At 75.1% G+C, this 57551-nt stretch carries 48 protein-coding genes and 1 pseudogene (2 of these 49 cut by a window edge); 32 read left to right on the top strand and 17 right to left on the bottom strand.

Going from position 1 to position 57551, the window contains the following annotated elements:
- The 7 genes from ribB to ACSUPT_RS03715 form a co-directional block, all read left to right on the top strand.
- A protein-coding gene (gene ribB, locus ACSUPT_RS03745) for a 3,4-dihydroxy-2-butanone-4-phosphate synthase (RefSeq protein WP_436943466.1) crosses the window boundary here: on the top strand, window positions 1–514 show its final stretch. It extends 860 nt beyond the left edge of the window; only the last 514 of its 1374 coding nucleotides appear in the window; its start codon lies off the left edge, out of view; its stop codon occupies window positions 512–514.
- Window positions 515–605: 91 nt separating this feature from the next.
- The gene (ribH, locus tag ACSUPT_RS03740) at window positions 606–1091 is read left to right on the top strand and encodes a 6,7-dimethyl-8-ribityllumazine synthase (RefSeq protein WP_351962931.1); all 486 of its coding nucleotides are present in this window, start codon (window positions 606–608) and stop codon (window positions 1089–1091) included.
- Between the two features lie 35 nt (window positions 1092–1126).
- Complete coding sequence (locus ACSUPT_RS03735) at window positions 1127–1399, top strand: phosphoribosyl-ATP diphosphatase (protein ID WP_351962930.1); 273 nt, start codon at window positions 1127–1129, stop codon at window positions 1397–1399.
- Between the two features lie 52 nt (window positions 1400–1451).
- Window positions 1452–2300 carry an ATP phosphoribosyltransferase gene (gene hisG / locus ACSUPT_RS03730; RefSeq protein ID WP_351962929.1) on the top strand — a complete coding sequence of 283 codons (849 nt, stop codon included), beginning with the start codon at window positions 1452–1454 and terminating at the stop codon, window positions 2298–2300.
- A gap of 22 nt (window positions 2301–2322) precedes the next feature.
- Entirely contained in the window at window positions 2323–2781 is a 459-nt protein-coding gene (locus ACSUPT_RS03725) for a PH domain-containing protein (protein WP_351962928.1), read from the top strand.
- Between the two features lie 209 nt (window positions 2782–2990).
- On the top strand, window positions 2991–4322 hold the full coding sequence (locus ACSUPT_RS03720) for a hemolysin family protein (RefSeq protein WP_436943465.1): 1332 nt from the start codon (window positions 2991–2993) through the stop codon (window positions 4320–4322).
- A complete protein-coding gene (locus tag ACSUPT_RS03715; RefSeq protein ID WP_361661394.1) occupies window positions 4319–5419 on the top strand; it encodes a hemolysin family protein in 1101 nt (366 codons plus the stop codon). Before ACSUPT_RS03720 ends, ACSUPT_RS03715 begins: the two co-directional genes overlap by 4 nt.
- Before the next feature lie 117 nt (window positions 5420–5536).
- Here ACSUPT_RS03715 and ACSUPT_RS03710 read toward each other — a convergent pair whose 3' ends face one another.
- Together ACSUPT_RS03710 and ACSUPT_RS03705 are read right to left on the bottom strand one after the other, a co-directional pair.
- A complete protein-coding gene (locus tag ACSUPT_RS03710; protein ID WP_436943464.1) occupies window positions 5537–7483 on the bottom strand; it encodes an AAA family ATPase in 1947 nt (648 codons plus the stop codon).
- 407 nt (window positions 7484–7890) lie between these two features.
- Window positions 7891–8541 (bottom strand): uridine kinase family protein, encoded by a 651-nt coding sequence (locus ACSUPT_RS03705; protein WP_351962924.1) that lies wholly within the window; start codon window positions 8539–8541, stop codon window positions 7891–7893.
- Window positions 8542–8721: 180 nt separating this feature from the next.
- Here ACSUPT_RS03705 and ACSUPT_RS03700 point away from each other — a divergent pair, with 180 nt between their 5' ends.
- The 4 genes from ACSUPT_RS03700 to ACSUPT_RS03685 all read left to right on the top strand — a co-directional run bounded on the left by ACSUPT_RS03700 (window position 8722) and on the right by ACSUPT_RS03685 (window position 12820).
- Window positions 8722–10134 (top strand): peptidase C39 family protein, encoded by a 1413-nt coding sequence (locus ACSUPT_RS03700; RefSeq protein ID WP_436943463.1) that lies wholly within the window; start codon window positions 8722–8724, stop codon window positions 10132–10134.
- Between the two features lie 524 nt (window positions 10135–10658).
- Complete coding sequence (locus tag ACSUPT_RS03695) at window positions 10659–11075, top strand: subtilase-type protease inhibitor (protein ID WP_361661388.1); 417 nt, start codon at window positions 10659–10661, stop codon at window positions 11073–11075.
- A gap of 199 nt (window positions 11076–11274) precedes the next feature.
- A complete protein-coding gene (locus tag ACSUPT_RS03690; RefSeq protein WP_351962921.1) occupies window positions 11275–11421 on the top strand; it encodes an SCO1431 family membrane protein in 147 nt (48 codons plus the stop codon).
- 226 nt (window positions 11422–11647) lie between these two features.
- Window positions 11648–12820: an acyl-CoA dehydrogenase family protein gene (locus ACSUPT_RS03685; protein ID WP_351962920.1), complete on the top strand. Its 1173-nt coding sequence runs from the start codon at window positions 11648–11650 to the stop codon at window positions 12818–12820.
- Between the two features lie 298 nt (window positions 12821–13118).
- On the opposite strand, the gene ACSUPT_RS03680 is transcribed toward ACSUPT_RS03685, so the two are convergent.
- Window positions 13119–13511, bottom strand: coding sequence for a hypothetical protein (locus ACSUPT_RS03680; protein ID WP_351962919.1), 393 nt, complete (start codon window positions 13509–13511; stop codon window positions 13119–13121).
- Between the two features lie 203 nt (window positions 13512–13714).
- Here ACSUPT_RS03680 and ACSUPT_RS03675 point away from each other — a divergent pair, with 203 nt between their 5' ends.
- From ACSUPT_RS03675 to fxsA, 4 genes are all read left to right on the top strand, one after another.
- Complete coding sequence (locus tag ACSUPT_RS03675) at window positions 13715–14155, top strand: Lrp/AsnC family transcriptional regulator (RefSeq protein WP_351962918.1); 441 nt, start codon at window positions 13715–13717, stop codon at window positions 14153–14155.
- A gap of 176 nt (window positions 14156–14331) precedes the next feature.
- Window positions 14332–15996 carry an amidohydrolase gene (locus ACSUPT_RS03670; RefSeq protein WP_436943462.1) on the top strand — a complete coding sequence of 555 codons (1665 nt, stop codon included), beginning with the start codon at window positions 14332–14334 and terminating at the stop codon, window positions 15994–15996.
- 597 nt (window positions 15997–16593) lie between these two features.
- The gene (locus ACSUPT_RS03665) at window positions 16594–17313 is read left to right on the top strand and encodes a polyprenol monophosphomannose synthase (RefSeq protein WP_365727104.1); all 720 of its coding nucleotides are present in this window, start codon (window positions 16594–16596) and stop codon (window positions 17311–17313) included.
- A 59-nt stretch (window positions 17314–17372) separates the two neighbouring features.
- Window positions 17373–17915 (top strand): FxsA family membrane protein, encoded by a 543-nt coding sequence (fxsA, locus tag ACSUPT_RS03660; protein ID WP_436943461.1) that lies wholly within the window; start codon window positions 17373–17375, stop codon window positions 17913–17915.
- 234 nt (window positions 17916–18149) lie between these two features.
- On the opposite strand, the gene ACSUPT_RS03655 is transcribed toward fxsA, so the two are convergent.
- The 4 genes from ACSUPT_RS03655 to ACSUPT_RS03640 form a co-directional block, all read right to left on the bottom strand.
- On the bottom strand, window positions 18150–18524 hold the full coding sequence (locus ACSUPT_RS03655) for an RNA polymerase-binding protein RbpA (protein ID WP_010468770.1): 375 nt from the start codon (window positions 18522–18524) through the stop codon (window positions 18150–18152).
- A 278-nt stretch (window positions 18525–18802) separates the two neighbouring features.
- Entirely contained in the window at window positions 18803–20164 is a 1362-nt protein-coding gene (locus tag ACSUPT_RS03650; RefSeq protein WP_365727108.1) for an MFS transporter, read from the bottom strand.
- A 43-nt stretch (window positions 20165–20207) separates the two neighbouring features.
- Window positions 20208–20981 carry a glycerophosphodiester phosphodiesterase family protein gene (locus tag ACSUPT_RS03645; RefSeq protein ID WP_351962913.1) on the bottom strand — a complete coding sequence of 258 codons (774 nt, stop codon included), beginning with the start codon at window positions 20979–20981 and terminating at the stop codon, window positions 20208–20210.
- Window positions 20978–21685: a YczE/YyaS/YitT family protein gene (locus ACSUPT_RS03640; RefSeq protein WP_436943460.1), complete on the bottom strand. Its 708-nt coding sequence runs from the start codon at window positions 21683–21685 to the stop codon at window positions 20978–20980. Before ACSUPT_RS03640 ends, ACSUPT_RS03645 begins: the two co-directional genes overlap by 4 nt.
- Window positions 21686–21786: 101 nt before the next feature.
- Between ACSUPT_RS03640 and ACSUPT_RS03635 the strand changes: the two genes are divergently transcribed.
- Window positions 21787–23292 (top strand): PLP-dependent aminotransferase family protein, encoded by a 1506-nt coding sequence (locus tag ACSUPT_RS03635; protein WP_361661375.1) that lies wholly within the window; start codon window positions 21787–21789, stop codon window positions 23290–23292.
- Window positions 23293–23311: 19 nt separating this feature from the next.
- Here ACSUPT_RS03635 and ACSUPT_RS03630 read toward each other — a convergent pair.
- Together ACSUPT_RS03630 and ACSUPT_RS03625 are read right to left on the bottom strand one after the other, a co-directional pair.
- A pseudogene (locus ACSUPT_RS03630) lies at window positions 23312–24927 on the bottom strand (hypothetical protein).
- A 263-nt stretch (window positions 24928–25190) separates the two neighbouring features.
- The gene (locus ACSUPT_RS03625; protein WP_023589716.1) at window positions 25191–25385 is read right to left on the bottom strand and encodes a hypothetical protein; all 195 of its coding nucleotides are present in this window, start codon (window positions 25383–25385) and stop codon (window positions 25191–25193) included.
- Window positions 25386–25607: 222 nt separating this feature from the next.
- On the opposite strand from ACSUPT_RS03625, the gene ACSUPT_RS03620 reads away from it, so the two are divergent.
- Window positions 25608–26000, top strand: a complete 393-nt coding sequence (locus tag ACSUPT_RS03620) for an ankyrin repeat domain-containing protein (protein WP_361661369.1) — start codon at window positions 25608–25610, stop codon at window positions 25998–26000.
- A gap of 276 nt (window positions 26001–26276) precedes the next feature.
- Window positions 26277–27698, top strand: coding sequence for a HEAT repeat domain-containing protein (locus ACSUPT_RS03615; protein WP_351962908.1), 1422 nt, complete (start codon window positions 26277–26279; stop codon window positions 27696–27698).
- Window positions 27699–28213: 515 nt separating this feature from the next.
- Here ACSUPT_RS03615 and ACSUPT_RS03610 read toward each other — a convergent pair.
- From ACSUPT_RS03610 to ACSUPT_RS03595, 4 genes are all read right to left on the bottom strand, one after another.
- Window positions 28214–29077 carry a biotin-dependent carboxyltransferase family protein gene (locus ACSUPT_RS03610; RefSeq protein ID WP_436943459.1) on the bottom strand — a complete coding sequence of 288 codons (864 nt, stop codon included), beginning with the start codon at window positions 29075–29077 and terminating at the stop codon, window positions 28214–28216.
- Complete coding sequence (locus ACSUPT_RS03605) at window positions 29074–29691, bottom strand: 5-oxoprolinase subunit B family protein (protein ID WP_436943458.1); 618 nt, start codon at window positions 29689–29691, stop codon at window positions 29074–29076. Before ACSUPT_RS03605 ends, ACSUPT_RS03610 begins: the two co-directional genes overlap by 4 nt.
- A complete protein-coding gene (locus ACSUPT_RS03600; RefSeq protein ID WP_361661357.1) occupies window positions 29688–30452 on the bottom strand; it encodes a LamB/YcsF family protein in 765 nt (254 codons plus the stop codon). The genes ACSUPT_RS03605 and ACSUPT_RS03600 overlap by 4 nt, the downstream gene beginning before the upstream one ends.
- A 61-nt stretch (window positions 30453–30513) precedes the next feature.
- A complete protein-coding gene (locus tag ACSUPT_RS03595) occupies window positions 30514–31794 on the bottom strand; it encodes an MFS transporter (protein WP_436943457.1) in 1281 nt (426 codons plus the stop codon).
- Between the two features lie 194 nt (window positions 31795–31988).
- On the opposite strand from ACSUPT_RS03595, the gene ACSUPT_RS03590 reads away from it, so the two are divergent.
- The 5 genes from ACSUPT_RS03590 (at window position 31989) to ACSUPT_RS03570 (ending at window position 40397) form a co-directional block, all read left to right on the top strand.
- Window positions 31989–32696 carry a GntR family transcriptional regulator gene (locus ACSUPT_RS03590; protein ID WP_436943456.1) on the top strand — a complete coding sequence of 236 codons (708 nt, stop codon included), beginning with the start codon at window positions 31989–31991 and terminating at the stop codon, window positions 32694–32696.
- Between the two features lie 220 nt (window positions 32697–32916).
- A complete protein-coding gene (locus ACSUPT_RS03585) occupies window positions 32917–34458 on the top strand; it encodes a hypothetical protein (RefSeq protein ID WP_351962902.1) in 1542 nt (513 codons plus the stop codon).
- Window positions 34455–34730, top strand: a complete 276-nt coding sequence (locus ACSUPT_RS03580) for a hypothetical protein (protein ID WP_436943455.1) — start codon at window positions 34455–34457, stop codon at window positions 34728–34730. Before ACSUPT_RS03585 ends, ACSUPT_RS03580 begins: the two co-directional genes overlap by 4 nt.
- Complete coding sequence (locus ACSUPT_RS03575; RefSeq protein WP_351962900.1) at window positions 34727–35629, top strand: hypothetical protein; 903 nt, start codon at window positions 34727–34729, stop codon at window positions 35627–35629. Before ACSUPT_RS03580 ends, ACSUPT_RS03575 begins: the two co-directional genes overlap by 4 nt.
- Before the next feature lie 76 nt (window positions 35630–35705).
- Complete coding sequence (locus ACSUPT_RS03570) at window positions 35706–40397, top strand: hypothetical protein (protein ID WP_436943454.1); 4692 nt, start codon at window positions 35706–35708, stop codon at window positions 40395–40397.
- A gap of 218 nt (window positions 40398–40615) precedes the next feature.
- On the opposite strand, the gene ACSUPT_RS03565 is transcribed toward ACSUPT_RS03570, so the two are convergent.
- The gene (locus ACSUPT_RS03565; RefSeq protein WP_403505987.1) at window positions 40616–41140 is read right to left on the bottom strand and encodes a hypothetical protein; all 525 of its coding nucleotides are present in this window, start codon (window positions 41138–41140) and stop codon (window positions 40616–40618) included.
- Window positions 41141–41533: 393 nt separating this feature from the next.
- On the opposite strand from ACSUPT_RS03565, the gene ACSUPT_RS03560 reads away from it, so the two are divergent.
- The 5 genes from ACSUPT_RS03560 to ACSUPT_RS03540 all read left to right on the top strand — a co-directional run bounded on the left by ACSUPT_RS03560 (window position 41534) and on the right by ACSUPT_RS03540 (window position 46540).
- Complete coding sequence (locus ACSUPT_RS03560; protein ID WP_436943453.1) at window positions 41534–44344, top strand: nitrate- and nitrite sensing domain-containing protein; 2811 nt, start codon at window positions 41534–41536, stop codon at window positions 44342–44344.
- A complete protein-coding gene (locus tag ACSUPT_RS03555; RefSeq protein WP_351962896.1) occupies window positions 44341–44769 on the top strand; it encodes a roadblock/LC7 domain-containing protein in 429 nt (142 codons plus the stop codon). Before ACSUPT_RS03560 ends, ACSUPT_RS03555 begins: the two co-directional genes overlap by 4 nt.
- 11 nt (window positions 44770–44780) lie before the next feature.
- Window positions 44781–45206: a DUF742 domain-containing protein gene (locus tag ACSUPT_RS03550; RefSeq protein WP_436943452.1), complete on the top strand. Its 426-nt coding sequence runs from the start codon at window positions 44781–44783 to the stop codon at window positions 45204–45206.
- Window positions 45187–45795, top strand: coding sequence for a GTP-binding protein (locus tag ACSUPT_RS03545; protein ID WP_361661338.1), 609 nt, complete (start codon window positions 45187–45189; stop codon window positions 45793–45795). Before ACSUPT_RS03550 ends, ACSUPT_RS03545 begins: the two co-directional genes overlap by 20 nt.
- Before the next feature lie 292 nt (window positions 45796–46087).
- Complete coding sequence (locus ACSUPT_RS03540) at window positions 46088–46540, top strand: iron chaperone (protein ID WP_436943451.1); 453 nt, start codon at window positions 46088–46090, stop codon at window positions 46538–46540.
- Window positions 46541–46718: 178 nt separating this feature from the next.
- Here the strand turns inward: ACSUPT_RS03540 and ACSUPT_RS03535 are convergent, their stop codons facing one another.
- On the bottom strand, window positions 46719–49514 hold the full coding sequence (locus ACSUPT_RS03535; RefSeq protein WP_436943450.1) for an ATP-binding protein: 2796 nt from the start codon (window positions 49512–49514) through the stop codon (window positions 46719–46721).
- A 142-nt stretch (window positions 49515–49656) separates the two neighbouring features.
- On the opposite strand from ACSUPT_RS03535, the gene ACSUPT_RS03530 reads away from it, so the two are divergent.
- Together ACSUPT_RS03530 and ACSUPT_RS03525 are read left to right on the top strand one after the other, a co-directional pair.
- Entirely contained in the window at window positions 49657–50022 is a 366-nt protein-coding gene (locus ACSUPT_RS03530) for a VOC family protein (RefSeq protein WP_351962891.1), read from the top strand.
- A 307-nt stretch (window positions 50023–50329) separates the two neighbouring features.
- Window positions 50330–50842, top strand: a complete 513-nt coding sequence (locus tag ACSUPT_RS03525; RefSeq protein ID WP_365727718.1) for an NUDIX domain-containing protein — start codon at window positions 50330–50332, stop codon at window positions 50840–50842.
- Here the strand turns inward: ACSUPT_RS03525 and ACSUPT_RS03520 are convergent.
- Window positions 50839–53211, bottom strand: a complete 2373-nt coding sequence (locus tag ACSUPT_RS03520) for a glycoside hydrolase family 31 protein (RefSeq protein ID WP_436943449.1) — start codon at window positions 53209–53211, stop codon at window positions 50839–50841. The genes ACSUPT_RS03525 and ACSUPT_RS03520 overlap by 4 nt on opposite strands.
- 219 nt (window positions 53212–53430) lie before the next feature.
- Here ACSUPT_RS03520 and ACSUPT_RS03515 point away from each other — a divergent pair, with 219 nt between their 5' ends.
- Together ACSUPT_RS03515 and ACSUPT_RS03510 are read left to right on the top strand one after the other, a co-directional pair.
- Window positions 53431–55443 (top strand): acetoacetate--CoA ligase, encoded by a 2013-nt coding sequence (locus ACSUPT_RS03515; RefSeq protein WP_403504316.1) that lies wholly within the window; start codon window positions 53431–53433, stop codon window positions 55441–55443.
- A gap of 77 nt (window positions 55444–55520) precedes the next feature.
- On the top strand, window positions 55521–56414 hold the full coding sequence (locus ACSUPT_RS03510; RefSeq protein WP_351962888.1) for a hypothetical protein: 894 nt from the start codon (window positions 55521–55523) through the stop codon (window positions 56412–56414).
- Between the two features lie 160 nt (window positions 56415–56574).
- On the opposite strand, the gene ptsP is transcribed toward ACSUPT_RS03510, so the two are convergent.
- On the bottom strand, window positions 56575–57551 hold the 3' portion of the coding sequence (ptsP, locus tag ACSUPT_RS03505) for a phosphoenolpyruvate--protein phosphotransferase (protein WP_351963220.1). The gene runs 694 nt beyond the window's last position; only the last 977 of its 1671 coding nucleotides appear in the window; its start codon lies beyond the right edge, outside the window — the gene reads right to left on this strand; the stop codon is at window positions 56575–56577.

Genomic DNA, 57551 nt, shown 5'->3' with positions numbered 1-57551 from the left:
CGGCGACGGCGAGGACGTCCTCGTCCGCGTCCACTCCGAGTGCCTGACCGGCGACGTCTTCCACTCCCTGCGCTGCGACTGCGGCCCCCAGCTGCACGCCGCCATGGACCGCATCACCGAGGCCGGGCGGGGAGTCGTCGTCTATCTGCGCGGCCACGAGGGCCGGGGCATCGGCCTGGTGTCCAAGCTCCGCGCGTACGAGCTCCAGGAGCGCGGCCGCGACACCCTCGACGCCAACCTGGAGCTCGGCCTGCCCGCCGACGCCCGCGACTACGCCGCGGGCGCCCGGATGCTCGCCGACCTGGGCGTCCGCAGCCTCCGGCTGATGACCAACAACCCGGAGAAGACCGCCGCCCTCGCGCGTCACGGCCTCGCCGTCACCGGCCGGGAGCCCATGCCCGTCCAGGCCGGCGAGCACAACGTCCGCTATCTGCGCACCAAGCGCGACCGCATGGGCCACGACCTGCCGTGGCTGGACGGCCACGCGGACATGTCCCCCTGCGTCACCCAGTAGCACCACCCCGTACGATCCCGCACCACCGAGCAGCACAGGCACCACCCGGAACAACGGCACCACCCGGCACACACACCATCCGAGGAGAAACGTGAGCGGCAAGGGCGCACCCGAACTGACCGTCAAGAACTGCGGCGACCTCCGCGTCGCCGTCATCGCCGCCCAGTGGCACGAGAAGGTCATGGACGGCCTCGTCGACGGCGCCCTGCGCGCCCTGCACGAGCTGGGCATCGACGAGCCCACCCTGCTGCGCGTCCCCGGCAGCTTCGAGCTGCCCGTCGTCGCCAAGGTCCTCGCGGGCCGCGGCTACGACGCCGTCGTCGCCCTCGGCGTCGTCATCCGCGGCGGCACCCCCCACTTCGACTACGTGTGCCAGGGCGTCACCCAGGGCCTCGTCCAGGTCTCCGTCGACACCGGCGTCCCCGTCGGCTTCGGCGTCCTCACCTGCGACACCGAGGAGCAGGCCCTCGACCGCGCCGGGCTGGAGGGCTCGAACGAGGACAAGGGTCACGAAGCGGTCACGGCCGCCGTCTCGACCGCCATGACGCTGCGCACCGTCAGCGAACCCTGGCGCTGAGCACGCCCCCCGGACCCCGTACTCTGGAGGGCATCATGGCGAACAAAACCTTCGAAGACCTCTTCGCCGAGCTCCAGCTCAAGGCAAAGACCGGCGACCCGGCCACCTCCCGCACCGCCGAGCTGGTGGACAAGGGCGTCCATGCCATCGGCAAGAAGATCGTCGAGGAGGCCGCCGAAGTGTGGATGGCCGCCGAGTACGAGGGCGAGGAAGCCGCCGCCGAGGAGATCTCGCAGCTGCTGTACCACGTCCAGGTGATGATGGTCGCGCGCGGGATCTCCCTCGACGACGTCTACGCCCACCTCTGATCCGCCCCGAGCACCCCGCACGACCCCCATACGAGCAAAGGAAGCACGCCCCATGCTGCGCATCGCCGTCCCCAACAAGGGTTCACTGTCCGGACCTGCGTCGGCGATGCTCCATGAGGCCGGCTACAAGCAGCGCAAGGAGTCCAAGGAGCTCGTCCTGGTCGACCCGGACAACGAGGTGGAGTTCTTCTACCTCCGCCCCCGGGACATCGCCATCTACGTCAGCTCCGGCAAGCTCGACATCGGCATCACCGGCCGCGACCTGCTGCTGGACTCCGGCGCCAACGCCGAGGAGATCCTGGAGCTCGGCTTCGCCCGCTCCACCTTCCGCTACGCCACGCGCCCCGGCACCGCCTCCGGCCCGGCCGACTTCCACGGCATGACGATCGCCACCTCCTACGAGGGCATCGTCGCCAAGCACCTCGCCGACCAGGGCATCGACGCCTCCGTCGTCCACCTCGACGGCGCCGTCGAGACCGCCATCCAGCTCGGCGTCGCCCAGGTCATCGCCGACGTCGTGGAGACCGGCACCTCCCTGCGCAACGCCGGCCTGGAGGTCATCGGCGAGCCGATCCTCACCTCCGAGGCCGTCGTCGTCCGCCGCACCGGCGCCCCCGCCGACGACCCCGAGGTCCTGCGCTTCCTCCGCCGCCTGCAGGGCGTCCTGGTCGCCCGCAGCTACGTGATGATGGACTACGACTGCCGCGCCGAGCACCTGGAGCAGGCCGTCGCCCTCACGCCCGGCCTGGAGTCCCCGACCATCTCCCCGCTGCACAACGAGGGCTGGGTCGCCGTCCGCGCGATGGTCCCCGCCAAGGACGCCCAGCGCATCATGGACGACCTGTACGCCCTCGGCGCCCGGGCCATCCTCACCACCGAGATCCACGCCTGCCGCCTCTGAGCCGGAAGCCGAACGCCCTGCCATGTCCGACGCGCCCAGCGAAGCCCCCGCCCTCCCCGTGACCTTCCGGCCGCGGCGCACCCGCGCCGTGCTGCTCACCACGGGGGCGGCGATGTTCCTCGTCATCACCGCGGTCGCCCTGATACTGGAACGCCTCCATCCGGGCGAGCGGATGAGCTTCGTCCTCACGGCCGCGCTCTTCTACGGGGTGCTCATCCTGCTGAGCCGCCCCAAGGTCGTGGCCGACGAGGACGGCGTCACCGTCGTCAACCTCACCCGCACCCGCCGTCTGGCCTGGCCGGAGATCCTCCGCGTCAACCTCCGCGTCGGCGACCCGTGGGTGTTCCTCGACCTCAGCGACGGCACCAGCCTGCCCGCCCTCGGCATCCAGCCCGGCATCGGCAAGGCGCAGGCCATCCGCGACGCGCGCGCCCTGCGCGCCCTCGCCGAGACCCGCGGCACCGGCGCCGAGCAGCGCTGACACTCCTCCGTACGGCCCGCGCCCCCCTGCCGGGGCCGGGCCTGCGTGATTACTCTTGTCGCGGCGGCGCCCGGTGCGCCCCGCCCCGCACCGACGGCAGCGACCGGGCCGGCGGGGCACCTGCGACCCGAGGAGTGATTCCCTCCGGCAATGGACGGACCGTCCTGTAGTACCCACGCCGCCCCCCGCACATCCGAGGAGGCGGCGGCATGACCCTCTCCCTCCTCCTGCTCGCCGCGGCCTTCCTCCTGATCCTCGCGAACGGCTTCTTCGTCGCCGCCGAGTTCGGCCTGGTGACCGTCGAACGCGCCGACGCCGAACGCGCCGCGGCCACCGGCGACCGGCGCGCCCGCACGGTCGTCAAGGCGCTGCGCGAGCTGTCCTTCCAGCTCTCCGGCACCCAGCTCGGCATCACCCTGACCTCCCTCGTCGTCGGCATGCTCGCGCAGCCCGCGCTGGCCCGGCTGCTCAGCGGCCCGCTCACCGCGACCGGACTGCCCGAAGGGGCCGTGTCCGCCACCGCCGTGGGCGTCGGCATGCTCGCCGCCTCCGCCCTCCAGATGGTCGTCGGCGAACTCGTCCCGAAGAACTGGGCGGTGTCCCGGCCGCTCCAGGTCGCCCGGTTCGTCGCCGGCCCGCAGTACGCGTTCGCCGCGGTCTTCCGGCCGGTCATCGCCCTGCTCAACGCGGTCGCCAACCGGCTCGTCCGGCTCATGGGCGTGGAGCCCACCGAGGAGCTGGCCTCCGCCCGCACCCCCGGCGAACTGGTCGCCCTGGCACGGCACTCGGCCCGCGCCGGCGCCCTCGAACAGGACACCGCCGACCTCTTCGTACGGACCCTGTCCCTCGGCGGGCTCACCGCGCAGCATGTGATGACGCCCCGCGTGAAGGTCTGCGCCCTGCGCACCGACGCGACCGCCGCCGACGTCCTCAACCTCACCCGGGCGACGGGCCTGTCCCGCTTCCCCGTCTACCGCGAGCGCATCGACGAGATCGTCGGAATGGTCCACCTCAAGGACGCGCTCGCCGTGCCCGCGCCCGCCCGGCTGCGCACCCCCGTCGGCCGGATCGCCGTACCGCCGCTCCTCGTCCCGGAGACACTGCCCGCGCAGACCCTCCTGGAGCGGCTCCGCAGCGAGCAGCCCATCGCCGTCGTCGTGGACGAGTACGGCGGCACGGCCGGGGTCGTCACCCTGGAGGACATCGTGGAGGAGCTGGTCGGCGAGGTCCGCGACGAGCACGACACCCACACCGGCGACGAGCCGGAACTCGCCGCGGTCGCCCCCGAGGACGGCCGGCCCGCCTGGGAGGCGGACGGCAGCTGCCGGGTCCACGAACTGAAGCGGATAGGACTGGAGGTACCCGAGGGCCCGTACGAGACGGTCGCCGGGCTCGTCGCGGACCTGCTGGGCCGCATCCCGGCCCCCGGCGACCGCGCCGAACTGCCCGGCTGGCGCCTCCTGGTCCGCCAGGTGGACCGCTACCGCGCCGGACGCGTCCGGCTGGTCCGCACCGCCGATGTGGCGGAGGCCGCCCGGTGAGCGCCCTGCAACTCCTCTTCGCGGCGCTGCTGGTGATCGGGAACGGCTTCTTCGTGGGCGCCGAGTTCGCCCTCGTCTCCGTCCGCCGCAGCCAGATCGAGCAGATCGGCACCAAACGCGCCCGCACGGTCCTGTACGGGCTGGAGAACCTGCCGCAGATGATGGCCGCCGCCCAGTTCGGCATCACGGTCTGCTCGCTCACCCTCGGCGCGGTCGCCGAGCCGACCGTCGCGCGGCTGCTGGAGCCGGTGTTCCACGCCGTCCGCCTCCCCGAGGGGCTCGTCCACCCGCTCGGGTACGTCATCGCGCTCGCCGTGGTCGTCTTCCTGCACCTGGTGGTGGGGGAGATGGTCCCGAAGAACCTGGCGATGGCCGCGCCCGAGCGGACCGCGCTGTGGCTCAGCCCCGCCCTGGTCGGCTTCGCCCGGCTGTGCCGCCCGGTCACCGCGGCGTTCGGCGCCTGCTCCGCCGCCGTGCTGCGGGCCTTCGGGGTGGAGCCGAAGGACGAGGTGGAGGCCGTCTTCACCAGCGAGCAGCTCAACCGCCTGGTCGAGGACGCCGGACAGGCCGGGCTGCTCGACCCGGCCGAGCGGGAGCGCCTGGAGGACGCCCTGGAGCTGGGCACCCGCCCCGTACGGGAGGTGATGATCCCGCACGCGGCCGTGGTGACCGTGCCGCCGTCGGTGACGCCCGCCCGGCTGGAGGCCCTGACGGTGCGCACCGGGTACTCGCGGTTCCCCGTCCGGGCGGACGGCGGCGGCGCGTACCTCGGCTTCCTGCACGTCAAGGACGTCCTGGACCTGGAGGACGCGGACCGGGCCGTGCCGCAGCACGTGTGGCGGCCCATGACCACGCTGCGGGCCGAACTGCCGCTGGACGACGCACTGGCCGTGATGCGCCGCGCGGCGGCCCATCTGGCGCAGGTCGCGGACGCCTCGGGCCGGGTGCTCGGCCTGGTCGCGCTGGAGGACGTCCTGGAGATGCTGGTGGGGGAGGTGCGGGACCCGGCGCACCGCGTACCCGACCAGGCGCCCGCGCATCCGCGCCCGGCCACGCGCCCGCGCCCGGCACCGGAGGCGGACGCCCTTCCCGCGTGAGGCGGCGCCCGGCCCACCGGTGTGACGGCACTCGCCCCACCGGAGGGGCGGGCGTCCCGGCGTGCGGTCCGGGGTCGTGCCGGCGTGGGGTCCGGGGCCGTGCCGGCGGCCGGCCGGTCAGTACGCCGGCGGGGGGTCCTGCGGGCCCCGGCCGCCCGGCCCGCGGCCCGACAGGACCTCCCCGTACGCCTGCATCAGGTCCGGCAGCCGCAGCGTCGCCAGGTCCTCGCGCGTCGGCGTGCCCGCGTACCCGGAGAGCCGCAGGTCCCGGTAGGCGCAGGACTTCTCGTACAGCGTCCGCAGGAACCGGCCGTTGCCCAGCTCGTCGATCCAGCCCTGCTCCACGACGTGGCCGCTGATGGAGCGCAGCTCGTCCAGCGCCTCGTCGTCCCACGTGTCGCCGTTGGCCGCCGCCAGCACCTTGCCGATCTCGGTGAGCTCCTGCGGCCGGTACGACGGGAAGTCGACCCGCGTGGTGAAGCGGGACGACAGCCCCGGATTGGCGGCGAGCAGCCGGTCCATGCCCTCCGGGTAGCCGGCGAGGATCACCACCAGGTGGTCGCGGTTGTCCTCGGCGCGCTTCAGCAGCACCTGGAGGGCCTCGTCGCCGTACGCGTCGCCCTTGCTGTAGCCCGAGTTCGACAGCGAGTACGCCTCGTCCACGAACAGCACGCCGCCGAGCGCCGAGTCGATCAGCTCGTTGGCCTTCACCGCCGTCTGGCCCAGGAACTCCCCGACGAGGTCGGCGCGCTGGGCCTCCACGAGATGGTCGCCGCCGAGCAGCCCCAGGGCGTAGAACACCCGGCCGAGAATGCGGGCGACGGTGGTCTTCCCGGTGCCGGACGGCCCGGAGAAGACGAAGTGCCGCTTCGGCGGCTGCACGGGAAGCCCCTGGCCGGCCCTTAACCGGGCCATCTCCAGCTGCGCGGACAACGCCTTGACCTGCCGTTTCACCGGGTCCAGGCCGACCATCCGCTCCAGCTCCGCCAGCGCCTGGGCCAGCAGCGCCGGGTCGGTCGGGCTCGCCGGGAAGGGCGGCGCCACCACACGCCCCGCCGCGGCCCCGGCCGCCTTCTCCCGCGCCCCGCCCGGCGGTACGGGCTGCGCGGGCGGCGCCCCGGGCACCGGGCCGCCCCGGCCGGTGCCGGGCCCGGCCTGCTGCGGGATGCCGGGGGCGGGCGTGTCCGGCTCGGGCCCCGGGTCCAGCAGGTCCGCGCCCGGCCCGCCGTCCGCCCCGCCCCCGATGCCCGCGCCGCCCGCCAGCGACACGGCGGCGAGCCCGGCCGTCTCCTCCGGGGTGCCGTCGAAGCCGTCGTACTCGGCGATCGCCGCGAGCCGCGCGGCCGTGTCCATGAACGCCGGGTCCACCCGGTGCACCGCCCGGTACAGCGGCAGCGCGGCGGCGGTGCGGCCGGTGCCCTCGTGCGCCCGCGCCAGCCAGTAGCGCAGCTCCTTGCGCTGCGGCTGCTCGCTGCGGCACCGCATCAGCGCCGCCGACAGCAGCGGCTCCGCCTGCCCGTACATCTCCAGGCGCACCCGCGCCATGCCGCCGAACAGCCCCGCCTCGATGCCCAGCAGCGGGTCGTCGACCAGCGGCTCGGTGTGGCGCACCAGCTGGTCCCAGTCCTTGACCAGGTACGCCCGGCAGGCGTGCAGGAACCGCACCTGCGGATCGGCGTCCACGGGCGGCAGCCCCGCGAGCGCCCGGTCGAGCTCCGGGACGTGCCGGCCGTCCAGCCAGTGGGAGGCGTGGGCCAGCAGCAGATCGCGCGGGCTCTCCAGTACCGGCTGCACCCACCAGCCGAGCCAGTACCAGGAGTTGAGCGTCCTGCGGTGGCGGCGCCGCTGCTCGCCGAACCGGTCGCGGTGGTGGTACATGCGCAGCAGCGCGGTCGTCGTGTCCACGCGCAGGGCGTGCAGCCCGAGCCAGGCGTCGGCCATGCCGGGATCGATCCGTACGGCGGCGCGGAACTCCTCCTCGGCCTGGGGATACGCGCCCATCGTGTAGGCGTCGACCCCGCGCAGCCAGGCGAGCTCGGCCGGAGCCTGCGTGCCGATGTCCATCGGGTCCCCCCACAACACGTGTCCCCGGAGCCGTCCGGCCGGGCGGGCGCCCACCGGGGCCTTCCGAACCGCCTTCTCGTGGACGGGTTTTGACCGCACCGGGGGCATCGTACCCGCGGGCGGGGGGCGGAACTAAGGGCGCGACCAGCGCTCGGGGGGCGTTCACGGGCGCGCTCACGACGGTGACCGAGGGTGAGCGTCGAGCCGCCGCGCATGGGCGCCGAGCGGGTGTGGAGGGCAGAACGAAGCCCCCGATCACGGGGGAACAACCGGGGGCTTCGCGTCTGCGGCGACTTGCTAAAAGCCGCACATGGGAAACGTAAGACCTGTACGGCCCCTCGGTCAAGCGAAGTTGAGGCAGTCCGGGCGACTGATTTACGACACTTTCGGCAGGGCCCCGAGCATGGTCACTCTGCGTCACGAACCGGCTTCGAATCGACGGCCGGAAGCCGCCTCGGCAGCCACAGATGGCCCCCGTGGCACTCACGTATCAGGAAGTCCGCGAAGGGCAGGGAAGGGTCCCGGGCGAAATGGCGGGTCTCCGCCACTGTCCATCCGTCCCAGAAGGCGGACTGCTCCGGCCCGTCCCGACGGCGGCCGCGCCGCCAGGAGTCCTCGGGAGCCCGCTCCATCCACAGCAGCCCCGCCAGAGAGGGCCGCAGCGCCCGACGCCCGGCGCCCACCCCCTCGACCAGCACCACATCCGCCGCGGGCAGCCGCCGCGCCGGCCCGAACCGGCGCGCGGTCCAGTCGTACGGGCGGTACCGCGCCGCCTCGCCGCGGGCGAACGGGTCGAGTACCTGCTCCCGCAGCCGGTCCGTCCAGGCGAACAGCTCCTCGTGCGTGGCGATGTCGTCGAGGTGGAGGACGGGCGCTCCGCCGAGGGCGTCGGCGAGCCGCGCGGCGAACGTCGACTTGCCCGATCCGGCGTGCCCGTCGACCGCGACCAGCCGCACCGGCCCGCAGGACGGCGGCAGGGCGCGCAGCAGACCGGCGAGCGCCCCGAGGTCGGTGCCGCCGCCCCGCGCGGGACCGCGGGCGGGCTCGGTGGAGGACATGCCGCCACCCTACGACGCGGCGGTCTCCGTCCCCCGGGGGGCGGCTGCTCGGGGGACCCGGCCGCGGATTGCCTGGCGGATGCGGGGTTCCCCGGCGATAGTGGGCCCGCCGACCCGTGCCGAGCGATCACCCGTGTCCGGACGGGCCGGACCCGACACCCGAACAGGGGGAACGCCCGTATGCCCGAACCCACCTCGCGCAGGACCGTGCTCGCCGCCGCCCTGGCCACGGCGTCCGCCGCGACCGTCGCGGCCCCCGCCGCGACGGCGGCGACCGCCCCGCACCCCGCTCCCGGCGCGGCCGCGCCCGGCACGGCCGACAGCGCCGCCGCCCGGCCGGAAACGGGCGGCGGCGCGGCCGGGGCGATGGTCGACAACCGCTTCTGGACCACCTGCGCCGACTGGCGCTCCGGCACCGCCGACGGGGTGCGCGTCGTGCCGGGTCCCCGCCCCGGCATCGTCTTCGGCACCGCCGCGGGCCGGGCCGCCTACACCGACCCGCACACCGGCACCGCCGCCACCTGGGAGTACGCCACCTGGACCTCCCCGCGCCACACGACGCCCGCCCCCGCGACCGAGCTGATCGCCTCCTGGAACGCCGACACGCCCACCGGGACGTGGATCACCGTCGAGCTGTCGGCCGGCTACCCCGACGGCACCGACTCGCCCTGGTACGTGATGGCCCGCTGGGCGGCCGGCGACGGCGACATCCGCCGCACCACGGCCGACGGCCAGGGCGACGACCGGACCAGCGTCTGGACCGACACCGTCGCGGTCGACGACCCCGCGAACGGACCGCGCCCCACCTCGTACCGGCTCCGCGTCACCCTCCACCGCGCGCCGGGCGGCGACCGCACCCCCACCGTATGGCGGGTGGGCGCCATGGCCTCCGCCGTACCCGACCGGTTCACCGTCCCGGCCGCCGAGCACCGCGTCACCCGCGAGCTGATCGTCCCGCGCTATTCGCAGAACACCCACATCGGCCAGTACCCCGAGTACGACAACGGCGGCGAGGCCTGGTGCAGCCCCACCTCCTCGCAGATGATCATCGAGTACTGGGGCCGCCGCCCCACCGCCCGGCAGCTGGCCTGGGTGAACCCCGAGTACGCCGACCCGCAGGTCTGCCACGCCGCCCGCCACACGTACGACTTCCAGTACCAGGGCTGCGGCAACTGGCCCTTCAACGCCGCCTACGCCGCCACCTACGACGACATGAACGCCGTCGTGACCCGGCTGCGCTCGCTCACCGACCTGGAGGCGCTCATCGCGGAGGGCATCCCCGCGATCACCTCCCAGTCGTTCGTGGAGGGCGAGCTGGCCGGCGCCGGCTACGGCACCGCCGGCCATCTGATGACGGTGATCGGCTTCACCGCCGAAGGCGATGTGATCGCCAACGACCCGGCGTCCCCGACCAACCAGGCCGTCCGCCGTGTCTACCGGCGCCGCGAGTGGGAGAACATCTGGCTGCGGACGAAGAGGTACGACGCCAACGGCAAGGTCAGAGGCGGTACGGGCGGGGTCTGCTACCTCTACTGGCCGCTCGCGGCGACACCCGGACAGCAGCGCGTGCTGCGGTCGCTCGGCCTGATGTGAGCATCTGCGGCCCCCGGCCGTCTCCATCGACCCGGCGGCCATGACTCGGCCTCGCGGCACACGGGCTCGGGCGAGATGACGGAGCCCGTGGCCCGCCTCGGACACCGGAAGGCGGCACCCCTGCCGGGGGCCGCCTTCCGGCGCGCACGGCCGTGTGGCCGGTATTCGCCGCCGCCGCCCCCGACGAACTTCCCGGCGACTCCAGGTGGCGTCCGCGTGGCTACCGAGTGTCGTCGCCGAGAACCCGGAATGGGTCGATGTCCCGGATAACGTTCACTTCGGGTCGATTATCGAACGCTGAGTTCACGCCATCTTTCGCGCTCAATCGATCACGACCTGCCTCTTTTCGGGCTTGAAATGTAAAGACTGCGTGATTTTTTGCCATTCATAGGGCATGCCGGGTTGCCGAAAAGCATGTGGTCGTGGTGTGCGCAGGCGGTGCGCTCGGCAGACTCGCGCTCGCCGTTCCGACACGACCTGCCGGTGCGGCGAAACCCTCGAATCGAAGCGTAAGGACGCACATCATGCGGAACATCGCGCGCTGGGCAACGGCTCTGGGACTGGCGGCCACCGCCGTGCTCGGACCCCTCACCGGAGCCGCCACCGCGGCCCCCGAGGCCTCGTCCCTGGTCATGACCGCCACGTACACAGGCGCCCTCTCTCCCGACGGCACCGCCCCGCAGGTGCGCCAGGCCACCCTGACCTGCTCGCCCACCGTCTCCGGCACCCACCCGGACGCCAAGTCGGCCTGCACCGAACTGCGCCGCGTGAACGGCGACTTCGACGCCCTGCAGCCCACTCCGGGCGTGATGTGCCCGATGTACTACGACCCCGTCGTCGTGACCGTCAGCGGCGTCTGGGAGGGCCGGAGCGTCTCGTATGAGCGCACCTTCGGCAACCAGTGCGTGAAGAACACCTACGGCAGCGTCTTCGCGTTCTGACAGCACACCGCAGGGAGGGGTGGACGCGGCTCGGCCGCCCCTCCCGGACGGGGACCCGCCGGGGCATCCCTGGCGCCCGGCGGCTCCCCGGGGCCGCCGGCAGCGTGAGGAACGTCTCTCCCCATGACGGGTTTGCCGCTGGCACTGTGGAGGGGCACGGGGGGAACCGCCACAGCCGTACGACACACAGCGAGATGCCATGACCGCGAACGCAGCCGCCGCCCCCCTCGTCCGCGCCCGCACCGGAGGCCCCAAGGACGACGGGCCCAATCCGCTCGAGCACGCCCTCGGCTGGGTCCTCGTCGTCGTCATCGCCATGTTCGTCACCCAGGCCGGCCTTCTCTGATCTTCCCCGGCACCTCCCCGCCGGGATGTGAACGAGCGTTATCGAAGGGTGTCTTTCCGCTGGTGACGGGAGCCATCCGATCGGGCATACTCGTGCCGCCACAGCCGCTGAACTGCCGTTTCCGTGATCCGGGACGGCAGCATCGGTGCAGCAGTGAGACCCGGCGGCGCCGCCCACACCCGTTCGCGCGCCCGCCGCAGCGCCCGACAGGGAGGAGAGCGCCGCAATGCCCGACCGCGCCCCGCAGCCGGTGGACCGCCAGCTGCCCACCGAGGAGTCCAGGGATCTGATCGCCCTGGTGCGCGACATCGTCCAGAGGGAGATCGCTCCCCGGGCGGCCGAGGAAGAGGACGCCGGGCACTTCCCGCGCGAGGTCTTCACCCTGCTCTCCGAGTCGGGCCTGCTCGGCCTGCCCTACGACTCCGCCCACGGCGGCGGCGACCAGCCCTACGAGGTGTACCTCCAGGTCCTGGAGGAGCTGGCGGCCGCCCGCCTCACCGTCGGCCTCGGCGCCAGCGTCCACACCCTGGCCTGCCACGGGCTCGCCGGCTTCGGCAGCAAGGAACAGCAGGCCGAGCACCTGCCCGCGATGCTCGGCGGCGGCCTCCTGGGCGGCTACTGCCTCTCCGAACCGGCCTCCGGCTCCGACGCGGCCTCACTGCGCACCAAGGCCGTCCGCGACGGCGACGACTGGGTCATCACCGGTACCAAGGCGTGGATCACCCACGGCGGGGTCGCCGACTTCTACACGGTGATGGCCCGCACCGGTGTGGAGGGCCCGCGCGGCATCACCGCGTTCCTCGTCCCCGGCGACGCCGAGGGGCTCACCGCCGCCGCGCCCGAGAAGAAGATGGGCATGAAGGGCTCGCCCACCGCCCAGCTCCACTTCGACGGCGTCCGCGTCCCCGACTCCCGCCGCATCGGCGAGGAGGGCCAGGGCTTCACGATCGCCCTGTCCGCCCTGGACTCCGGGCGCCTGGGCATCGCCGCCTGCGCCATCGGCGTCGCGCAGGCCGCACTCGACGAGGCCGTCGCCTACGCGGGGGAGCGCCGCCAGTTCGGCCGCCCCATCGCCGACTTCCAGGGCCTGCGCTTCATGCTCGCGGACATGGCCACGCAGATCGAGGCGGGCCGCGCCCTGTACCTCGCGGCGGCCCGGCTGCGGGACGCCGGCCGGCCGTTCTCCCGGCAGGCCGCGATGGCGAAGCTGTTCTGCACGGACGCCGCGATGAAGGTCACCACCGACGCCGTCCAGGTGCTCGGCGGGTACGGCTACACGGCCGACTTCCCGGCGGAGCGGTACATGCGCGAGGCGAAGGTCCTCCAGATCGTCGAGGGCACCAACCAGATCCAGCGGGTCGTCATCGCCCGCCACCTCGCGGGCCCCGAGAGCCGCTGACGCCCGCGCCCCCGAAGGCCGGCCGGCACCGCGGCACGCCGGTACCGCGCCGACGCCCGGCGCGCGGCGGTGCGTCCCGGTGCGGCAAGGCCCCGCCGGGCGCCTCGCGCGGGGCCGGGCGTCCCGGTGCGGCTCGGGCGCCCGCCGCCGTCCTCGCGGCCGCCCCGCACCGGCGCCGCCCCGCCCCGGCCGCCGGGTCCGCCGCGTACCACCGCGGAGCGGCGCGCGCCCCGGACACGACGAAACCGCCCCGGTCGCGTATGCGCACCGGGGCGGAGGGCTGCTCAGCGGCGTGGTGTCAGGCGGCGCGCCCCATCCGCGAGGCGGCGTCGCGCATCCGCGGCACCTTCACCTTGATCGGACGGGAGCCCGGCCCGCCCACGTGCGAGAACGGCTGCGTACGCCAGTCGATCCCCTGAGGCAGCGTCAGCAGCAGCCCCATCTCCTGCTCCTGGGGACCCGACTCCTCGTCAACCGGCCGCGCGTCGGACGCCGGCCGGCCGGAGCCGGTGCACACCGACAGGACGAACGGGTTCCACGGCGTCGGGCACAGCGCGTGCTCCGGCAGCACGTCCTCGTCGGCGAGCAGCGCGATGGGCTGCGCGCAGTCCGGGCAGACGACCCGGAACATCTCGAACATGTCGTCTGCGTCGAGCTCTTCGGCCTCGACCGAATCAACAGGCTCCTGCATGGAGAATCTCCCCCTCAGACGGGCCGACCAGGCAATGCGGCCCCGACCACAGCAAGCAATTCCCCCCGGGCCCTGTCGATAACCGTCCGGTCCTGAACGACCGTGACCATGAACGTGTGGCGTTCGTCACATGCCGTCCGCAGGTGCCCCCGCGGTGGCCGGCCGACTGGGCCGGAAGGGTTCCGGGGCAATAGGTTGACCGCATGGAGGAGCTGGATCGTCAGATCGTCGAGTTGCTCGTCAAGGACGGGCGCATGAGCTACACCGACCTGGGCAAGGCCACCGGCCTGTCCACCTCGGCGGTGCATCAGCGCGTCCGCCGCCTTGAACAGCGCGGCGTCATCCGCGGGTACGCCGCCGTCGTCGACCCCGAGGCGGTGGGGCTGCCGATGACCGCGTTCATCTCGGTGAAACCCTTCGACCCCAGCGCCCCAGACGACATCGCGGACCGGCTCGCCGACATCCCCGAGATCGAGGCCTGCCACAGCGTGGCGGGGGAGGAGAACTACATCCTCAAGGTCCGCGTGGCGACCCCGCTGGAGCTGGAGCACCTCCTGACCAGGATCCGCTCGCAGGCCGGGGTCTCCACCCGCACCACGGTCGTCCTCTCCACCCCGTACGAGGCAAGACCCCCGCGCGTCTGACCCACGGGCGTCCGACCCGGCGCCGGGCGCCTGGCCACGCGCCGGGCGCCCGACCCCGCGGACGTCCGCCCCGCGCAGGGCGCCCGACCGCGCGTCTGACCGCGTGCTGGGCCCCGGGCGCCGTGCCGACCGGCCCCGGCCGGGTGGGGCCGTCGGCGATGTCTACGCTGGTCACCATGACCGAGCACGAACGCGACTCCCAGGCCACCGACACCGCACGGACAGGGGAGACCCCGACCCTGCTGCTGCGCGGCGGCGAGGTGCACAGCCCCGCCGACCCCTTCGCCACCGCGATGGTCGTCGAGCGCGGCCATGTCGCCTGGGTCGGCTCCGAGGGCGCGGCCGACGCCTTCGCCTCCGGCGTCGACGAGGTGATCGACCTCGAAGGCGCCCTCGTCACCCCCGCGTTCACCGACGCCCATGTCCACACCACCGCCACCGGCCTGGCGCTGACCGGCCTCGACCTGTCCGGCGCCCGCGACCTGGGCGAAGCCCTCGCGCTCGTACGGGACTTCGCCGCCTCCCGGCCCGGTGACCGGGTCCTGCTCGGCCACGGCTGGGACGCCGCGCGCTGGCCCGAGCGGCGCCACCCGACCCGCGGCGAACTGGACGAGGCCACCGGCGGACGCCCCCTGTACCTGCCGCGCGTCGATGTGCACTCCGCCGTCGTCACCACCGCGCTCCTCGACCTCGTCCCCGGCGTCACCGGCCTCGACGGCTACCACCCGGACGCGCCCCTCACCGGCGCCGCCCACCACGCCGTACGGGCCGCCGCCCACGGCGCCGTCACCCCGGCCCAGCGCGCCGAGGCCCAGCGCGCCGCGCTCCACCGCGCCGCGTCCCTCGGCATCGGCACCGTCCACGAGTGCGGCGGCCCCGACATCTCCGACGAGGCGGACTTCACCAGCCTGCTGAGGCTCGCCGGCGAGGAACCGCTCCCCAGGGTCGTCGGCTACTGGGCGCAGGCCGTCGGCGGCCCCGAGGACGCCCGCCGCGTCCGCGAGCTGGGCGCGGTCGGCGCGGCCGGCGACCTCTTCGTCGACGGGTCCCTCGGATCCCACACCGCCTGCCTGCACGAGTCGTACGCCGACGCGGCGCACACCGGTACCGCCCACCTCGACGCGGCCTCCGTCGCCGCCCATGTGACCGCCTGCACCGAGGCCGGGCTCCAGGCCGGTTTCCACGCCATCGGCGACGCCGCCGTGACCGCCGTGGTGGAAGGGGTCCGGGCCGCCGCCGACAAGGTCGGCCTCCACCGGGTCCGCGCCGCCCGGCACCGCGTCGAGCACGCCGAGATGCTCACCCCCGAGACCATCGCCGCCTTCGCCGAACTGGGCCTCACCGCCTCCGTGCAGCCCGCCTTCGACGCGGCCTGGGGCGGCGACGACGGCATGTACGCCGAGCGCCTCGGCGTCGAACGCGCCCGCACCCTCAACCCGTACGCGGCGCTGCTGCGCGCCGGTGTCCCGCTCGCCTTCGGCTCCGACAGCCCGGTCACCCCCCTCGACCCGTGGGGCACCGTCCGCGCCGCCGCCTTCCACCGCACACCCGAGCACCGCGTCTCCGTCCGCGCCGCCTTCACCGCCCACACGCGCGGCGGCTGGCGGGCCGTCGGCCGTGACGACGCGGGCGTCCTCGTGCCCGGCGCGCCCGCCGACTACGCCGTCTGGCAGGCCGGTGACCTGGTCGTCCAGGCGCCCGACGACCGGGTGGCCCGCTGGTCCACCGACCCCCGCTCCGGCACGCCCGGCCTGCCCGACCTGACGCCGGGCAACCCGCTGCCGGTGTGCCTGCGGACCGTGGTGGGCGGCCGGACGGTCTTCGTACGACCGAACGAGTGAGATGGGCGGCACGCCCCCGGCGCGGCGCGCCCCGGGCGTTCCGTCACGACCTGCGGATCTTCGTCGCTGACCTGGGCCTTCTTTCGGAAACCGCAGGTCGCCGGGGTGTTGACAGGCAGCGGTGAACGGCCGGTAGGTTCGGCGGGTCCACCACGGACGTCCGGCCGGCCGAGCACGCCTCACCGCGGCCGCGGAGCGCCGCTGGATCGCGGGGTGGTGTGCCGCACCGGCGCACCACCGCTGGGAGCCAGGTTCAGCGCCAGCGCCCCGCGCGGCGGGGGAGGTCTCCGGCGGGCGTCCCCCCGGCTCCCGGGAGCCGGGGCGGGGTGCGACCCGGGTGGGGCCCGGACGTTCAGTAGACAACGGCTCTTCGGACGACCCGCAGCCAGCGGGCCCCAGGGTCGGCCCGAAGGACGCCGGGCCCCCGTGCGGACCCGTGGGCGCCCGCTCCCCCCGACGAGCCGGCGAACGACGCGGCTCGTCGATCGTCCGTGCCGCGGGCTCGCTATGGTGGGCATTCGCGATAGGACGTAAGGGGCAGCAGTGAAAGACGACGGTCAGAGTCAGCGGCGGTACGGACCGCTGGGCAGAGCCTTGGTGATCATTCCGACCTACAACGAGGCGGAGAACATCGGGCCGATCGTCTCCCGGGTGCGGGAATCCGTACCGGACGCGGACATCCTCGTCGCCGACGACAACAGCCCGGACGGCACCGGCAAGATCGCCGACGAGCTGTCCGCCGACGACCCCCACGTCCACGTGCTGCACCGCAAGGGCAAGGAGGGCCTCGGCGCGGCCTACCTGGCCGGGTTCCGCTGGGGCATGGAGCACGGCTACGACGTTCTGGTCGAGATGGACGCCGACGGCTCCCACCGCCCCGAGGAGCTGCCCCGGCTCCTCACCGCCCTGAAGGGCGCCGACCTCGTGCTGGGCTCCCGCTGGATCCCCGGCGGCCGGATCGTGAACTGGCCGAAGTCGCGCGAGTACCTCTCCCGGGGTGCCAGCGTCTACTCCCGGCTGCTGCTCGGGGTGCCGATCCGGGACGTCACCGGCGGCTTCCGGGCGTTCCGCGCGGACACCCTGCGCGGACTCGGCCTGGAGGACGTCGCCTCGCAGGGCTACTGCTTCCAGATCGACCTGGCCCGGCGGGCGGTCGCCGCCGGGTTCCACGTGGTCGAGGTGCCCATCACCTTCGTCGAACGCGAGCACGGCGACTCCAAGATGAGCCGGGACATCGTCGTGGAGGCCCTGTGGCGGGTCACCGCCTGGGGCGTGACCAGCCGCGCCGGCCGGATCGCGGGACGCCCGCGCCGCTGAGCACGGCGGCGGCCGGGGTCCTTACGCCGTCCTGTCATCGCCCCAGGCACACTGGGGGCATGACGACCGGTGCTCCGCTGCCTCCCGCCCGTGGGCGCTCCCGCGCCCGCACCCTCGTACCCCTCGGCCTGGCCGCCTGGCTGGTGCTGGAGATCTGGCTCCTGACGCTGGTGGCGGACGCCTCCAGCAGCCTCCTGGTGCTCGCCCTGCTGGTGGGCGCCGGAGTCCTCGGGGCCGCCGTGGTGAAGCGGGCCGGGCGCCGGGCGTTCACCACGCTCGCCGAGACGCTCCAGCGCCGGCAGGAGAGCGGCGCCCCCGGCCCCGAGGAGAAGGCCGGCGGCAACGGCATGCTGATGCTCGGCGGGCTGTTGCTGATGCTGCCGGGCCTGGCCTCCGACGTACTGGGCCTGCTGCTCCTTCTCCCGCCGGTCCGCGCTGCCGCCGCCCGCTACGGGGAGCGCGCCCTCGACCGCCGGATGGGCACCGTCCTGCGGCAGGCCCGCATCCACCGCCCGGACGGGAAGGTGGTGCCGGGCGAGGTGATCCGCGACACGGGCGACCCGGCGGGCCCGCGGGACAGCCGGCCCCCGCTGACCTCCTGAACCGCCCCGGCCCGCCCCTCGGGGTACGCCGAATGCCCGCGTACGGGCGCGGGGGCCGGCGCCACGGGCCCGGCCCGTACGCGAGGACGGGGACGCGAAGGCGGGGACGTGAGGGCGGGCCGTACGGAGCGCGCCGCACCGGGAGCCGTCACGCGGGCACGCGAAAGCCGCGGGGCGTGGTACGTCGATGCGTACCGCGCCCCGCGGCTCTCGCGTGCGGCGGGTGCTAACCCGTCACGCGGACTTCCTGCTGTCGCGCGGATGCACGGCGATGTTCATGGCGCCGGAGCGCAGGACCGCCAGCCGCTCGGCCAGCACCTCCTCCAGCTCCTCGCGCGTGCGCCGCTCCATCAGCATGTCCCAGTGCGTACGCGCGGGCTTCGCCTTCTTCTCCTCGGGGCCGTCGCCGTCCACCAGAAGCGCCTGGCTCCCGCAGACCTTGCACTCCCACTCCGGCGGGATCTCCGCCTCGACCGAGAACGGCATCTCGAAACGATGCCCCTTCTCGCATGCGTACTCCACCGCCTGGCGCGGGGCCAGATCGATGCCGCGGTCGGTCTCGTAGCTGGTCACCACGAGGCGCGTGCCGCGAAGAGCTCGCTCACTCATGAATCGTGCCTCCCGGGCTTGTCGCCCACAGGACAGGTGTCGCTGTCGTCGTCATCCGGTCAACGTCCGGTCGGCGGTAAAGATTCCCGTTGCGGGTCATGCGTCGCCCGTCGTGCCGCCCCTTTTTGTACCCACCAGTGCCCGGTTTGTCACATCTGGCAGGAGATGTCACCCGGCGTCTCCGTTCACCGCACAGGCAGTAACGGTCCGCCTGGCAGGCCAAAGGCGTACACTACCGCCCTTTGACCCGGCCGTCTAAACCGGGGCCCCGGCGACACTCAGATCCTCTCCGGCACGGGGTTGCCCGCGGCCGCGACCGCCCGCCGCACCGGCACCCGCGCCAGCAGGACGAAGCCCACCGCGAAGAACAGCACGAGCGACACGATGGCGTCCCGGTAGCTCCCGGTCAGCTGGTAGGCGAGCCCGAAGACCAGCGGCCCCAGCCAGCTCAGGCCGCGGTCGCTCATCTCGTAGGCGGAGAAGTACTCGGCCTCCTTGCCGCGCGGCACCAGGTGCGAGAACAGCGACCGCGACAGCGCCTGGCTGCCGCCCAGCACCAGACCGATCGCCGCCGCCAGCGCGTAGAACCACACCGGCGCCCCCGCGGGCAGGAAGTACCCCGCGGCCAGGATCAGCGTCCACACCGCCAGCGAGCCCAGGATCGTCCGCTTCGCGCCGTACGAGCGGGCCAGCCTGCCCATCCCGAGCGCCCCGGCCACGGCGAGCACCTGCACCAGCAGCACCGCCGTGATCAGCGTCGTCTGGTCCAGGCCCAGCTCCTCGGAGCCGTAGACCGACGCCTGGGAGATCACGGTCTGCACGCCGTCGTTGTAGACCAGGTACGCCAGCAGGAACGACAGCGTCAGCGGATGGCGCCGCATGTCCCGCAGCGTCGCCGCCAGCTGCCGCCACCCCGAGCCGACCGCGCCCTCCCCGCCGGGCGCCACCCGCCGGTCCCGCAGCCGCCGCAGCGGTACGAGGGTGAAGGCGCCCCACCACAGGCCGGCCGACGCCAGGCAGATCCGCACCGCGTCCGTCTCGCTCAGCCCGAACGACGCGTGCCCCGTGTACAGGGCCAGGTTCAGCAGCAGCACCAGCGCGCCCGACGTGTAGCCGAACGCCCAGCCGCGCGACGAGACCGCGTCCCGCTCCTCCGGCGCGGCGATCTGCGGCAGGTACGCGTTGTACAGGGCCATCGACACGGCGAGCGACGCGTTGGCGACGATCAGCAGCAGCGCGCCCAGCAGGTAGCGGTCGCCCTCCAGGAAGAACATCCCCGCCGTCGCGCCCGCCCCCGTGTACGCGGCGGCCGCCAGCAGCGGCTTCTTGCGTCCCGTGCGGTCCGCCGCCGCCCCCGCCAGCGGCATGACCAGCACGGCGAGGACGATCGACAGGGAGACCGAGTACGCGAAGACCGACCCGGCCCGCACGGGGACGCCCAGCGGGTGGACGAAGCCGTCCGCGTCGGCCGCCGCCTTCGCCACCGACGTCAGATACGGGCCGAGGAACACGGTCAGGACGCTCGTGGAGTACACGGAGCACGCGAAGTCGTAGAAGTACCAGCCGCGCTGCTCGCGTCTGCGGTCGGGCGGCGGCGCGCCGGCGGCGCCCGCGTCCCGGTCGGCGGTCTCGGCTGTCACACGCGCCCCCCTCGTTCGTGCCGCCCCGGTCCGCGCGCCGGGGTCAGACCCACGCTCCCCGGCCGGTGAGCACCGTGCGCAGCGTCTGAAGATGATCGGTCATGATGCCATCCACGCCAAGGTCCAGGAGGGCGTTCATCCGCTCCGGGTCGTTGACCGTCCACACGTGCACCTGGAGCCCGCGCGCGTGCGCCTCGCGGACGAACCGCCGGTCCACCACGCGGATGCCGCCCTGCGCCTCGGGCACCTGCGCGGCCACCGCCCCCGCGCGCAGCGCCGCCGGTATGCCGTACGAGCGGAGCCTGAGCCCCACCACGCCGCGCACGCCGAACGACGTGGCCAGCCGCTCGCCCGCCGCCCGGCGCGCCCGCGCGACGCGGCCCTCGTTGAACGAGCCGACGCACACCCGGTCCCACGCGTTGGCCCGGCGGATCAGCTCCACCAGCGGGACGAGCGCGGACTCGGCCTTCAGGTCCACGTTCCACCGGGCTTCGGGGAACTCCTCCAGCAGCTCCTCGAAGAGCGGCAGCGGCTCGCGGCCCGCCACGCGTGCCCGCCGGACCTCGCTCCACGGCAGGCGCGCGATCCGTCCCCGCGCGTCGGTGACCCGGTCGAGCGTCGGGTCGTGGAAGGCGACGAGCCTGCCGTCGGCCGTGGTGTGCACATCCGTCTCGAAGTAGCGGTACCCGGCTTCGGCGGCCCGCCGGAACGCGGTCGCGGTGTTCTCCAGCCCGTCCGCCGCGCCGCCCCGGTGGGCGAACGGGATGGCGCAGGGGTGGTCCAGGTACGGGTGGCGCGGGCGCGGTAGGCGAGTCACCGCGGCAGTATCACCCGTTCCGGTGGCCCCGAGGCGACCCCGGTGCTGCCGGCCGCCGTACCGGGGGTGGCCTCCGGCACCGCGAACAGGCGCAGCGACAGCTGGGCGAGCGGCCCGATCGCCAGGGCGTACAGCACCGTGCCGACGCCCAGGGAGCCGCCGAGGAGGAAGCCCGTCGCGACGACGGTCAGCTCCAGGGCCGTGCGGATCAGCCGGATCGAGCGGCCGGTCACCCGGTGCAGTCCGGTCATCAGGCCGTCGCGCGGGCCCGGTCCGAAGCGGGCGGCGATGTAGAGGCCGGTCGCGAGGCCGTTGAGGACCACCCCGGCGACCATCAGCGCGATCCGGGCGGGCAGGCCGTCCGCGTCCGGGACGACGGCGAGGGTGGCGTCCATCGCGGCTCCGATGAGCAGGACGTTCGCGACGGTGCCCAGGCCCGGCCGCTGCCGGAGCGGGATCCACAGCAGCAGGACCACCGCGCCCATGACCGTCACCATGACACCGATCGACAGGCCGGTCAGGTTCGACAGGCCCTGGTGGAGGACGTTCCACGGCTCCAGGCCCAGGCCGCTGCGGACCAGGAGCGCCGAGCTGGCCCCGTAGAGCAGGAGGCCCGAGACGAGCTGGGCCAGCCGGCGCGGGATGCGCCGCCCCGGCGGCCGGCCGCCGGGCTCGGACGGCGGTGTGGACGACGATCGGGACAAGGTGACCCCCGGAGTGCTGGTGTGGTGGACTGACCTATGACACTCTCTGGCGTGCCATTGGATCTCAACCATGGCCAATTCGAGGAAGGTGGACTGAAGTCATGGCTCAGTGGACTTCGGCGGTGGGCGCCGCCCAGCTCGCCCGCCAGCTGACCGCCCAGCAGCCCCGGCCCGCCGGCCCCGGCACCCGGAAGCCCGCCGCGTACCGGGCGCTGGCCGACGGCATCCGCCTCCTCGTGCTGGAGGGCCGCGTCCCCGTCGCCGCCCGCCTGCCCGCCGAGCGGGAACTGGCCCTCGCGCTGGCGGTGAGCCGCACCACCGTCGCCGCCGCCTACGAGGCCCTCCGCGCGGAAGGCTTCCTGGAGTCGCGGCGCGGCGCCGGCAGCTGGACGACCGTGCCCGCGGGCAACCCGCTGCCCGCCCGCGGCCTCGAACCGCTGCCGCCCGAGTCGCTCGGCTCGATGATCGACCTCGGCTGCGCGGCGCTCCCGGCCCCCGAGCCCTGGCTCAGCCGCGGCTTCCAGGGCGCCCTGGAGGAGCTGCCGCCCTACGCCCACACGCACGGCGACTACCCGGCGGGACTGCCCGCGCTGCGCCGCACCCTCGCCGACCGGTACACCGCGCGGGGCATCCCCACGATGCCCGAGCAGATCATGGTGACGACCGGCGCGATGGGCGCCATCGACGCCATCTGCCACCTGTTCGCCGGGCGGGGCGAGCGGATCGCCGTGGAGTCCCCCTCGTACGCCAACATCCTCCAGCTGATGCGGGAGGCGGGCGCCCGGCTGGTGCCCGTCGCCATGGCCGAGGGGCTGGCCGGCTGGGACCTGCCGCGCTGGCGCCAGGTGCTGCGGGACGCCGCGCCCCGCCTCGCGTACGTCGTCGCCGACTTCCACAACCCGACCGGCGCGCTCGCCGACGAGGACCAGCGGCGGGCCCTCGTGGACGCGGCCCGGTCGGCGGGCACGGTCCTCGTGGTCGACGAGACCATGTCGGAGCTGCGCCTGGACGACGGCGTGGAGATGCCGCGTCCGGTCTGCGCGTTCGACCCCGCGGGCAGCACGGTGCTGACCGTCGGTTCGGCGAGCAAGGCGTTCTGGGCGGGCATGCGGATCGGCTGGGTGCGGGCCGCGCCCGACGTGATCCGCTCCCTCGTCGCCGCCCGCGCCTACGCCGACCTGGGCACGCCCGTCTTGGAGCAGCTCGCCGTCAACTGGCTGATGGGCGGCGAGGGCTGGGAGCAGGCCGTGGCGCTGCGCCGCGACCAGGCCCGCGAGAACCGGGACGCGCTGGTCGCCGCCGTACGCCGGGAGCTGCCCGGCTGGGACTTCGAGGTGCCGCGCGGCGGGCTGACCCTGTGGGTGCGGACCGGCGGCCTGTCCGGCTCGCGGTTGGCGGAGGCGGGGGAGCGGGTCGGTGTGCGCGTCCCGTCAGGGCCCCGCTTCGGCGTGGACGGCGCCTTCGAGGGGTACGTGCGGCTGCCGTTCACGGTGGGCGGGGCGGTCGCCGACGAGGCCGCCGTACGGCTGGCGGCCGCCGCCCGCATGGTGCGGGCGGGCGCGGCGGGCGGTCCGGTGGCGGAGGAGCCCAGGACCTTCGTCGCCTGAGCGGCGGCGCGGTGGCGGGTCAGTTCGGGACGGCCGCGCCTCCGGGGGGCGCCACCGCCGTCGGGTCGCCGGGCGGGAGCGCGGCCCCGTGGGCGGGGTGGGCGTCCGCCGGGACGGCCGTCTCGTGGACGACGCGGTCGGGGAGGAGGTGCAGCACCGCGTGGCGGTGGGCCTCCGGGGCCGTCTCGTCGTACGGGTCCGGTGTGGCCGGGACCTGGAGGCGCACCACCTCGCCGGTGCCCAGCCGGGCGTAGCCGCGGCCCGGCGGGACCTCGGGCGGGGGCGTCGTGCGGGGCGGGGCGCCGAGGACCGCGGCGTGCTGCTCGGGCGGCGCGGAGCCGAGCGTCACGCGCGCCCGGGTGTGGGCCCGTACGACGTCGCCCAGCGCGTCCACCGTGTCGAACTGCTCGGCCACCACCACCGTCACGCACGCCGCCCTGCCGTGCCGCAGCGGCACCTGCAGCAGCTCCTGCGGGCCCGTACGCCCCTCGGCGGCGGCCAGGTCCGCGAGGACGGTCGGCCGGTCCAGCAGGATCCACAGCGGGCGGCGGGCCTCCGCCGGGGCTGGCTCGCCCGCCTGCCGGGCCTCGTACGCGGCGGCGAGGCGCCGCTCCGTCTCGTCGGCCGCCCACTCCAGCGCGGCCAGCGCGCCCGCCGGGCCGCACTCGACGCCCAGCACGCCCCTGCGGCCGGCCAGGCACGCGTACTCGCCCGTCCCGAAGCCCTCCAGGACCAGCACCTCGCCGTCGTGCTGGAGCGCCTGGAGCGCGATGGACCGGAGCAGGGTGCTGACCCCGCCGCCGGGCTGGCCGACCACCAGCAGATGCGCCTCCGTCGAGCGCGGCCCGGTGCGCCACACGACCGCCGGGGCGTCCCTGGTCGCCTCGCCGTCCCGGACCGGGACGTGCGCCGCACCGCGTCGGCGTCCGTGAACCCGAGCACCGTCTCGCCCGGCACCGTCACGAACCGCTGCGCCACCACCGCCGCCGGGAGCGCGTCCGGCACGGTCATCAGCAGGTGGTTGCCCTCCTCGTCCCAGTCGAAGCGGTACTCGCGGCCGCGGCCCGACTTGGCGTGCAGCAGCCGCTCGATCCTGGCGCGCTCCGCCGGGTCGCCGTCCGGGAAGTACGCCGGGTAGGAGATCCGCAGCCGCGTCGGGCGGCCGTCGGCGTCGAAAGCGAAGTCCCCGAAGGCCCGGGCCCACTCGCCGCCGTGGGCGAACAGCGGGCTCGGGTCGCCGGGGACCGAGAAGTGCGGCACCAGGGCCTCGTACAGCGCCCGCAGCCGCTCCTTGCCGAGCTGGTCCGCCCCGGGCGCCGGGGCGGGGCGCTCCCTGCCCTTCCACGCCGCCGCGCCCATCAGCGACACCAGCGCCAGCAGCGGCCCGTACGGCATCAGCGCGACCCCGAGGACGCACACGGCGGCCAGGAACAGCGTGGGACCGCGCCGCTCCTTGGGGGTGGCCGACCATCTGGCGCGTCCCGCCGCCGCCAGCCTGCGCAGCCCGCGCGAGACGGTGATCAGCGGATGGAGGACGTCGGTGGCGCCGTCGGCGGCCGTGCGCGCGAGCTCTTTGCCGCGAGCGATCGACGCTCTGCCGCTGCTCGGAATGCGGGGGAGTGGTCGCCGTGCCACGTCGTCTCCTGGGGTCGTGAGGTCGCGGGGTCGCGTGAGTCGCGGGAGTCGTGGGTGGTCGTGGGTGGGTGGTCGTGGGGGACGCCGGAGCCGTGGAATCCGCGGATCCGGTGGATCCGGGGGAGATCCGGGGCGCCCGGGGGGTTCGCGGTTTCGTGGACTCGCGGGCTCTCCGTGGATGCGCGGATCCCGTCGTGGTGCGTCGGGGGCCGTGGCTCCGGTGGGTCCGTGGGCCGCGTCGGAGGGGCGCGGTCCGGGCGGCGTCAGAAGTTGATGCCGCCGAGGAGACTGGCGAGGCTCTGCCCGCCCGCGGTGATGCTCGGTGCGATGGCGGTACCCGCGAGGTAGAAGCCGAACAGCGCGCAGACGAGGGCGTGGGAGGCCTTGAGCCCGTCCTTCTTGAAGAAGAGGAAGACGATGATGCCGAGCAGAACCACGCCTGAGATCGACAGGATCATGAGGGTTTCTCCTGGTTGAAGGGACAGTCACCATGAGTCATTCCAGGCTCACAGGAAGCATCTATGTGATAAAAGGTGCAATCGGGTGAATATGCGGCGTTTTCACTTGACCGGCGCACGTCGGACGCCGCTCCGGCGGGGCAGTACCCTGTCGGTTCACTCGTACGGCTGACCTCGTCGTACGCACGGTTGCAGAGCGCAAACAACGGAAAGGCGGCCCCGATGAGCGACACCCCGGACCCCGAGGTCGTCGACCTCGCGTCGAAGATCTTCGACCTCGCGCGGCACGGCGACACCGAAGCCCTCGCCGCCTACGTCGACGCGGGCGCCCCCGCGAACCTCACCAACGACAAGGGCGACTCCCTCGTGATGCTCGCCGCCTACCACGGCCACGCCTCGACCGTGGAAGCCCTCCTCGCCCGCGGAGCCGACCCGAACGCCGCCAACGACCGCGGCCAGACCCCCCTCGCCGGAGCCGTCTTCAAGGGCGAGGACGGCGTCATCCGCGCCCTCCTCGCCGGCGGCGCGAATCCGGAAGCCGGCACTCCGTCCGCCGTGGACACGGCCCGCATGTTCGGCAAGACCGACCTCCTGGAGCTGTTCGGCTCCCGGTGAACGGCCCGGAAACGGGCAGCGAACCAAGGACGGACACCGCGCCGTAAATGTGGTCGCGGCGGCGAAAACGCTGGGTCATCATGACGACGGGCCCGCAGGGGGCCACCGAGAGAAGGCAGAGGCAGAGGAAGATGGTCGACACCAAGCAGAAGACGACGGGCGGTATCCGATGGCACCGCGCGGCCTAGCCGATGAGCGGGCGGTCCACGCACCCGGCGGTACCGGGACACCCGGCCGCGCCCGCCCAGTCGACAGCTTGATGTGAGGCGTTTTCCCATGTTCGAACCCGTCATAGCGCCGAGCGGCACCCTGCTCGGCCTGCTGCAGAGGGGCCGGGGCGACGGCACACTGCACGCGCTGGCCGCGCCCCGCGCCGAGGCGCTCGCCGCCCTCGACCACTGCGTCGTGAACGACCCGCGCCAGGACTGGCAGGTCGAGAACCGCTCCCTCTACTACGCCCGCCTCTACCTGGACCTGCACGGCGGCCTCGACACCGTCGAGGAGCACCTGTTCGGCGCCGACGACCACGTCGACACCGACGAGTGCCGCACCGGGCTCGCCCTGTCCGTACTGGGCCACCTCGCCTCGTACGGCCGCCGCGACGCCCTCCTGCTGCTGCGCCGCTACACCGCGACCGGCAGCAACTGGGCGTGGGCGCTGGACGAGCTGGCCCTGCGCGACGACGACACCGCCCTGCGCGGCCTCGCCGACGCCGTACTGGCCCGCTTCCCGGCCGGCCCCGAGGGTGACGCCGAACTGGCCGCCGCCGTGCGCGACGCCTACGAGCCGCGCCCCTGGCGGCTGTGGGGCGAGGACCCGCGCGACTCCGTCGGCGGCCGGGTGCGCGCCGCCCGGGAACAGGGCTCCTTCGACCGCTGGCAGCGGCAGATGCGCCCGACCGGGCCCCGGCCCGGCTGGAGCGTCCAGGCCGTGTTCGACTGGGCCCAGCAGGGACTGGAGCGCGGCAGCGTCCTGCACCTGCCGGCCGCCCGCTGCCTGACCGCCGTCGCCGGCCCCGACGACCGGCAACTGATCGTGGAGGCCGCCCGCAGCGGCCCCGACGGCGCCCGCTGCGCGGCGCTCCACTACCTCGCGGAGGGGCGCGACCCCGCCGTACTCGACCTGATCGAGGCGGCCGCGAGCAGCCCGTCCGCCACCGTCGCCGAAGCGGCCGTCGCCGCCTTCGAGCGGATGTGCGGCGAGGCGGCCGTCGACCGGGCGCGCGGCTGGGTCCACCGGCCCGACGCGCTGGGCACGTCCGCCGGCGGCGTCCTCGCCTCGCGCGGCGGCGAGAAGGACGCCCCGCTGGTCCTCGGCGCGCTCCGGCAGGCCGTGCGCACCGACGGGCCCGACGCGCGGTCGCTGTACCCGCTCGTGGACGGAGCCGGCCGCCTCGGCATCGCCTGCGCCGCGCCCGTGCTGCGGCACGTCTACCGCGAGACCGCCTCCTCCGAACTGCGCGGCCGCACCGCGCGGGCCCTCGCCGCGACGGACCCGACCTTCGCCACGGGCTTCGCCGTCGAGTGCCTGTGGGACTGCGAGGAGACCACCCGCGAGATCGCCGCCCTGCACGCCGAGACCGGGGACGTACGCGTCGCCGAACGCCTGCGCCGGCTCGCCGCCGATCCGGTCGAGGAGGACGAGGTGCAGACCGCCGTCCGCAGCCGCATCGGCGGCCCGGACGTTCCGACGGCCTGACCCGAGGGCCCGAAGCGCCGGGCGCCGCCCCGCCCGAAGGGCCTGTCGGCCCTGATGTGGCGGGCACCGCCCGGCGGGGCCGGCGGCCCGGAGGCCGGATGGTCCTGCCCTGGGCTCTGAGGCCGAGGGCACTGCGGCGGGGCGGGCCTGAGGCCGGAGGGGGCCCCTGATCCCTGTGGGCCTCGGAGGCCGGCCCTGCGGCCCAGTGGCCTGGCGGCCCCGCGGCCTGGCGGGCCCTGCCGCCACAACGTCGGGGGCCGGCGGCCCGACGGTCGGGTGGCCTGGCTCTCCGCTTCGAGCCCGCTCGGCGGGGGCGTCCGGCCTGGCGCCTGGGCGAGCCGGCGGCCTGACGGCGGCCGGGCCCGGTCGTGGCCCAGCCGGTACGGAGGGCGCGGGTCCCGGACCGTTCGGCCCGCGGGCCCCGCGCCCGCCGCTCGCCCGATGCGCTCCCGGCCCGCCAGGCCGAGGGGCGGCGGCCACCGCCCCGACCGCCCCCGGCGCCGCCCTGCCCCGCCTCACCGCACCGGCACGAACCTCACCCGCGTCCCCGGCCCCGCCTGTGCCGCGTCCGCCAGGTCCGCCGACCGCACCACACCCACCACCGGGTAACCGCCCGTCGTCGGGTGGTCCGCCAGGAACACCACCGGGCGCCCGTCCGGCGGCACCTGCACCGCGCCCAGCACCATGCCCTCGCTCGGCAGCTCGCCGGCCCGCGCCCGCTCCAGCGGCGGGCCCTCCAGACGCAGCCCCACCCGGTTCGAGGCGGCGGCCACCCGGTACGTGCTCGTGGCGAGCGTCCGCAGCGCACCGGCCGTGAACCAGTCGTCGCGCGGCCCCCACCGCAGCCTCAGCACCAGCTCCTCCGGCACACCGCGCCACGGCGCGCCCTCGTACCAGGCGGCACCCGGCCGCGCCTCGCCCAGCGGCAGCACCATGCCGTCCTCCAGCGGCGCGGGCCCGAGACCCGACAGCAGGTCCGTGGACCGGCTCCCCAGCACCGGGTCGGCCGCCACCCCGCCCGCGAACGCCACGTACGACCGGGCGCCCCGCACCGCCGGGCCCACCTCCAGCACGGCGCCCGCCCCGACGCGTACCGCCGCGCCCCACGGCGCCGGCCGCCCGTCCACGGTCACCGGGCAGGGCGCGCCGCCCACCGCCACGGTCACCGCGCGGCCGGGTCGCACCGCGCAGCCGGTGAGCGTCGTCTCCAGCACGGCGGCGCCCTCGTCGTTGCCGACCAGCCGGTTGGCCAGCGCGGCAGCGTACGGGGCGAGGGCGCCCGAGCGCGGCACGCCCAGGTGCGCGTGGCCGAACCGCCCCCGGTCCTGCACGGTGGTCAGCGCCCCGGCCCGTACGACCGTGAAGGACCGTACGGTCACGCGCCCTCCTCGGTGAACCGCACCCGCAGCCCCGGCGCCAGCAGCGCGGCCGGCTCCCGCGCCGGGTCCCACAGCACCGCGTCGGTGGTGCCGATCAGCTGCCAGCCGCCGGGCGACGCCCGCGGATAGACCCCCGTGTACGGCCCGGCCAGCGCGACCGAACCCGCCGGGACGGCCGTCCGGGGGGTGTCCCGGCGCGGCACCGCGTACCGCTCCGGCAGCCCGGTCAGATACCCGAAGCCGGGCGCGAACCCGCAGAACGCCACCCGGTACTCGACCCCTGCGTGGACGCGGCCGACCTCCTCGGGCGCCACCCCCCAGAGTCCGGCGACCTCCGCCAGGTCCGGCCCGTCGTAGCGGACCGCCACCTCCACCAGGGGCCCCTCGCGCGCGTCCAGCGGTGGCACCTCCCAACCGGCGGCCTCCACGGCCAGCCGCCCCGGCTCGGCCACCCCGTCGAGCAGTACCGTCCGCGCGGCCGGCACGATCTCCCGCACGGCGGGCAGCGTCCCCGCGTCCCGCCTCCGCAGCAGCTCGGCGTGGAACGCCCGCGTCTCCTCCCCGCTCCCGAACTCCAGCAACAGCGCCCGCTCACCCACCTCCAGGGCTCTCATGCGAACGCCTCCACCCGCACACCCTCCGCCTCCAGGCGGGCGCGCACCCGCCGGGCCAGCTCCACCGACCCCGGCGTGTCCCCGTGCAGGCACAGCGACCGGGCCCGCACGGACACCGCCTCCCCGGAGCGGGCCGTCACCGTCCCGCGCAGCGCGAGGGAAAGCGACCGTTCGACCACCGCTTCGGGGTCGTGGACGACCGCGCCCTCACGCCCGCGCGGGACGAGCGTGCCCTCCGCCGTGTACGCCCGGTCCGCGAACGCCTCCGGGACCACGGGCAGACCGGCGTCCCGCGCGCACGCGTGGAGCCGCGACCCGGGCAGCCCCAGCACCGGCAGGCCGCCGCCGGCGAGCAGCACCCCCTCTACCACGGCGCCCGCCTGCCCCTCGTCGTGCACGACCCGGTTGTACAGCGCGCCGTGCGGCTTCACATACGACACCCGCGACCCGGCGGCGCGCGCGAACACCTCCAGGGCGCCGATCTGATAGGCCACTTCGGCCGCCAGCTCGTCCGGCGGCACGTCCATGGCACGCCGCCCGAAGCCCGCCAGGTCGCGGTACGAGACCTGGGCGCCGATCCGGACCCCCCGCTCGGCGGCGAGCGCGCACACCCGCCGCATGGTGACCGCGTCCCCGGCGTGGAAGCCGCATGCCACATTGGCGCTGGTGACGACGGACAGCAGCTGCTCGTCGTCGGTCAGCCGCCAGCGGCCGAAGCCCTCGCCGAGGTCGGCGTTGAGATCGATCGATGCCCCGGTCACGTCCGTCAACTCCTCAGAATCCCGTCCTCGCCGGCCGGGGCGGAACACGCCCCGCCGGCCGTCACCACAGCTCCCGCCCGCGTGTCTCGGGCAGGCCGAGCAGCGCCACCACGGCGATGCCGTAGGCGACCGCGCCGAACACCAGCGCACCGCCCACCCCCCAACCGTCCGCCAGGAACCCGACGAGCGTCGGGAAGAACGCCCCCACGGCGCGGCCCGTGTTGTACGTGAACCCCTGCCCCGTCCCGCGCACCGCCGTCGGGTACAGCTCCGCCAGGAAGGAGCCGAAGCCGCTGAAGATGGCCGACATGCAGAACCCCAGCGGGAAGCCCAGCACGAGGACCAGTCCGTTCGCCCCGGCCGGGATGTTCGTGTACGCCACGACGCAGATCGCGGACAGCACCGCGAACAGCACGATGTTGCGCTTCCGGCCCAGCCGGTCCGTCAGGTAGCCGCCGGTCAGGTAGCCGAGGAACGCCCCGGATATCAGGAAGGCGAGATATCCGCCCGTGCCGACGACCGTCAGGCCGCGCTCCGTCTTCAGGTACGTCGGCACCCAGGTCGCCAGCGTGTAGTAGCCGCCCTGCACCCCGGTCGACAGCAGGACCGCGAACAGCGTCGTCCGCAGCAGCCCCGCCCTGAAGATCCCCGCGAAGGAGCCGCGCTCCGCGCTCTCCCGCCGCACCCGCGCGGCCTCGGGCGCGTCCTCCACGTTCCGCCGGACGTACACGATGAGCAGCGCGGGCAGGGCGCCCGTCCAGAACATCACCCGCCATGCCGTGTCCGCGTCGAGGAAGTGGAACACCAGCGTGTAGACGACCACGGCCAGCGCCCAGCCCGCCGCCCAGGCGCTCTGCACCCAGCCCAGCGTCCGCCCCCGGTGCCGCGCCGACGCGTACTCGGCGACCAGGATCGCGCCGACCGCCCACTCCCCGCCGAACCCGAGGCCCTGCAGGGCGCGGAAGACGAGCAGCGTCTCGTAGTTCGGCGCGAAGCCGCACGCGACCGTGAACACCGCATAGGTCGCGACGGTGAGCATCAGCGCGCGGACCCGGCCCATCCGGTCGGCGAGTATCCCCGCGAGGGCGCCGCCGACCGCCGACACGACCAGCGTGACGGTCGTGAGCAGCCCGGTCTGGCCGCTGTCCAGGCGGAAGTAGGCGGCGATCGCCACCATGCTCAGCGGCAGCGTGAAGAAGTCGTAGGAGTCCAGGGCGTAGCCGCCGAACGCGCCGCCGAAGGCGCGCCTGCCGCGCGGTCCCAGCGCGCGCAGCCAGCCGAACGGGCGCTCTCGGCCCGCCTCGGAGGACGTGGAGGTCGATTCGGTCCGGGTCGTGCTCATCTGCACCTCGCAGAGGGTGAGGAGCGTGCCTGAGTGGATACGTACAGTAATGAGGACAGTAGAGGATTGTTGAACGATCCGACAAGACCTGTGGACAACTCGTTCTACGATGGGCCGCACCGGCGCGCGCCATCGCCGGGCGAGGGCAGGGGCGCGACGGACGGGCCGGTCCGCGACGGGGAGAAGAGGTGCCGGTGGCGACGACGAGCGGCGATCTGGCGGACGACCGCGTCCTGCTGGGGCGCACGAGCACGGCCGAGCGGGTCGCGGACATCCTGCGCACCCGCATCGCCGAGGGGTATTTCCCGCCGGGGACCCGGCTGTCCGAGGACGCCATCGGCGGCGCGCTCGGCGTCTCCCGCAACACCCTGCGCGAGGCGTTCCGGCTGCTCACCCATGAACGCCTGCTCGTCCACGAGCTCAACCGGGGCGTTTTCGTACGGGTGCTCGCCGTGGAGGACGTGGTCGACATCTACCGCACCCGGCAGCTGGTCGAGTGCGCCGTCATCCACGACCTGGGCGACCCGCCCTTCCCGCTCGACGGCCTGGCCGGCGCCGTGGCCGAGGGGGAGCGCCACGCCCGCGCGGGCGACTGGCGGGGCGTCTCCACCGCCAACATCCACTTCCACCGCGAACTCGTCGCCCTCGCCGGCAGCGAACGCACCGACGAACTGATGCGCGGTGTCCTGGCCGAACTCCGCCTCGTCTTCCACGTCGTGGACGACCCGCACACCCTCCACGAGCCCTATCTCCAGCGCAACCGGCAGATCCTGGACGCGCTGCGGGCGGGGGAGCGGACCAGGGCCGAGCGGCTCCTGTCCGCCTACCTGGACGACTCGCGCACCCAACTCGTCAAGGCCTACGCCCGCCACGTACCCGACGACACGACTCCGCCCGCCTGACCACCCCCGCCCGCCTGACCACCCCCGCCCCCCGCCCGCCTGCCGTGGGGCCGCCGCACCCCGCCCGGCGGCTCCGCGCTCGGGGCCGGCGCACCGCGCTCCTGCCGCCGCGCGCGCCCCGCCGCCACTTCCCGCGCGCCCCGCCGCCACCCCCCGCGCGCACCCGTCCCACCCCGCGCCGTTTCGACCGCTGTCACCGTGAGGACCTACTCTGTGCAGCGTGACTTCGCCTGCCCCGACGGAACCGACGGAACTCGTTCCGCCCCAGCTCAGCGCGGGGCCGCGGCCCGCGCAGGGCCCGGCCGCCGACGAAGGGCTGGCGCGGCGCCTGCGCGCGCTCGCCTGCACCGCGCCCCTGCACGACCTGGACGCCCGGAAGGCGAACCTGGCGGGGGAGTACTCGGTGTACGCGATGGCGGAGGTCGCCCTCGCCGCGATCGACCTCGTCACGCTCAACATGGACTTCGACACGGGCGCCGACCACGAGCAGATCGTCGCCCGCCTCCTGCCCCGCGTCGCCGCCCAGGCCCCCGAGCGCCCCGCCGCCGAGCACGAGCGCGTCGCCCGCTGGGTCCTGGAGAACCTGATCAACGTCGGCAGCGTCGACCGCGGTTTCCGCGCCGTCTACGGCACGTTCGGCCCCGACGGCGTGTACGTCCGCCGCGACTACGACTTCAAGCTCATCGAAGAGGTACCCGGATACGGCGGCGGCGTCTACCTGCGCACCACGGACGAAGCCGTCAACGTCCTGGTGGGCGCCCTCGACACGGACGTCACCAGCGCCCAGATCGCCGCCGAGGTCAAACTGGAGGTGCTGATCAGCCGGGGCCGCCTCGCGGACGCCCAGCTCGCCGCCGAACAGGCCCGCTACCGCACGGTCCAGTACGCCGAGACCCTCCGCAAGACCCTGGAGGCCACCCGGCGCAACGTCCGCGCCGTCGACTGGCTCAACACCGTCCCCGACATGATCGACGAGGCCCTCGCGCACGTGGCAGACCGCTACCGCCACGAGAACGCGATCCTCACCAACATCCGCAAGGCCCGTGACGAGGCCGAGAGCGCCGAGCACAAGCGCCGCGCCGCCGAGCTGGTCGACATAGTCAAGGACTGCATCCGCCGCCACACGCAGCTCCAGTCGCGCCTGCTGGAGGCGGGCCCGCTGTTCCGCGCCGAACAGGACCGGCAGGCGTTCGCCCAGCCCGCCGCGCGCACCGGACTCGACCTGTACGGCCAGCTGGTCGCCCCGCTGCTGCCGCTCCCCGTGGAGCAGGCCACCCGTGTCACCGACGCTTACTTCGCGCACGGCACGGGCCTGCGCACACCCGCCGCCGTCCGCGTCGGCGACCTGGTCGACCTGCTGCTCACCCCGCCGGTGGAGCGCGAGCACCTCGGCGCGGAGATGCCCGAGCCCGACCTGATCGCCACGCCCGACGACAGCCGCTTCAGCGAGGAGGAACTGGCCATGGCCATGGACCTGCTCGACCTGGAGCACGACGCGCCCCGCCGCCTGTCCGGCCTCCTCGCCGAGGCCCGCGAGCGCGCCCCCGGCACGGAGCTGCCGTACCTGGTCGCCCTCCTCGCCGTCCACGCCGCGAGCCCGCCGGTCGGCACGGCGTACCGCCAGGGCGAGGAGCGCCTCCTGTTCGCCGTGGACGACGGCACGGAGCTGGACGACCCCGAGTTCGGCGGCGCCGACCTGATCGTCGGCACGGCCCTGCTGGACGCGGCGGGCATGGCGGCCGACCGTACGGACGCCACATGAACCGCCCGTACGCCCACCTGACCCGCCGCGACGGCCACCCCGAGCGAGGCCCGCACACCCACGGCCACCCCGAGCGAGGCCCGCACACCCACGGCCACCCTGCGTGGGGCCCGCACACGCACGGCCGCCCCGCTGCCCGCCGCGCACACCCCGCGCCGCCCCCGTACGGCGGCCGCGCGCAGGGCCCGTGCCCGTACGCCCGCCCCGTCCCCCGCCCGCACACCGCCGACACGACCGCGACCACCAGCAGCACCGAGGAGCACCAGCCGTGAGCGACCACCACGCCGAGCACACCGACGCGTGGGGCGAGCCCGACACCGAGCGGGCACCCGAGCCCGCCGCGTCCGGAGGCGTCACGCCCGCCGACGCGGCCGACGCCGCCCGGCTCGTCTCCTTCGGCCTTCAGCCCAAGCTGCTGCCGGCCCGCGACGCCGAGTACGCCGAGCTGCTGCGCCGCTACCGCGACGACCCGGCCTTCGCCCGCCTCGCCGACGCCGTGGCCACCGGCCTCGGGCTGGTCGTCCTGGAGGTCTCCCCGCGCGCGGGCATGGCCGTCACCGCCGCCGAGGACTCCGTGTTCGCCGTCCGCATGGGCGACTACGCGCGTCGCGCCTCCGCCGACTCCGCCGACCGCTTCCTCCACGGCCTCGCCCATCTCGCCGTCGCCGCGCTGGCGTTCCCCCGCCCCGAGGACCTCGCCGACGACGGCTACATCGGCCGGGTCACCGTCAACGGCGTCGACGCGTTCGTCCGGCAGGCGTGCCGCCGCCTGGAGGAACGCGCCGAACGCGAGGGCGAGAACACCGACCCCGCGTCCGACGCGCCCGGCCTCGAAGCGGCCTGGCGGATCTACACCCGCCGCAGCGCCACCGGCGCCACCAAGGACGCCCGCCGCCTCGCCGGCTCCACCACCGGCATCATCGGCAAGGCCGTCGCCTTCCTCACCGACTCCGGCTTCCTCCAGCGCACCGGCGACGAGGCCGGCGGCACCTACCGCACCACCGCCCGCTACCAGCTCCAGGTCCGCGACATGGCCGGCAGCGCCGCCCTGGCCGAACTCCTCGACCTGGGCGTCGTCCCCGTCACGGACGGCTCCGCCAGCCTCGTACCCCCGCCGGAAGGCGACGACCTGGAGCTCGCCGCCGACGCGGGCCTGCCGTTCCACGGCTGACCCGTTCGCCGCGCACCGCCGCGCGCGCATCCGACCACCGCACCCTCCGAACCACCACCGACGAGAGTCCGCCGCCATGTACGAGCTGTCCCGGGTCCGCCTCTACTCCATCGGACCCGCCGGCGCGCGTTACGCCGACACCGTTCTGGACCTGCGCGGGGTGGGCGCGCCCGTGCCCCACCCCGCCCCCACCCAGGCGGAGTTCTTCGAGGACGAACCGGTCGGCCCGCCGCGCCGCCCCGCCCCCGCGGGCGTGCTGTTCCTGGAGAACGGCGGAGGCAAGTCCGTCCTCCTCAAACTGATCTTCTCGGTGATGCTCCCGGGCCACCGCAACACCCTCGGCGGCGCCAGCTCCGGCGTGCTGCGCAAGTTCCTCCTCGCCGACGACTGCGGGCACGTCGCCCTGGAGTGGCAGCACACCCTCACCGGCGAGCTCGTCGTCGTCGGCAAGGTCAGCGAGTGGCGCGGCCGCCAGGTCTCCAACGACCCCCGCAAGTTCGCCGAGGCGTGGTACTCCTTCCGCCCCGGCCCCGGTCTCAGCCTCGACAACCTCCCCGTCGCCGAGTCCACCGCCGTCCGCCCGCACGGCGAGGGCACGTCCGGCGCGCAGGGCCGCCGCCGCACCATGAAGGGCTTCCGCGACGCCCTCACCGAGGCGGGCAAGGCCTACCCGCACCTGGAGGTGTACTGGGAGGAGATCCACGACCGCTGGAACGAGCACCTCGGCGAACTGGGCCTCGACCCGGAACTCTTCCGCTACCAGCGCGAGATGAACGCCGACGAGGGCGAGGCCGCCGGCCTGTTCGCCGTGAAGAAGGACTCCGACTTCACCGACCTGCTGCTGCGCGCCGTCACCGACACCCGCGACACGGACGGCCTCGCCGACCTCGTCAGCGGCTTCGGCAACAAGCTCGGCCGCCGCGCCGAACTCACCGCCGAACGGGACTTCACCGCGGGCTCCGTCGACCTCCTCGGCCGCATCGTCGAAGCCGCCGATGCCCGCACCCGCGCCCGCGACATCCACGCCGCGGCCGAGCGCCGCACCCGCACCCTCGCCCGCCGCCTCTCCGCCCGCGCCGCCGAGGAACGCGGCCGCGCCGCCGAACTGGCCGAGCAGGTCACCGCCGCCGCCGACACCGTCACCGACGCCGAGCAGGCCCGCGCCCGCAGCTCCCTCATCGCCGCCGAACTCGCCTACCGGCACGCCTCCCTGGCCCTCGCCGCAGCCGAGAAGGGCGCCGCGGCCCAGCGCCGCGAACTGTCCGACGCCCGCACCCTCCACGCCGCCTGGCAGGCCACCGAGACCGTCCTGCGGCACCGGGCCGCCGCCGACCGCGCCGCCCGCGTGGCCGCCGCCATCCAGGAGGCCGAACGCGACGCCGCGCCCGCGCTCGCCGCCCGCGCCAAGGCCGCCGCCGACCTCGTACGGGCCCTCCACGCCGCCGCTGAGGACGGCGAACGCCACGCCAACGAGGAGGAGCGCCGCTCAGCCGTCCTCCAGGAGACCTCCGAGACCGCCCACCGCGACGCGACCGCCGCCGCGACCGAGGCCCAGCGCGCCCGCAGCGAGGCCGACCACCTGCGCCAGCGCCTCGCCGAGGTCGAGCAGGAGACCGCCGAGGCCGTACGGGCCGGCTGGCTCGACGACACCGCCCCCGACGCCGACCCCGCGCGCGCCGCCCTCGCCGCCAGCGACGCCGAGAAGACCGCCGTCGCCGCCTGGGACACCGCCCGTGAAGCCGCCCGCGCCGCCGCCGAACGGGCCCGCGAGGCCGCCGCCGACGAGAGCCGCGCCGAGCTGGCCGCCGCCCGCGCCGCCGACGCCGCCCGGGCGGCCGACCACGCCTACCAGGCCGAGCGCCGCGCGGCCGAGTCCATCGCCGCCGACGAGCGCCTCGCCGAACTCCTCAGCCTCCCCGCCCCCCGCACCACCCCCCAGCTGCCCCGGCAGAACACCGGCGAGGACACCCCGCCGCCCGCCGCGCCCGCCCGCCCCGCCGTCCAGGGCGCGCTGACCGCCGAGGACCTCGACCGGTACGCCGACGAGCTGCGCGAACTCCTCGACCAGCACATCGCGTCCGCCGAACGCAAACTGTTCGACCTGCGCACGGCCGCCGCCGACGACGCCCGCATCCTCGGCGCCCTCGGCGACGGCGGCCTCCTGCCGCCCGGCCCGGACGTCCTCGCCACCGTCGAGTTCCTCGGCGAGCACGGCGTACCCGCCCTGCCCGGCTGGCGCTACCTCGCCCAGTCCGTCGACCCGGCCGACCACGCCGCCGTCCTCGCCGCGCGCCCCGAGCTGGTCGACGGTGTCGTCGTCACCGACCCCCAGTCGTACGTCCGGGCGCGCGAAGCCCTCGCGGGCGCGGCCCTCCTGCCGCGCTCGGCCGTCGCCGTCGGCACCGCCGCCGCCCTCCTCGCTCCCGTGCCGCGCGCCGAGGACGGCGACGACACCGAGGTGTTCCTCGTCCCGCCGAACCCGGCCATGCACGACGAGCACGCCGCCGACGAGGAGCGCCAGGCGCTGCGCGCCCGCGCCGCCGCCCGCGACGAGGAGATCCGCGCCCTCGCCGCCCGCCTCGCCGGCGACCGCTCCCTCGCCGCCCGCATCGGCTCCTGGCGCGCCGACTGCCCGCCCGGCATGCTCACCGAACTCGCCGAGGCCGCCACCGCCGCCCGCGAGGCCGCCGAGGCGGCCGAGGCCGCGCTCGCCGAGGCCCGCACCGCCCGCGCCGAGGCCGACGAGACGGCCGCCGAGACCGCCCGGGTGCGCGACGAGCGCCAGGAGGCCGCCCAGCGGGCCCGCCGCGCCGCCGACGCCCTGGCCGGCCTCGCCCACCGCCTGCGCGAACGCGCCGGCTGGCAGGTCCGCCTCCGGGAACTCGCCGACGAGGCGGCCGAAGCCGAGGCCCGCGCCCAGGCGTGCCTGGAACGCGCCCGCGCCGCCGACGAGGACCGCCGCGCCGCCCAGCGCGCCGCCGACGACGCCCACCGCACCGCCCGCGCCCTGCGCGCCGAACGCGCCGAGATCGCCGGCGCCCCCGAGAACCTCCCCGAGGAGAAGCCCGACGGCACCGCCCTCCTCGACGGCGGCGTCCCCCGCCCGTCCCTGCCGGCGCTCCGCGAGGCGTACCGGGCGGCCTCCCAGCTGTACGAGAAGGTCGGCGTCGGCGCCGACCTGCGCGCCGAACAGGCCCGCGCCGAAGGCGACGAGAGCGCCGCCCTAGCCGAGCTGGACCGCCTCACCAACAAGGTCCGCACCCGGGCCGCCCAGCTCCTCGACAGCCCCGAGGGCGCCGACGGCCCCTCCCGCCAGGCCGCCGTCGCCCGCGCCGAGGCGCACGTCCAGCTGCTGGAGTCCCGCGCGTCCGAGGCCAGCGAGAAGCTGGGCCGGCTGCGCGGCGAGGCCGAGCGGCTCGCCCCCACGGACGGCGACGCGCACACCGACCTGCCCGACGAGCTCGTCCCCGCCGACGCCGAGCAGGCCCAGACCCTGCTGCGCACGGCCACCGGCGACCTCGCCGCCCGCACCGACGACCTGGAGACCGCCCGCGCCACCCTCGCGCACCTCCAGCGGGCCCACCGCGCCGCCGAAGACGCCGCCGGCGCCTTCGACGAGCTGGCCGCGCTCCTGCGCGACCTGCTGCGCGACCAGGGCGACGACGACCCGCAGGAGCCGCAGCCCTACGCCGACTCCCTGGAGGAGGCCCGCCGCGCCGCCGCCGAGGCCCGGCGGTCCCTGCGCGGCTGCGCCACCGACCTGTCCGCCGCCGAAACGGCCGTACGGGAGGCCTGCGACGTCCTCGTACGGCACGCCAACTCCACGCGCTACGAGCAGGTCCGCACCCCGGCCCGGCAGCAGATCCGCGAACTGCCCGCCTCCGCCCTGCCGGAGCACGCCGCCAAGTGGGCCGAGGCGTTCGCCCCCCGCCTGCGCGTCCTCACCGACGAGCTCGCCCAGCTGGAGCGCAACCGCGACTCGATCGTCGACCGGCTGCGCGGCCTGGTGGAGTCCGCGCTGACGACCCTGCGCTCGGCCCAGCGGCTGTCCCGCCTGCCGGAGGGCCTCGGCGAGTGGTCGGGCCAGGAGTTCCTGCGCATCCGCTTCGAGGAGCCCGACCAGGCCACGCTGGTGGACCGGCTGGGCGAGGTCATCGACGAGGCCACCCGCGCCGCCGTCAAGAAGAACTCCGACCTGCGCCGCGACGGCATGTCCCTGCTGCTGCGCGGCGTCCACGCCGCCCTCCAGCCCAAGGGCGTGGCCGTCGAGATCCTCAAGCCGGACGCCGTGCTGCGCGCCGAACGCGTCCCCGTCGGGCAGATGGGCGACGTGTTCTCCGGCGGCCAGCTGCTCACCGCCGCCATCGCCCTGTACTGCACCATGGCCGCGCTGCGCAGCAACGACCGGGGCCGCGACAAGCACCGGCACGCCGGCACGCTGTTCCTGGACAACCCCATCGGCCGCGCCAACGCCACGTACCTGCTGGAGCTCCAGCGGGCCGTGTCCGACGCGCTGGGCGTCCAGCTGCTGTACACGACGGGCCTGTTCGACACGACGGCGCTCGCGGAGTTCCCGCTCGTCATCCGGCTCCGCAACGACGCGGACCTCAGGGCGGGCCTGAAGTACATCAGCGTGGAGGAGCACCTGAGGCCCGGTCTGCCGCAGCCCGCGCAGGAGGGGGAGCCGGTGGTGCACGGCGAGATCACGGCGACCCGCATGTTCAAGCGGAACACCGCCCAGGTGCCGCAGCAGCAGAGCGCCGGCTGACGTCCGGGACGGCGGCCGCGGCACCCGGTGCCGCGGCCGTCACCGGCTCACCGCCCCCGGTACCGGGCCTTTCCGCGGCACCCGGAGCCGCGGCCCCGGCTACCGGCGGCTTCCGACGCCCCCGCAGCCGCCGCCCCAAGCGGGCGCACCGCCCAGCCCCCCCCCCGCAGTCAACCCCCGTCGGTCACAACCCCCGCCCCGGTGAGGGGCGGCGGGCCTCACGCCCGCGACAGCTCCCCGCGCCCCGCCCGCGCGGCACGCGCACCCTGCCGTCCAGGCGCGTCGGCGCCGGCCGCAGGGCCCCCCGCCGCACCCTCGACCGGCTCCGGGGCCACGCCCTCCGCCGCACCGCCGCGCGGCGAGCGCCGGGCAGCCCGCTCCTCACGCCTGCGTATCCGCGCGGCCTCGCGGGCGGCCCGCCGGGCCATGCGCCGCTCACGCCGCAGCTGCCGCGCCGTACTGCTCGGCTCCGACACGACCCCGTACCGCTGCTTCCAGACCTGCCGCGTCACCCACACGTCCAGGACCGCCCAGGTCGCCACCACCGTGCTCGCGACACTGCTCAGCACCACCGGGAACGCGAGCCAGGACCCCGCGAGCGTGAACAGATACGCCACGACCGCCTGGATGAGCGTCACCGCGGCGATCAGCCCGGCACGCACCGCCGCCGTGCGCACCGGATCGGGCAGCCTGCGCCGCCCCACCGGGTCCTCCACCCACAGCTCACGCCGACCCGTGCTCATCCACCGTCACTCCCCACCACTCGACCGACACCAGGGTGACTGCCCGTCTTGAGCGGATTCACGCAGACCGGCGCCGCCGATGCCGCCGCCCCCATGGCGAGCCCCCGTCCCACTAGACGTGTCACGACGCGCGAAGATTCCCGGAACGTCCAATTCCAGCCATCCGATGCGTCGCGAGAAATGACGCCTCGCCAGGTGTCCTCTGACACAGCCCGGTTTGTCAACTCCCGTGATACCAGGACAAGTCATGATCAAGAACTTGGGCGGCGGCCGAAAAACGACCGGGCTGACCTTCGAGTTGTCCTGGTGACAGTAGTAGGCTCGCGCCGTTTGTTGCCGAGTTGACGAAGGCACTCGTGCCGCGCCGGGCGGCCGGGCGAGCTGGGGGAGGCCATGGGCTTTCGCGGAAAGTCGATCCGCAGGAAGATCGTGGCGCTGCTGCTCGTCCCGCTCCTGTCCCTCACCGGCCTCTGGGGATTCGCCACCGTCATCACCGGCCGTGAGGCCGACCACCTCCTCGACGTCAGCCAGATCATGCAGAAGGTCGGCTACCCGCTCGAGGAGACCGTCCACGTCATCCAGCGCGAACGCCGCCAGAGCCTCCTCTACCTGGCCGACCCGCGCACCGCCGACGCCCTCACCACCCTGCGCCGCGACCGCGCCGCCACCGACCGCGCCCTCGCCGCGCTCCGCGCCCACGCCCGGGACCGGGGCGTCGTCGACGCCATGCACGACACGGCGGCGCGGCGGCTCGAATCCCTCATCGCCGCGTTCGACGGCCTGACCGCGCTGCGCCACTCCGTCGACAGCCGCTCCGTCGGCCGCATCCAGGCGCTGGAGTTCTACAACCGGCTGGTCGACCCCTGCTACAGCTTCCTCGTCCACCTCCACGCCATCGACAACGTCGAGATGGAGAAGCAGGGCCGCGCCCTCATCGGCCTCGCCCGCGCACGCGAGATGCTCGCCCGCGAGGACGCCCTCGTCATCTCCTCGCTCGTCGGTGACCGCCTCACCGCCGACGAGATCCGCCTCGTCTCCGACCTCGTCGCCCGCCGCCGGCAGTTCTACGAGACCAGCCTGGAGATCCTGCCCACCTCCGAGCGCGACACCTTCCAGCTGTACTGGAGCAGCCCCGAGACGCAGCCGCTGCGCGAGGCCGAGGAAGCCCTCATCACCGCCGGCCCCACCGACGACCCGCGCGCCACCGACGCCGCCCGCTGGGAGGACGCCGCCACCACCGCCCTCAGCGGCCTCGCCGCGGAGAACCGGCTGGCCGGCGACCGCTACCAGGACCGCGTCGAGCCCGCCGCGTACAGCGTCCTCCTCAAGGCGGGGATCGCCGGCGTCCTGGGCTTCGTCGCCGTCCTCGCCTCCCTCATCGTCTCCGTACGCGTCGGCCGCGGCCTCGTCCGCGACCTGACCCGGCTGCGCAAGGAGGCCCAGGAGGTCTCCGGCGTCCGGCTGCCCAGCGTCATGCGCCGCCTCGCCGCCGGCGAGCACGTCGACGTCGAGACCGAGGTCCCCCGGCTGGAGTACGACAAGGACGAGATCGGCCAGGTCGGCAAGGCCCTCAACACCCTGCAGCGGGCCGCCGTCGAAGCCGCCGTCAAGCAGGCCGACATGCGCCGCGGCGTCTCGGAGGTCTTCGTCAACCTCGCCCGCCGCAACCAGGTCCTCCTCCACCGCCAGCTCACCCTCCTCGACGCGATGGAACGCCGCACCGAGGACACCGAGGAACTCGCCGACCTCTTCCGCCTCGACCACCTCACCACCCGCATGCGCCGCCACGCCGAGGGCCTGGTGATCCTCTCCGGGGCGGCACCGTCCCGGCAGTGGCGCAGGCCCGTGCAGCTCATGGACGTCGTCCGCGCGGCCGTCGCCGAGGTGGAGGACTACGAGCGCATCGAGGTACGGCGCCTGCCCCGCATCGGCGTCGCGGGCCCCGCCGTCGCCGACCTCACCCACCTCATCGCGGAACTCCTGGAGAACGCCACGGTCTTCTCCCCGCCTCACACCGCCGTCCAGGTGCAGGGCGAACGCGTGACCAACGGCTTCACCCTGGAGATCCACGACCGGGGCCTCGGCATGTCCGCCGAGGACCTCCTCGACGCGAACCTCCGCCTGGCCGAGACCCCCGAGTTCGAGCTGTCCGACACCGACCGGCTCGGTCTCTTCGTCGTCAGCCGCCTCGCCCGCCGCCAGCACGTCCGCGTCTCGCTCCAGCCGTCGCCGTACGGGGGCACGACCGCCGTCGTCTTCATCCCGGCCGACCTGCTCACCGACGCGCCCGAGACGCAGGGCGCCGGCTTCCGGCTGGACCGCAAGACCCCCGACCGCCGCACCGCGGACGCCCCCAACCGGCGGACCGCGCTCACCCAGGTGTCCTCCGTCATCGACGGCCCCGTCGAACTGGAGGGCCCCCTCGACATCCTGGACGAGCTGGCCGGCGCCCTCGACCGCGACCTCAGGGCCGACGACGACCCCGACCACGGCGGCCTGTTCCGCCCGCGCCCGCCCCTGCGCCCCGCCGACGCCCCGCAGCGCCAGGACCAGCACCCGCACGAGCAGCGGGGGCACGCGGACGACACGCCCGGCGAGCACCTCGCGGAGCCCGTCCCGCTGCCCCGCCGCAAACCGGCCCTCGTCGCCCGCCACGGCCGCCGCGTGGACGCCCCGACCGCCCCGGACGGCGCCGCCGAAGGCGACAGGCACCGGACCGCCGAGCGGGCCGGCGCAGGGCCGGCCGGGCACCCCGAGGCCGGGCACCCCGAGGCCCGGCACCCCGAGGCCCGGCATCCCGAGGCCCGGCATCCCGACGGCGGCACGCCCCACGGCCCGCGCACCCCGGACACCGCGCACACGGGCACCGCCCGCACCGCCGACCGGGGCACCGGGGACACCCGGCCCCGCGGCACGGGCACCACGGACCCCGGCGGCACCCCAGCCCCCGGCACCCGCGCGTCCGCGTCCGACGAGACGACCCTGACCCTCGGCGGCCTGCCCCGCCGGGTACGCCAGGCCAGCCTCGTCCCGCAGCTGAGGGAGCAGGCGGACCAGCCGCCCGCCGCCCGCCCGGCGGACCCGCGGGACGACGAGCGCGACGCCGTACAAGTACGCAACCGCATGGCCGCGATGCAGCGAGGCTGGCAGCGCGCCCGCAGTGAGACAGCACCAGGAACGACACCGGAGGGGGACGGTCGATGACCGCACCGAACGCCGCAGCATCCAACTCAACCGGCGAGCTCAACTGGCTCCTCGACGAACTGGTCGAGCGGGTCGGCTCCATCCGCAAGGCCCTGGTCCTCTCCAGCGACGGCCTGCCGACGGGCGGCTCCAAGGACCTCAGCCGCGAGGACAGCGAGCACCTCGCGGCCGTCGCGTCGGGCTTCCACAGCCTCGCCAAGGGCGTGGGCCGCCACTTCGACGCGGGCCAGGTCCGCCAGACCGTGGTCGAACTCGACGACGCCTTCCTCTTCGTCACGGCCGCCGGCGACGGCAGCTGCCTCGCCGTGCTCGCCGACGCCGACTCCGACGTGGGCCTCATCGCCTACGAGATGACGCTGATGGTCAAGCGCGTCGGCGCGCACCTGGCGACCGCCCCCCGAGCCGGTCTGACCAGCGGCGGGTGAGGGGGGATGCCATGAGCGACGCAGCGGCCGGACAGCTCAGGCGCGGACGCCGCGCCGACGACGCGCACCACTGGTTCGACGACGAGGCGGGGCCGGTGGTGCGCCCGTACGCCATGACCCGCGGACGCACCTCCAGCCCCACCCGTCACCGACTCGACCTGATCGCGGTGGTCGTGCCCGAGCCCGCCGCCGACGACCCGGGCCGCGACGAGACGCTCTCCCCGGAGCACGTGGAGATCGTCGAGCGCTGCAGCGAGTTCCCCCAGTCGATCGCCGAGCTCGCCGCCGGGATGGACCTGCCCGTCGGGGTGGTCCGCGTCCTGGTCGGCGACCTCGTCGAGGACGAACTCGTCCACGTAACCCGTCCCGTTCCGCCGGCCGAACTGCCGGACGAGAGCATTCTGCGTGAGGTGATCAATGGTCTTCGGGCGCTCTAGCCGCAAGGGTCCGCCGCCGGTCGAGCCGGTGACGCTGAAGATCCTGGTCGCGGGCGGGTTCGGGGTCGGCAAGACCACGCTGGTCGGGGCGGTGAGCGAGATCCGGCCGCTGCGCACCGAGGAGAACCTGACCGAGGCGAGCCGGCCGGTCGACGACCTGTCCGGCGTGGAGTCCAAGGCGACGACGACCGTCGCCATGGACTTCGGCCGGATCACCCTGCGCGAGGACCTGGTGCTGTACCTGTTCGGCACCCCCGGCCAGGACCGCTTCTGGTTCCTGTGGGACGAGCTGGCGCAGGGCGCGCTCGGCGCGGTCGTGCTGGTCGACACCCGCCGCCTGGAGGACTCCTTCGCCTGCATCGACTACTTCGAGCGGCGCGGCATACCCTTCGCGGTCGCCGTCAACTGCTTCGAGGGCGCCGACGTCCACCCCGCCGAGACGGTGCGGGCCGCCCTGGACCTCGACCCCGGCGTACCGCTGCTGATGACGGACGCGCGCCGCCGCGAGTCCGTCAAGGAGGTCCTGGTCGCCGTCGTCAGGCACGCGATGACGTTCACGGAGCCGGCCCCGGAGCCGGTCGCCACCTGAGGAGCGCGAGGCCCGGGGCGCTAAGTCCGGGGGTGCGAAGTCCGGGGCGCGAGGTCCGGGGGCGCGAGGTCCGGGACGCGGGACACCCCCGTATACGCCGGCGCGTGGTCGAAGCGGCCCGCGCGGGCGCCCGTACGCGGGCCGCCACGGGCGGCACCACGCAGCCCGCGTCCGTGGTGGTTTCCGTACCGGGCACGGAGGCGGCCCGTGCAGGGGGCGAAGGAGACTGTGGTCACGGCGGACGACGCCGGACACCACGGGCCGATCCGGGCCCACGACCACAGGAGCGACCATGGCAGGAACGGGCAGCACCGCGTACGAGGGCTTCACCGCCGAGGAGCGGGCGGCGATGCGGGACCACGCCCGGGAGCTGAAGAAGGCCGCCCGGCGCGGCTCGCGCGCCGACAAGGCCGCGCAGGCCGAGCAGGACGTACTCGCGAAGATCGCCGAGATGGGCGAGTCCGACCGGATCATGGCCGAGCGGGTCCACGCCGTCGTCACCGCCTCGGCCCCGGTCCTGGCACCCAGGCTCTGGTACGGCATGCCCGCCTACGCGCTGGACGGCAAGGTCGTCTGCTTCTTCCAGAGCGCGGAGAAGTTCAAGGCCCGCTACGCCACGCTGGGCTTCAGCGACCAGGCGAAGCTGGACGACGGGCCGATGTGGGCGGCCGGTTTCGCACTGACCGAGGTGACGCCCGAGGTGGAGGCGTGGATCGCCGACCTCGTGAAGCGGGCGGTGCACTGACGCCGCCGCTGGAACCGGCGCCACCGCGACCGTACGGGAGGACCGCGACCCGTCGCCCGCGGCCTCCGCGCGTACGCCCCGCACGCCGGCGCACGTCAGCCCCGCGCGCCCGGCGCACGGCGGCTGCGGGCCTCCGCGCGGTGGGCCCTTCGCGCCGGACCCGCGTCCCGCGCCGCCCTCACCCCGCGGGCAGCGGCGTGAGCCCCAGTGCGGCGAGCGCCGTCCGACCGGCGTCGGCGTGGCCGCCTCCGGCGAGCAGCAGCGTACGAGCCGCCTGGTAGGGGCAGTCCGCGGCCTCGAAGGCGGCCGCGGCGGCGAGCTGCCGGTCCACGTCCCCGTCCAGCAGTGCCAGCGCCCGGTCCACCAGGGCGGTGGCGACCGGGTTCCCGTCGACGACCCGCCGGGCGGCGGCCACCCGGTCCCGCGCCTCCGGGTGCCCGGCGAGCACGGCCGCCTCCGCGCGGAGCGCCACGTACCAGTGCAGCCACACCCAGCACACCCACTTCCACACCTGCTCAGGCTCCGGCTCCAACCGCCGCAGCGCCACCTCCGGGTCGTCGTGGTGGAGCAGCACCATGGCGTCGAACACCGCGCCGTAGCCGTGGCGGTGGTCCAGGACGGGGCCCGCACGGTCGGCGACCTCCAGCCAGGCCGCCCGGGCGTCGCCGTCGCCGCGCAGCCCGTGGACCATCGCGACCGCGGCGGCGGCCGGCCCGAGGACGAACGACCGCTGCCGGCCGCTGTGCTCCCACGCGGTGAGGAACCGCCCGCCGCCCGCCAGCACCTCGTCGGCGCGGCCCGCCAGCGCCTGCGCGACCAGCAGCCACGACGTGGCGTGGTGCCCCGCCTCGGCCAGCAGCGGATGGTCCGCGAGCTGCCCGCCCCACGCCCGTGCCTGCGCCAGCCGCCCGACGCCGAGCGCGTTCCCCGCGGCCATCGCGAGGGCGTCCACCAGCTCCTGTGTCCGGGCCGGGGTGGGCGGCAGCGGAGCCAGTACGTCGATCCGGCGCCGGGCCGAGGCGGCGGCGCCGAACGGGTCGCCGGCCCAGCTCCTGGCGCCCGACAGCGCGTCCAGCGCGGCTGACTCCGCGACCGGATCGCCCGCCCGCCGGGCCAGCGCCACGGCCCGCTCGGCGTACGCGACGGTCTTCCGCGCCGTGTTGTCCGCGTCCCCCTGGACCGCGCCGTAGGCGTCCGCGACCACCGCCGCCTCGGCCAGCGCGACCGCGGCCTCCACGGCGGGCCCCCCGGCGCTGCCCAGTTCCCGGGCCCGCTCCAGCAGCCCGGTCACCTCGTCCACCGGAGGTATCCGCGCGAACGTACTGGAGAAGCGGTACGCGGCGGTGGCGGCGGCCGCCAGGTCACCTGCCGCCCCCGGGAGGTCCCCCGCCGCGAGGGCGGCCGCCGCGGCGGCACGCAGCAGGCGGTACACGTCCTCGCCCAGCCGGCGGCACCCGGCCACCCCCGCCGCCTCCCGCAGCGCGGCCGCGGCCTCGCCGCCGGGAGCGAGCGCCGCCGCCTGCTCGAACCGCTGCTGCGCCTCCCCGAGCAGGTTCCGGCCGAACGCCAGCTCCGCCAGCGCCAGGGCGAGGCGGTGCGCGCGCTCCCGCTGCCCCGGCCGCCCGGCGGCCCAGGCGAGGGCGGCCCGGAAGTCCTCCGCCACCGCGTCGAACCGCTGCCGCGCCTCCGCCCCGTCCGCTCCCGCCGGCACGGCCGCCCCGGCCAGGCACCACTCCAGGTGCCGGGCCCTGACACCGTCCAGCTCCCCAGCCTCCGCGAGGCGCTCCCCGCCGTACTGGCGGATCGTCTCCAGCGCCTGGTACCGCGTGCCCGATGCGGTGTGCGCCACCGAGAGCAGGCTCTGCTCGGCGAGCCTGCCCAGCCCGTCCGCGACCGCGGCGGGATCCAGCGGCCCGAACCCGGCCACCTCCACCGCCGCCTCGACGGTGAACGGCACGGCGAACACCGACACCCGCCGCAGCAGCGCCCGGTCCTCCGGCTCCAGCAGGTCGTGGCTCCAGTCCAGCACCGCCCGCACCGAACGGTGCCGGCCGTCGGCACGTGGCCCCCCGGCCAGCAGCCGCAGCTGGTCGCCGAGCCCCGCCGCGAGCCCGTCGGGCCCCAGCGTCGGCCACCGGGCCGCCGCCAGCTCGATCGCCAGCGCCATCCCGTCGAGCCGTTCGCACAGCGCCGCGACCTCCTCGCGCGCCGCGGGCTCCGGCGCCGGGCCCACCGCCGCCGCCCGCTCCAGGAACAGCGCGACCGCGTCCGACTCGGCGCCCCCCACCCGCGACAGCGGCGGCACCTGCACCACCCACTCGAACGGCACCATCAGCCGCGCCCGGCTCGTCGCCAGCACCCGCAGCCCGGGACAGGCCGTCAGCAGCCGCTCCAGGAACAGCGCCACCCCGTCCCGCACGTGCTCGCAGTTGTCCAGCACCAGCAGCGCCCGACGGTCCGCCAGCGCGGCCACCACCGACTCGTCGACGCCCCGGCCCGGCTGCTCACCCACGCCCACGGCCGCCGCCACCGCCGCTCCCACCCGGTCCGGGCCGGCCACCGGGACCAGGTCGACGAACCACACCCCGTCGGCGAAGTCACCGGCCACCTCCGCCGCCACCGCCAGCGCGAGCCGCGTCTTGCCGACCCCGCCCGGACCGACCGCGGTCACCTGCCGGCGGGCCCGCACGGCCCCCGCCAGCTCGGCGCGCTCGCGCGCCCGCCCGACGAACGCCGTCAGCGGCTCAGGGAGCGCCCGCGCCGGCTCCGGCCGCCGGGCCCGCGCGACCTCCGCGGAACGCCGGGACAGCGCTCGCCGGTCCGGCAGCTCCAACTTGCGCAGCAGCGACGAGACATGCGACTCGACGGTGCGTACCGAGATGAACAGGCGCGCGGCGATCTCCGCGTTGCTCAGGTGCTCCCCGAGCAGTGCGAGGACTTCCGCTTCCCTGGCCGAGATCACAGGAGTGGACACCGGGTCATTATCGGTGGCTCCTCCGTGGCGGCTTTCCGTGGCGGGCACGGAAGCGGCGAGCGCCGGGGCCGGGCGAAGCTGACGGCCGCAGCGCCCCGGCCACACCGTCCGGAGGCGTCCGCCCACGAGCCCAGGAGCGACCATGACCACATCCGAAGGACTCCCGACCGGGGGAGTCAGGACCGTACTGCACCCCGTGTCCGACCTGGCGGCGGCCAAGGCGGTGTACACCGCGCTGCTGGGCGTCCCGCCGCGGACCGACGGGCCCTACTACGCCGGCTTCGAGGCGGCGGGCCAGCACATCGGACTGCTGCCCGGCGGCGGCCCCCAGGGCCTCACCGCACCGCTGGCTTACTGGCACGTCACCGACATCGAGGCGAAGGTCGCCGAGGTGACCGCCGCGGGCGCCACCGTCAAGGAACCCGTCCACGACGTCGGCGGCGGCCGTCTGACCGCCACCCTCGTCGACCCGGACGGCAATCTCATCGGCCTCCTCCAGGACCGCTGACCGCCGCCCCGCGCCGGAACCCCGCACCGCGCCCCGCACCCGGCGGCCAGGGTCTCGACCCCCGCCCTGCGCCGGAACCCCGCACCGCGCCCCGCACCCGGCGGCCAGGGTCTCGACCCCCGCCCTGCGCCGGGACCCCGCACCGCGCCCCGCACCCGGCGGCCGGGGTCCCGACCCCCGCCCCGCGCCCGGACCCCGCGCCGGGACCCCGCACCGCGCCCCGCACCCGGCGGCGCGGGGTTCCGGCCCCGGCACAGGCCCCCGGCCGCACCCGCTCCGCCCCCGAACCGCTCGGTACAGTGCGCCCGTGCAGCACTCCCACTGCGCCCACTGCGGCGCCCCCTTCGCCGATCCCGCCGGCCCCTGGCCCCGCACCTGCCCCTCCTGCGCCACCGTCACCTACCGCAACCCCCTCCCCGTCGCCGTCGCCCTGCTCCCCGCCACCGGCCCGCAGGGCACCGGCCTCGTCGTGATCACCCGCACCATCGAACCGGAGCGCGGCGGCACCGCCCTCCCCGGCGGCTTCATCGACCACGCCGAGGACTGGCGGGACGCCGTCGTCCGCGAGCTGTACGAGGAGACCGGCATCGAGGCCCCCGCCGGCGACGTGCGCCTCGCCGACGCGATGAGCTCACCCGGCGGGCACCTCCTCCTCTTCGGCCTCCTGCCCGAACGCCCCGCGAGCGCGCTGCCGCCCTCCGCCCCCACCGCGGAGACCACCGGCCACCACCTGCTGCACGCCCCGACGCGCCTCGCCTTCCCACTGCACACCGAGGCGGCCCGCAAATGGTTCGCGGGGGAGTACGACCACCTCCGCTAGCCCGCGCCGCGCAACCCCCGCACCCGCACCCCCTCCGGCCCCACCGCCACAACTCCCTCGTCCGTCACACGCTCCACCCGCACCTCGTCCCCCTGCCAACGCGACACATACCGCTCCACCTCCGCCCGCTCCCACCCGTCACCCGCGTCCCGTACGACCAGCCCCCCGCCCGCCCGGCCCGGCGGCGGCGCCCACACCTCCAGCTCCACCGCCCCGTCCGCACCCCGCACCGGCACGACCGCCCCCGCCCGCGCCAGCACCGGGATCCGCGACAGCGGCGCGTCCACCAGCACCAGGCCCGGCCCCTCGTACGCCCGCCCCGTCGCCACGTCGTACCAGCGGCCCCGCGGCAGCCGCACCGCACGCCGCTCCACACCCCGCGCCAGCACCGGCGCCACCAGCAGCGCGTCCCCCAGCAGGAACGCGTCCCCGCAGTCCCGCAGCAGCCGGTCCTCGGGCGCCGACCACCACACCGGCCGCACATAGGGCGCGCCCGTGACCCGGGCCAGCCGGGCCAGCGTCACGAAGTACGGGCGCAGCCGCTCCCGCTCCTCCAGCGCCGCGCGCGCGTGCTCCAGCACCTCCGGCCCGAACTCCCACGGCTCGCGCCGCCCCGCGTCGATCGCCGCGTGGGTACGGAACAGCGGCAGCCACGCCCCCAGCTGGAACCACCGCAGATACAGCTCCGCGGACGGGTGCCCGTCGAACCCGCCCACGTCGGGCCCCGAGTACGGCACCCCGCACAGCCCCATCCCCAGCACCAGCGCCAGCGACGCCCGCAGCCCCGGCCAGCCCGTCGCCACGTCCCCCGACCACGTCCCGCCATACCGCTGCATCCCCGCCCAGCCCGAGCGCGAGAACAGGAACGGCCGCTCGTCGGGCCGCAGCCGCGCCAGCCCCTCGTACCCGGCGCGCGCCATCGCCAGCCCGTACACGTTGTGTGCCTCCCGGTGGTCACCGCCCCGGCCCTCCAGCGCGTGCCGCGCCGACCGGGGCAGCGTCATGTCCCCGAACGGCGTGAACGACACCGGCTCGTTCATGTCGTGCCACACCCCGGAGAAGCCCTGCTCCAGCCGCTCCGCGTAGAGCCCGCCCCACCACTCCCGCACCAGCGGGTCCGTGAAGTCCGGGTACACGCACTCGCCCGGCCACACCACCCCCCGCACCACATCCCCCCGCGCGTCCCGCACGAAGGCCCCCCGCGCCCCCACCCGCGCCCCGCCCTCGTACACCGCCCCGCCCGGCTCCGCCTTCACCGCCGGGTCCACGATCGACACCAGCCGCACCCCCTGCCCGCGCAGCTCCGCCGCCAGCCCCGGCAGATCCGGGAACCGCTCCCGGTCCACCGTGAACACCCGGTGCCCGTCGTAGTGGTCGATGTCCAGGTGCAGCGCCGACAGCGGCAGGCCCCGCTCCCGGTAGCCGGCCAACACCCGCCGCACCTCCTTCGCGCTCCCGAACCCCCACCGCGCGTGCTGCGGCCCCAGCGCCCACGAGGGCGGCACCGCCGGAGCACCCGTCAACTGCGCCCAGCCGTACGCGATCCGCGCCGGTGACCCCACCAGCACCCAGCAGCGCAGCGGACCCCCGCTCATCCGCACCTCGCTCAGCCCCGGCCGGTCGTGCCCCGACCCCGCCCCCTCCTCGCCCTCCCGCAGCGACACCCGCCCGTCCCAGGTGCAGTCGTAGAACGCCATGTGCGTCCCCGCGTCCGCCACGACCCACTGCACCGGCATCGTGATGTACAGCGGATCGGTCCCCGGCCCGAACGCCCCCCGCGGATCGGAGTTCCACAGCCGGTACGACCCGTCGGGCAGCCGGGGCCCCGCCGCCCGCCCCCCGAGACCGAAGAACCGCGCGTCCGCCGCGACCTCCGACCGCTGCACCCACCGGGCGCCGCCCCCGCCCACCGGCTCCCACCAGCGAGGCGGCAGCTCCCGCCGCAGCACCACCCCGCCCGGCGTCCGCACCTCCACCGCCCCGTCCCGCGACACGGCGACCGTCACCCGCTCGGCCACCACCCGCCAGCCGCCCTCCGTGTCCGGCTCCAGCACCACCCGCGTGTCCGGCTCCGGCACCTCACCCGCCACCGCGTACGACGGCGACACCTCCGCCCCGTCCCACCCCCAGAACACCGCCGCCCCGACCGTCACGCACACCCGCAGCTCCGACCGGGCGAACCGTACGATCCCGCCGCCGGGCAGCGGCTCCACCCCCACCACACGCCCCGGCACCCGCGCCCGCTCCGGGCCCCGCTCCGGCAGCGCCGCCGCGTCCGCCCTCCGCCGCCGCCACACCGAGCGCAGCGCCCGAGGCCCCCGCACCCTGCCGAACACCCACATCGAACGCACCAGCTCACGACCGTCCATGCCGCTCACCCTGCCACCCGCCAACCCGCCCCAGGGAGACGTTCAACAAGCGTTCACCCGTGGTGACACCACATGTTCAACCCGCCGACCATGGGTGGGGAGACCTGGTGCGAAAACGCCTGCCATGGCATCGTCCTGTCAGCCGCGTCACGCGCACACCCAGCACGTGCGCGGGACACACGCAGATCGCGTACAGGTACAGCCAGGGAGCACACCCCCATGACATCGACGTCAGCGACCGCGCACTCCGAGCAACCCGAGCCGCTCTGGCAGCCGGACCGGGACCGCATCGCCTCCGCCGCGGTCACCCGCTTCCAGGCCTGGGCCGCAGAGCGCCACGGCGCCCCGGCGAACGGCGGATACCCGACCCTCCACCGCTGGTCCATCGACCACCTCGACACCTTCTGGCAGGCCGTCACCGAGTGGTTCGACGTCCGCTTCTCCACCCCGTACACGCGCGTCCTGGGCGACCGCTCCATGCCGGGCGCCCAGTGGTTCCCCGGAGCCACCCTCAACTACGCCGAGCACGCCCTGCGCGCCGCCGACCAGCGCCCCGACGCGCCGGCCCTGCTCCACGTGGACGAGACCCACGAGCCGACCCCCGTCACCTGGGCGGAGCTGCGCCGCCAGGTCGCCGCCCTCGCCGAACAGCTCCGCGCCATCGGCGTACGGCCCGGCGACCGCGTCAGCGGCTACCTGCCCAACGTCCCGCAGGCCGTCACCGCGCTCCTCGCCACCGCGGCCGTCGGCGGCGTGTGGACCTCCTGCGCCCCCGACTTCGGAGCCCGCAGCGTCCTCGACCGCTTCCAGCAGGTCGAGCCGGTCGTCCTGTTCACCGTCGACGGCTACCGCTACGGCGGCAAGGAGCACGACCGCCGCGACACCGTCGCCGAACTCCGCCGCGAACTGCCCACCCTCCGCGCGGTCGTCCACATCCCCCTCCTCGGCACCGAGGCCCCCGAGGGCGCCCTGGAATGGGACGCCGTCACAGCGGGCACCGCCGAGCCCCGGTACGAGCAGGTCCCCTTCGGACACCCCCTGTGGATCCTCTACTCCTCCGGCACGACCGGCCTGCCCAAGGCCATCGTCCAGTCCCAGGGCGGCATCCTCGTCGAACACTTCAAGCAGCTCGGCCTCCACTGCGACCTCGGCCCCGACGACGTGTTCTTCTGGTACACCTCCACCGGCTGGATGATGTGGAACTTCCTCGTCTCCGGCCTCCTCACCGGCACGACCGTCGTCCTCTACGACGGCAGCCCCGGCTACCCCTCCACCGACGCCCAGTGGCGCGTCGCCGAACGCACCGGCGCCACCCTCTACGGCACGTCCGCCGCCTACGTCATGGCGTGCCGCAAGGCCGGCGTCCACCCCTCCCGCGACCACGACCTGTCCAGGATCAAGTGCGTCGCCACCACCGGCTCACCCCTCCCGCCCGACGGCTTCCGCTGGCTCCACGACGAGTTCGCCGAGAACGGCGCCGACCTCTGGATCGCCTCCGTCAGCGGCGGCACCGACGTGTGCAGCTGCTTCGCCGGAGCCGTCCCCACCCTCCCCGTCCACATCGGCGAACTCCAGGCCCCCTGCCTCGGCACCGACCTCCAGGCATGGGACCCCCACGGCAAGCCCCTCGTCGGCGAGGTCGGCGAACTCGTCGTCACCAACCCCATGCCGTCCATGCCGATCCACTTCTGGAACGACCCCGACGGCAGCCGCTACCACGACAGCTACTTCGACACCTACCCCGGCGTCTGGCGCCACGGCGACTGGATCACCCTCACCGACCACGGCTCCGTCGTCATCCACGGCCGCTCCGACTCCACCCTCAACCGCCAGGGCGTCCGCATGGGCAGCGCCGACATCTACGAAGCCGTCGAACGCCTCCCCGAGATCAAGGAATCCCTCGTCATCGGCCTGGAGGAACCCGACGGCGGCTACTGGATGCCGCTCTTCGTGCACCTCGCCGAGGGCGCGACCCTCGACGAAGCCCTCGTCGACCGCCTCAAGCGCACCATCCGCACCGAGCTCTCGCCCCGCCACGTCCCCGACGAGATCATCGAAGTCCCCGGCGTCCCCCACACCCTCACCGGCAAGCGCATCGAGGTCCCCGTCAAGCGCCTCCTCCAGGGCACCCCCCTCGACAAGGCCGTCAACCCCGGCTCCGTCGACAACCTCGACCTCCTCCGCTTCTACGAGGACCTCGCCCGGCAGCGCACCCAGAAGCGCCCCGCCTGACCGGTCCAGCCGCCACTGTCAGTCCCCCTGATTACTCTGAGTGAGCATCGAGCAACAGCCGATCACCAGGGGGACCGATGGCACACCGACCGAACACCACAGCCCTGCGCCACGCACTGCGCCGCGAAGCACCGGCCACGCTCGGCCTCCTCGCCGACGAGCACGACTTCGCGGCCATGCGCCGCTACCGCACCTTCACCTTCGACGACCACCCCACCTACCTCCGCGAGACCGAACGCCTCCTCAAAACCCTCGCCGCCGGCGGCACCCACACCACCGTCACCCTCTTCGACCCCGAGGACTACGCCTCCTACTGCGCCGAAACGGGCCTCGACCCCGACAGCCGCGCCAGCCGCACCCGCTACACCGCCGAGATCGCCGCCAAGGGCGCCCGCGTCCCCTACACCGGCCAGCCCATCGAGGAGCTCGTACCCCTCCTCGTCAACACCGCGATCCGCCAGGCCACCCACGCCTACGCCACCCTCCTCCTCGACGAGGCCGGCCCCTGCGCCGACTGCGGCCAGGACATCGGCCGCGCCGCCCTCGACCAGGCATCCCGCGCCGTCCTGCGCATCCTGGACCTCGCGGGCCCCGGCGCCCACCAGCTCGTCTGCAGCGTCCCCGCCGCCGACGAACACCTCCTCGCCGTCCTCCGCACCGACCGCACGGGCCCCGACCCCGCCCGCCTCGACTCGGCGGAGGGCACCGAGTTCCTCACCGTCCTCGCCGCCGGCATCGCCCGCGGCACCCCCGGCGGACTCGTCCTGCGCACCACCGGCCCCCACGGCCCGGACCGCCTGCGCGGCTGGCGCCTCGACCACGGCCGCCTCCTCCCGCTCACCGAGGCCGAGGTCTTCAACGCCTACTGCACCGACGCCGACACCGGCGAACCGGTCCCGCCCGAGCACGGCGTCGAATACCACCCCGGCTTCGACCTCGCCCCCGACGACGGCCGTCCCACCCACCCCTGAGACACCCGCACCCAGGCGACCGGAGAAGAAGCACCGAAAGACAAGGAGGCAGCACCGGCAAGGACAGCCGAAAGGGAGAAAGGGCAGAAAGGGCGAGGGGCCCTCCCGTCACCACAGGAAGGCCCCTCACCCCGCATCACCGGCAGCACACCGGCCGGACTCACTCGCCCGACAGCACCGCCTGCGCCGCGATCCGGGCCTCCTCGGCCGAGTCCGCCGCACGCGCCGCCGCGGCCGCCCGCTCACACTGCGCGAGCGTGTACTTCGCCAGCGTTGCCCGCACATACGGGATCGACGCCGCGCCCATCGACAGGGAGGTCACCCCCAGACCCGTCAGCACACACGCCAGCAGCGGATCGGACGCGGCCTCACCGCACACCCCGCAGCTCTTGCCCTCGGCCCGCGCCGCCTCGGCCGCCATCGCGACCAGGTCGAGCAGCGCCGGCTGCCACGGGTCCTGCAGCCGCGACACCGCACCGACCTGCCGGTCCGCCGCGAACGTGTACTGCGCCAGGTCGTTCGTCCCCAGCGACAGGAACTCCACCTCACGCAAGATCGACCGCGCCCGCAGCGCCGCCGACGGGATCTCCACCATCGCGCCGAACTTCGCCCGCAGCCCCGCCTCACGGCACGCGTCGGCGAACGCCTTCGCGTCCGCCCGGTCCGCCACCATCGGCGCCATGACCTCGAGGTAGACCGGCAACCCCTCCGCCGCCTTCGCCAACGCGGTCAGCTGCGTGCGCAGCACCTCCGGGTGGTCCAGCAGCGTCCGCAGACCCCGCACACCCAGCGCCGGGTTCGGCTCGTCCGCCGGCGTCAGGAACGCCAGCGGCTTGTCCGCCCCCGCGTCCAGCACCCGCACGACGACCCGGCCCTCCGGGAACGCCTCCAGCACCTGCCGGTACGCCTCGACCTGCTTCTCCTCCGACGGCGCCCGCTCACTGTCGTCCAGGAACAGGAACTCCGTACGGAACAGCCCGACGCCCTCGGCCCCGGCCTCCACGGCCGCCGGCACGTCGGAGGGACCGCCCACGTTGGCCAGCAGCGGCACCTTGTGCCCGTCGGACGTCGCACCGGGCCCGGTCGACGCCGCGAGCGCGGCCTTCCGCTCCCGAGCGGCCCGCTCCATCTCGGCCC

Origin of the sequence: Streptomyces sp. SudanB25_2051 (assembly GCF_964272635.1) — a bacterium.
Lineage (GTDB): Bacteria > Actinomycetota > Actinomycetes > Streptomycetales > Streptomycetaceae > Streptomyces.
The sequence above is the reverse complement of the archived record's forward strand: the minus strand, read 5'-3'. Positions and strand labels throughout refer to the sequence as shown.

Coding starts and splice junctions, on each gene's coding strand:
- ACSUPT_RS03735 (WP_351962930.1), top strand. CDS start 1,127: ATGGCGAACAAAACCTTCGAAGACCTCTTCGCCGAGCTCCAGCTCAAG.
- hisG (WP_351962929.1), top strand. CDS start 1,452: ATGCTGCGCATCGCCGTCCCCAACAAGGGTTCACTGTCCGGACCTGCG.
- ACSUPT_RS03725 (WP_351962928.1), top strand. CDS start 2,323: ATGTCCGACGCGCCCAGCGAAGCCCCCGCCCTCCCCGTGACCTTCCGG.
- ACSUPT_RS03720 (WP_436943465.1), top strand. CDS start 2,991: ATGACCCTCTCCCTCCTCCTGCTCGCCGCGGCCTTCCTCCTGATCCTC.
- ACSUPT_RS03710 (WP_436943464.1), bottom strand. CDS start 7,483: ATGGACATCGGCACGCAGGCTCCGGCCGAGCTCGCCTGGCTGCGCGGG.
- ACSUPT_RS03705 (WP_351962924.1), bottom strand. CDS start 8,541: ATGTCCTCCACCGAGCCCGCCCGCGGTCCCGCGCGGGGCGGCGGCACC.
- ACSUPT_RS03700 (WP_436943463.1), top strand. CDS start 8,722: ATGCCCGAACCCACCTCGCGCAGGACCGTGCTCGCCGCCGCCCTGGCC.
- ACSUPT_RS03695 (WP_361661388.1), top strand. CDS start 10,659: ATGCGGAACATCGCGCGCTGGGCAACGGCTCTGGGACTGGCGGCCACC.
- ACSUPT_RS03690 (WP_351962921.1), top strand. CDS start 11,275: ATGACCGCGAACGCAGCCGCCGCCCCCCTCGTCCGCGCCCGCACCGGA.
- ACSUPT_RS03685 (WP_351962920.1), top strand. CDS start 11,648: ATGCCCGACCGCGCCCCGCAGCCGGTGGACCGCCAGCTGCCCACCGAG.
- ACSUPT_RS03680 (WP_351962919.1), bottom strand. CDS start 13,511: ATGCAGGAGCCTGTTGATTCGGTCGAGGCCGAAGAGCTCGACGCAGAC.
- ACSUPT_RS03675 (WP_351962918.1), top strand. CDS start 13,715: ATGGAGGAGCTGGATCGTCAGATCGTCGAGTTGCTCGTCAAGGACGGG.
- ACSUPT_RS03670 (WP_436943462.1), top strand. CDS start 14,332: ATGACCGAGCACGAACGCGACTCCCAGGCCACCGACACCGCACGGACA.
- fxsA (WP_436943461.1), top strand. CDS start 17,373: ATGACGACCGGTGCTCCGCTGCCTCCCGCCCGTGGGCGCTCCCGCGCC.
- ACSUPT_RS03655 (WP_010468770.1), bottom strand. CDS start 18,524: ATGAGTGAGCGAGCTCTTCGCGGCACGCGCCTCGTGGTGACCAGCTAC.
- ACSUPT_RS03635 (WP_361661375.1), top strand. CDS start 21,787: ATGGCTCAGTGGACTTCGGCGGTGGGCGCCGCCCAGCTCGCCCGCCAG.
- ACSUPT_RS03625 (WP_023589716.1), bottom strand. CDS start 25,385: ATGATCCTGTCGATCTCAGGCGTGGTTCTGCTCGGCATCATCGTCTTC.
- ACSUPT_RS03620 (WP_361661369.1), top strand. CDS start 25,608: ATGAGCGACACCCCGGACCCCGAGGTCGTCGACCTCGCGTCGAAGATC.
- ACSUPT_RS03615 (WP_351962908.1), top strand. CDS start 26,277: ATGTTCGAACCCGTCATAGCGCCGAGCGGCACCCTGCTCGGCCTGCTG.
- ACSUPT_RS03605 (WP_436943458.1), bottom strand. CDS start 29,691: ATGAGAGCCCTGGAGGTGGGTGAGCGGGCGCTGTTGCTGGAGTTCGGG.
- ACSUPT_RS03595 (WP_436943457.1), bottom strand. CDS start 31,794: ATGAGCACGACCCGGACCGAATCGACCTCCACGTCCTCCGAGGCGGGC.
- ACSUPT_RS03580 (WP_436943455.1), top strand. CDS start 34,455: ATGAACCGCCCGTACGCCCACCTGACCCGCCGCGACGGCCACCCCGAG.
- ACSUPT_RS03570 (WP_436943454.1), top strand. CDS start 35,706: ATGTACGAGCTGTCCCGGGTCCGCCTCTACTCCATCGGACCCGCCGGC.
- ACSUPT_RS03565 (WP_403505987.1), bottom strand. CDS start 41,140: ATGAGCACGGGTCGGCGTGAGCTGTGGGTGGAGGACCCGGTGGGGCGG.
- ACSUPT_RS03560 (WP_436943453.1), top strand. CDS start 41,534: ATGGGCTTTCGCGGAAAGTCGATCCGCAGGAAGATCGTGGCGCTGCTG.
- ACSUPT_RS03555 (WP_351962896.1), top strand. CDS start 44,341: ATGACCGCACCGAACGCCGCAGCATCCAACTCAACCGGCGAGCTCAAC.
- ACSUPT_RS03550 (WP_436943452.1), top strand. CDS start 44,781: ATGAGCGACGCAGCGGCCGGACAGCTCAGGCGCGGACGCCGCGCCGAC.
- ACSUPT_RS03545 (WP_361661338.1), top strand. CDS start 45,187: ATGGTCTTCGGGCGCTCTAGCCGCAAGGGTCCGCCGCCGGTCGAGCCG.
- ACSUPT_RS03540 (WP_436943451.1), top strand. CDS start 46,088: ATGGCAGGAACGGGCAGCACCGCGTACGAGGGCTTCACCGCCGAGGAG.
- ACSUPT_RS03530 (WP_351962891.1), top strand. CDS start 49,657: ATGACCACATCCGAAGGACTCCCGACCGGGGGAGTCAGGACCGTACTG.
- ACSUPT_RS03520 (WP_436943449.1), bottom strand. CDS start 53,211: ATGGACGGTCGTGAGCTGGTGCGTTCGATGTGGGTGTTCGGCAGGGTG.
- ACSUPT_RS03515 (WP_403504316.1), top strand. CDS start 53,431: ATGACATCGACGTCAGCGACCGCGCACTCCGAGCAACCCGAGCCGCTC.
- ACSUPT_RS03510 (WP_351962888.1), top strand. CDS start 55,521: ATGGCACACCGACCGAACACCACAGCCCTGCGCCACGCACTGCGCCGC.